The following is a 57,671-nucleotide window of genomic DNA, read 5'->3' on the forward strand; positions in this document are numbered from 1 at the left end:
AAATCAACTTCGTCGGCTCCGTGTCCGTGACGAGCGCAGGGACGACGTCCACTTCGGCTTCCTCGTCCTCGGCTGCTGCGTCATGCTCTTCCGAAGCCTCTATCCTCACATTTGATAGAGGCTCTAAGCCAGGCACCACGTCAGCGCCGACCAGCCCCGCATGCCCACGGGTCGACCAATCAACGAAGTGTCGCGTTGACCCACCCGACCTCGTGGAAACCCCTGAGCCCGCATTGGGTCGGGAAACGTGGGTGTCATTGACGCCAGGGCAAGCGCGCGACGCGAGGCCCGTGCCCGGTCGGCCATGTCAGACATTCGTCCCGTCAGCCCCGGCACAGAGTGAGGCGCCATTGTTGGCGGCCGCCCATTCGAGGGCAGGACGGATTGAGAGGGATTTGGTCGGCGATGACAACGGGCGCGGGAGGGGTGCGCGCATGGGGTTGGCAATCGTCTTGATGATGGTGGGCATGATGTCGGTCACTCCGGAAGGCCCAGAGGCACGTCGTCCCGGCACGACGGAGTGGAGGCTGAGTCAGACCGCCACGGGCGCCCAGTTGGAGGGATACGCCGGAGCGACCAGCGTGCAGCGGGGCGAGTCCATTGACATCCACGTCCGCACGGACGGCGCGCGCCCCGTGAGCTGGGAGCTCTTCCGCATGGGCTATTACGGGGGCACCGGCTCCCGGAAGATGGCGTCCGGCGGCCCCATCACCATCGGCCCCCAGCCCACGCCCGTGGCGGACCGGACGACGGGACTGGTCGAGTGCCGCTGGCCCACCAGCTTCACCGTCCCCACGCAGGCGAGCTGGCCCAGCGGCGTCTACCTGCTCAAGCTGCGGCGCGACGACGGGCCCCAGTCCTACGTCATCTTCGTCGTCCGCGCGGACGAGAGGAAGAACACGGGCATCCTGCAGATTCCGTTCACCACCTTCCAGGCCTACAACGCCTGGGGCGGCGAGAGCCTCTACAGCGACTCACTGGGGCTGTCGGGAGGCCACGCCAAGGTCGTCTCGTTCGACCGGCCCTATGTGGATGGCAATGGCGCGGGTGAGTACTTCTACGCCACGCACAACTTCGTGTTGTGGGCCGAGTCGAAAGGCTACGAGCTGTCCTACGTCACCAATGTCGACGTGGACAGGGACCCCTCCCTGTTGCTGGGGCAGCGGCTGTTCCTTTCGGTGGGGCATGACGAGTACTGGTCCCGCCCGGCCCGGACGGCGGTGGACGCGGCGCTCGCGTCAGGTGTGAACCTGGCGTTCCTCGGCAGTGACACGAGCTGCTGGCTCATCCGCCTGGAGTCCTCGACCGCGGGCGCGTCGCGGCGCAAGCAGGTTTGCTACAAGGACGAGGCCCGCGCGGAGGACCCGCTCGCGGGCACGCCGCTCGTCACCGTCCGCTGGCGCAACGCGCTGCTCGGTGAACCGGAGAACGGGCTCGTGGGGGTGATGTCCGACGCGTGGGGAATCATTCCCCAGCCCTACGTCGTGCGCACGCCCGGAGCCTGGCCCTTCGCGGGTACGGGGCTCGCGCAGGGTGACTCCATCCCCGCCGTCGTCGGCTACGAAATCGACCGCGCGTGGACGAACGGTGCTTCTCCCCCGGGCTTCATCCCGCTGGCGCAGTCCCCGGCCATCAGCAACAAGGGCGAGCCCAACTGGCACACCTCCGGCCTCTACACCGCACCCTCCGGCGCGTTCGTCTTCTCCAGTGGCGGCATCTCCTGGTCTCAAGGTTTGTCCCATCCCCACTTCGCCGACCTCCGCGTGCAGCGCATCACCGACAACGTGATGCGCAAGGCGGGCCTGGTGCCCACGCTCGACGGGGACACCTTCGGCGCGCAGAACCCCCGGCCCGTGGACCGCACGGGCCAGTCCGCCGGGGTCTCCACGTTCGCCGGGAGCGCGTTCCAGGAAGGCTTCGTGAATGGCCCGGCGTCACAGGCGCGCTTCCGCAGGCCCGTGGGTGTGGCCGTGGATGGAACGGGCACGGTGTTCGTGGCGGACACGGGCAACCACGCGGTGCGACGCATCGCCAATGACGAGGCTCGCACCGTCACCACCATCGCAGGCACGGGGACGTCGGGTGTGGGAGAGGGGCCGGGCGCGACGACGGCGCTGCGCTCGCCGGAGTCCATCGCCATCGCCCCGGATGGCACCCTCTACGTGGCGGACACGGGCAATCACCGCATCGTCCGAATCGCTCGGGATGGACGCTGGACGGTGAGCACCTTCGCGGGCTCGAAGGACGGACGACAGGGCAAGAGCGATGGCGTGGGCACCGCCGCGCGCTTCCAGACGCCTGGCAGCGTGACGTTCGCGGGCGCGGACCTGTACGTGACGGACACCTTCAACCATCGGCTCGCGCGCATCTCTCCGGAAGGGAAGGTCACCACGGTGATTGGCGCCCGGGGCTCGGGCAGCACCAACGGCCCCGCCGCGCAGGCCCGCTTCCATCGGCCGACGGCGGTGGCCTTCGGCGGGGGCGCGCTGTGGGTGGTGGACACGGGCAACCGGCTCATCCGGCGGGTGGCGATGGATGCCAGTTTCACCACCTCCACCGTGGCCGGAGCCGTCACAGGGGGCTTCGCGGATGGCGCGGGAGGCGCGGCGCTGTTCCTGCCCATGCTGGGCGCGGCGTATGTCGACGGGCGATTGCTGCTGACGGACACCGGCAACGAGCGCATCCGCGCGCTCGTCGGTGGACAGGTGCGCACCTATGCGGGGACGGGGGCGCATGGCGCGCGGGACGGCGCCGCCGAGCAGGCGACCTTCAGTCTGCCCACGGGCGTCGCGGGACTGCCGAACGGAGACGTGCTCGTCGTGGACCAGGGCGCGTCGACGATTCGCAAGCTGCTCGCGCCATCGAGCGGCGGAGGCCCGCGTCCGGTGCCACGCATCACCGGAGGTCCCTTCTCCGGTGCCTCCGCGCCGCTGGATGTGTTCCTCGATGCGACGACGAGCACGACGACGGACCCGGGGGGCTGGCTTCAGCGGTTCCGGTGGGACCTGGGCGATGGCACGACGTCCGACGCGGCCTACCTGGAGCACCGCTACACCCAGGTGGGCCGCTTCACCGTCACGCTCACCGCGACGGATGGCAGGGGCGTGAGTGCTTCCACCACCCAGGTCATTCGCGTGGGCGTGACCGGGGAGGGCACGCCCTGAGTCGTGGCGAAGACGTCAGGACTTCGCGAAGGCGAGCAGGTCCGAGTGGAACTGCTCCCGGTGCGTCACGGAGAGACCGTGCGGCGCGCCGGCGTAGACCTTCAGCGTGGAGTTCTTGATGAGCGTGGACGACAGGTGCGCCGACGCGCCGATGGGGACGATCTGGTCGTCGTCGCCATGGATGATGAGCGTGGGGACGTCGAACTTCTTGAGGTCCTCGGTGAGGTCCGTCTCGGAGAACGCCTTGATGCAGTCGTAGGCCGGCTTGAGGCCACACTGCATGCCCGCGAGCCAGAACGCGTCCCGCGCGCCCTGGGAGACCTTCGAGCCCGGGCGGTTGGCGCCGTAGAAGGGCGTGGTGAGGTCCTTGAAGAACTGCGAGCGGTCGGCGAGCACTCCGGCGCGGATGCCGTCGAAGGCCTCGATGGGCAGTCCGCCGGGGTTGGCGGCCGACTTCAGCATGAGCGGAGGCACCGCGCCCACGAGCACCGCCTTGGCCACGCGCTTCGTCCCATGCCGTCCGATGTAGCGGGCCACCTCGCCGCCTCCAGTGGAGAAGCCGACGAGGATGGCGTTCTTCACGTCCAGGGTGTCGAGCAGCGCCGCGAGGTCGTCGGCGTAGGTGTCCATGTCGTTGCCATCCCACGTCTGCGTGGAGCGGCCATGGCCACGGCGGTCATGCGCGATGCAGCGAAAGCCATTGGAGCCGAGGAAGTAGAGCTGCTCGTCCCAGCTGTCGGAGCTCAGCGGCCAGCCATGGCTGAAGACGATGGGCTGACCCTTGCCCCAGTCCTTGTAATAGATGCGCGCTCCGTCCTTCGTCGTGATGATGCTCATGGGCGTGACTCCGAGGGGATGACTGCGATGGAGTCACGCTAGCCGTCGACGCCAGGGCTCCCCACCCCCGGGCGGGGCGGAGCGCGGTCCCCCTGTCGGGGGATGGCGGCTTCACAGCGCGACAGTCGTCTCGAAGTCCCTGCGTCCGGTAAGCGTCCGGTGACGAACGCGGAGGCTGACTCGGTCCGACGTGGGCCGTGGGGCTGGCACTAGGGTCCTGACCTGTGGACCCAGGGCATGCAGGCAAGACACGGAGGAACACGGGGGGGCTCCAGAAGGTGGGGTCCTGGTTCCGTGCGGGCGCCTGGAAGAGCGCGGTGGCACGCGTCGTCTTCGTGGGCATGGCGTGGTGGGCCCTATGTGACGGAGACCCGAGCAGCTTCATCTTCGGCGTGCCCGTCGTCGCGACGGTGTCGGTGGTGAGCTTCCTGCTGAGTCCGCCCCGAAGCTACGGGTGGCGACTCACGGAGGTGGTGCGCTTCGCCGGCTACTTCCTCGCGGGCTCCGTCCACGGCGGCTTCGATGTGGCGCGCCGCGCGCTCGCGCCGAGCATGCCCATCTCTCCCGTGTTCGTCCGATATCGGATGAGCCTGCCCGGAGGCGCGCCCCAGATGGTGTTCAGAATCACCCTCAGCCTGATGCCGGGCACGTTGAACGCGGACGTCCTCGGGGACGAGCTGGTGGTGCATTCGCTCGTGGACCGGGGCGAGGGCATCCAGCACGAGTTGAAGAGCCTGGAGTGGCGCGTGTCGCGACTCTTCGGACTGGGGCTGCCTCCGCCGGAGCCCGCGCATGCATGAGCTGCGCACGGGCCTGGCCTTCTTCCTGCTCCTGAACATCCTCGCGGGGATGGTGCGAGTCATTCGCGGTCCCACCGTCACCGACCGCTTCATCGTGGCGCAGCTCTTCGGGACGACGGGCGTGGGCGTCCTCATCCTGCTCGCGGCGGATGCGGGCAGGGATGCCTTGCGTGACGTCGCCCTGGTCTTCGCCCTGCTGGCGCCCGTCACCGTCGTGGCCTTCGTACGCTTCGCGGTGGGGAGCGATGCAGCCCCTGGCTCGGACAAGGAGCCGAGGCCATGAGCCCCCTGGACTTCCTCTCCGCGGCGTTCCTCTTCGGCGGCGGCGCCTTCTGTCTGGCGGGCACGGTGGGCGTGCTGCGCTTCCCGGATGTGTATTGCCGGCTGCATGCGCTCACCAAGGTCGACAACCTGGGCCTGGGGCTGGTGGTGGTGGGGCTGGCGCTCCAGTCGGGCTCGTGGGCGACGGCGCTCAAGCTGCTCCTCGTCTGGTTCTTCGTCCTCATCTCCAGCGCCTTCACCTGCCAGCTCATCGCCCGCGCGGCGCTCCGTGGCAGGGGCGCGGCGCCCTGGGGAGGACGGCGGGAGCCATGATGGATGTGCTGCTCGATGGGGTCCTCGCGCTGTGCCTCCCCTTGCTGGCGTGGCTGGTGTTGCGGACCGAGTCGCTGTCCCAGGCGGTGGTGCTCTTCGTCGCGTTCGGACTGCTGTCCGCGTTGGGTTGGGCGAGGCTGGAGGCCCCGGACATCGCGCTGGTGGAGGCCGCGGTGGGCACGGGCCTCACCGGCGCGCTGCTGATGCACACGTTGAGCTGGACGGAGGAGACGCCGCCCGACATTCGCGCGCGGGGCCGGCGCAGGCCCTGGGCCCTGCTGGCGGTCGCCGCGTCCACGCTCATGCTCGGGTGGGCCGTGCTCGCGCTTCCCGCCGACAGCCCGGGGCTGGGGCCGCTGGTGGAGGCGCGGCGGGAGGAAAGCGGGGTGAAGCACCCCGTCACGGCGGTGCTGCTGAACTTCCGGGGCTACGACACGCTGCTGGAAATCGCGGTGTTGCTGGTGGCCGCGCTGGGGGCGCGGGCGGTGAATCCGCGCAGCGAGCGGCCCACCCCGGACGCTGGAGATGACCCGCTCACCGGAGAGTTGTTCCGGATGATGATACCGGCCCTGCTGCTGGTGGCGGGCTACCTGGTGTGGGTGGGGGACCATGGACCAGGAGGGGCGTTCCAGGCGGGCGCCATCCTCGCGGGAGGCGGCGTCGTGGCCCTCCTCACGATGCGGATGGGGCCGCCCCGGATGTCCTCCTGGCAGGTGAGGTGGGCGCTGCTCACCGGGCCCATGCTCTTCATCGGCGTGGCGGTGGCGCCGCTGTTCACCGGGAGGAGTCTGCTGGAACTCCCGAGGCTATACGCGGGCACGCTCATCTTCGTCGTGGAGCTGGCGCTGACGGTCACCATCGCCATGGTGCTGCTGATGTTCTTCCCAGGCACGCGTCCCCCCAGAGCGGGAGCGGAGGGCGAGCCATGAACCCGTGGGCCGTCTACGCGCTGTCGGGCGTGGCGATGTTCAGCGTGGGGCTGGTGGGGCTCTTCTCCCATCAGCACGTGGTGAAGCGCATCCTCGCCTCGAACATCGCGGGCTCCGGGGTGTTGATTGTCCTGGTCGCCCTGGCACGGCGCGCGCCGTCGGGCGTGCCGGACCCCGTGCCCCACGCGCTGGTGCTCACGGGCATCGTCGTGTCGGTGAGCTCGACGGCGCTGGGCGTGGCCCTGGCTCGACGCATGGCCCGGCTCCGCGCCCAGGAGGCACGGGCTTCCGAGCGACCGCCAGGCCCCGGCGGAGAAGGTCCATGATGGCGGACACGGCCTTGATGGCGTGGCCCGTCGCGCTTCCGCTGATGGGTGCGGTGCTGGCGCTGCTGGTGGGGCGCGCGGGGGTGCGCCTGGTCGCGGGCGTGGCCTCCGTGGCCACGCTCATCGCGTCATCGCTGGTGGCCTGGGAGGTCTCCACGCAGGGAGTGCTTCGCCAGCAATTGGGAGGGTGGGGCGCACCGCTGGGCATCGAGTGGCGCGCGGACGGGCTCGCCGCCCTGATGCTGCTGACCATCGCGGTGGTGGGGCCGCTCATCAGCGTCCACGCCTTGGACCACCTGGGGGACCGAGAGGACCGGGAGTTCCTCCCGCTGTGGCTGTTCATCTGGTGCGCGCTCAACGCGCTGGTGTTGTCGGCGGATGCCTTCAACCTCTACGTCACGCTGGAGCTGACGACGCTGGGCGCGGTGTCTCTCATCGTGGTGCGCAGGGATTTGCCAGGGCTCGACGCGGGCCTGCGCTACCTGCTCTTCGCGATGCCGGGCTCGCTTTGCTACCTGCTGGGCATCGCGCTCCTGTACGGCGCCTATGCGACGCTGGATGTGGGGATGCTCGCCCAGCGCGTGCAGGCGGGGCCGGTGACGTGGGTGGCCGCGGGGCTGGTGACGGTGGGGCTGTGTCTCAAGACGCCCCTGTTTCCGCTCCACGTCTGGTTGCCACCGACGTACACGGGCGCGCCCACGCCCGTCACCGCGCTCCTGTCGGCGCTCATCTCGAAGGGCTCCTTCTACGTCCTCTTGCGGCTGTGGCTGGAGGTCTTCGCGCCCGTCCTGGACGCGGAGGTGGGGCAGATGTTGGGCCTGCTCGGAGCGGTGGCGGTGCTGTGGGGCTCGGTCCTGGCGCTGAGCCAGACGCAGCTCAAGCGGGTGGTCTCCTATTCGAGCGTCGCGCAGATTGGCTACATGTTCCTCGTCTTCCCCATGGCGACCAGTGGGGCCCGCGCGGGGGTCATCTATCTGGTCGTCTCCCACGCGGCCGCCAAGGCGTCCATGTTCGTGGCGGTGGGCAACATCCATCAGGCGGTGGGCATCACCTCGATGGGGGGCGTCCAGGGCCTGGCCTACCGGATGCCCTTCACGTTCCTGGCGATGGCGTTGGGTGGCATCAGCCTGATTGGCATTCCGCCCAGTGGAGGGTTCATCGCGAAGTGGCTCCTGTTGAATGAGTCCATCGGCACACAGCAGTGGTGGTGGGCGCTGGTGCTGCTGGGAGGCAGTCTGCTGACGGCGGCGTATGTCTTTCGCATCCTCCGGGGCTCGTTCCTGCCGCTGCCTCCGGGGGTCACCGTGCGCTCCATTCCCCTGGGGAACGAGCTGGCGCCGCTCGCGCTCGCGCTCATCGCGCTGGTGCTGGGACTGGTGCCCTGGTTCCCGTTGGACCTGCTGGCCGTCGGTGCGTCGAGATGATGAACACCTGGCTGCCGCTGTCCGTGCTGCTCAGCTCGCTGTTGCCGGGGCTCATCATCTTCCTGCTCGCCGAAGAGCAGCGGCGCACGCGCACGGTGCTCAACCTGCTCGCGGCGGTGACCAAGCTGCTGCTCACCGCGGTCATGGCCTGGGGCGTGTTCCAGGGGCGCCAGTACGAGACGCGGCTGCCCTTCTTTCCCAAGGCGGACCTGGTGCTGAGGGCGGACTCCTTCAGCCTGCTCTTCATCACCCTGTCCGCGGTGCTCTGGTTCGTGACGACCATCTACGCGGTGGGTTACCTGGAGGGGACGGACCACCGCAGCCGGTTCTTCGGCTTCTTCTCGCTGTGTGTCGCGTCGACGATGGGCATCGCGCTCGCGGGCAACCTGCTCACCTTCTTCCTGTTCTACGAGATGCTCACGCTGTCGACGTACCCGCTGGTCATCCACCGGGGAACGCCCGAGGCGCTGCGCGCGGGCAACGTCTACCTGCGCTACACGCTGAGCGGGGCCACGCTGCTGCTGGCGGGCGTGGTGCTGCTCTACTCGCTCACGGGCTCGGTGGAGTTCACCGAGCGAGGCGCGCTGGGCGCCGTCGCGTCACATCGCACCGAGCTGGTGGTGGCCTTCGTGCTGCTGATAGCCGGGCTCGGGGTGAAGACGGCGCTGGTGCCGCTCCATGGTTGGCTGCCGGTGGCGATGGTGGCGCCCGCTCCGGTCAGCGCGCTGCTGCATGCCGTCGCGGTAGTGAAGGCGGGGGCCTTCGGCATCACCCGCATCATCTACGACGTGTATGGCGTCTACCTGGTGCATGACCTGGGGGTGATGCAGCCGCTGGCCATCGTCGCCGCCATCACCATCCTCTACGGCTCGGTGCGGGCGCTCCAGCAGGGGGACTTGAAGAAGCGGCTGGCCTACTCCACGGTGAGCCAGGTCGCGTACATCGTGCTGGGCATCTCCATCTTCGGGACGGCGTCCACCATTGGTGGGCTGGTGCACCTGGTGCATCAGGGGGTGATGAAAATCACCCTGTTCTTCTGCGCGGGGAACTTCGCCGAGGAGCTGCACGTGCACCGGGTGAGTGAGCTGCGCGGGGTAGGGCGGCGGATGCCGCTCACCACGGGGGCCTTCACCATCGCCGCGCTGGGGATGATTGGCATTCCCCCCGTCGCCGGGTTCATCTCGAAGTGGTACCTGGGCATCGGCGCGCTGGAGGCGCATCAGCCCTGGCTGGTGGTGGTGCTGCTGACGAGCAGCCTGCTCAACGCGGGCTACTTCCTACCCATCGTCTACTCCGCGTGGTTCCAGGCCCCGCGCGAGGAATGGAAGCCGAGCACCCGGGGGTGGGAGATTGGGTTGCTCCTGTTGCTGCCCACGGTGGCCACGGCGGTGTTGTCGCTCGCAGCGGGACTCTTCGCCGGAGCGGAGCTCAGCCCGCTGGGTTGGACGCGGCTCATCACCGAGCGGGAGTTCCGTCCGTGAGTGGCCATGACCTCGCCTCGCTCGCCGTCATCGCGGCCCTGTGCGTGCCGTTGGTGCTCACGGTGGCGGTGATGATTCCCGCGCTTCGGGGCGTCGGCATGGCGCTGGCGCCGTGGGCCGCGCTCCCGGCGCTCGGGCTGGGCCTGGGGACGGGGGTGTCCGTCCACTGGAAGCCGGTGCTGCTGGGGATGCGGCTGTATGCGCCGGACGAGGTGACGCGGACGTACCTGCTCTTCACCGGGATTCTGTGGCTCTTCTCCGGCCTCTTCGCGCGAGGGTATCTGCGCGAGGACTCGCACCGGGCCTCGTTCTGGGGCTTCTTCCTGGCGACGCTCGCGGGGAACGTGGGCGCGGTGCTCGCGCAGGACGTGGCGAGCTTCTATCTGTTCTTCGCGATGATGACGTTCTGCGCATACGGACTCGTCGTCCACGAGCGCACCGAGGCGGCGGCGCGGGCGGGCCGCGTCTACATCATCATGGCCCTGCTGGGAGAGGTGTTGCTGCTCGCGGCCTTCTTCCTCACGGTGGGCACGCGGATCAACCTGTCGCTCGCCGAGGTGCCGCGCGTGGTGGCGGAGTCGTCCTCCCGCGAAGTCATCTGCGTGCTGATTCTGGGCGGCTTTGGCGTCAAGGTGGGCGCCCTGCTGCTGCACATGTGGCTGCCCCTGGCCCATCCCGTCGCGCCCGCCCCGGGCAGCGCCGTGCTCAGCGGCACCATCATCAAGGTCGGCGTGCTGGGCTGGCTGCGCTTCCTGCCGCTGGGGCATGCGAGCCTCCCCACGCTGGGCACCGTGTGCGTGGCGGCGGGGCTGACGGCCGCGTTCTACGGTGTCGCGGTGGGCCTCACGCAGCGCGAGGCGAAGACGGTGCTGGCCTACTCCAGCATCAGCCAGATGGGCTTCCTCACGCTGGCGGTGGGGCTCGCGCTGGGGGCCCCGGAGGCGGCTCCCGTGCTCATCGGCGCGGTGCTCGTCTATGCGGTGCATCACTCCCTGGCGAAGGGGTTGTTGTTCCTGGGCACGGGCCTGCTGCCCGCGACGGGCCGCAAGGGCTGGAGGGGTGTGCTGGTGTTGGTGGGGCTGACCTGGTCCGCGCTGGAAATCGCGGGCGCGCCGCTGACGAGCGGGGCCCTGGCGAAGCTCGCGCTGAAGTCCGCGGAGGCCGCCGCGCACGCGTCGGAGGCCCTGCCGACGCTGCTCTCCCTGGCGGCCGTGGGCAGCACGCTCATCATGGCGCGCTTCCTGGAACGAACCGTCCCCAAGGCCCCCGAGCAGGGCTCACCCGGGGCGGGAGGGATGTTGCTCGCGTGGGTCCTGCTGCTCGTCGTCGACACGGCGCTGCTCCTCTGGCCACCCGTGGGGCGCAAGGAGCTGCCGCACCTGCTCGAGTCGAAGAGCCTCGTCTCGGCGGCGTGGCCCGTCGTCGCCGGCGTGCTGCTGACGGGGCTGGGTTGGCGCTCGCGTCGGTGGCGCTCCTGGCGCGTGCCGGAGATTCCGCCCGGCGACGTGCTCTGGCCGGTGGCGCGGGTGCTGCTTCCGGGCTGGCGGCGGCTGACGGCGGGCGCGGACCGCGAGCCGCCCGAGCAGGAACACGTCGGTGAAGGCCCGCCGAGCCGGTTCGCGCGGTTCCGGCGAGCCTCGCTCGACGACTTTGAGAACGCCGAGGAGGGCCTGAGTCAGCTGAGCCATGTGGGCCTCGCGCTGCTGCTGTTCCTGGGCGTGTTCCTGCTGCTGCTGGTCCGGTGAGACGACGCCAGGGATTGCTTCAACCCCTGGCGTCCCTCCTGCTCAGTCGGTGGTCGACCGGGCGGGGATGAGCGACCTCAGGCGCGCTCCACGCGCAGTCGCGCGGGCAGGCCGTTGAGGTTGACCTCTTCTTCCTGTCCCGTGAGGCCCTCGGGCCCCACGTTGATGGAGTCGGCCAGCGTCTCCCGGGCAATCAGCTCGCGGCCTTCTTCCGTGACGCGCTTCACCCGCGCGTCACCGTCCACCCAGAGGCGGATGCGGTCCGTGTAGCCCAGCTCCATGTCCTTGCGAGCGCCCTGCACGCGCGCCAGCAGCTCGCGCACGAGGCCCTCATCGACGAGCGCCTCCGTCAGCTCGGTGTGGAGCACCACCACGCCCGCGCCCGTGCCCGCGGCCGCGAAGCCGGGGTTGGCCTCCACCAGCGTCTCCAGGTCCTCGCCGGAGAACACCAGCGTCTCGCCCGCGAGCTGGATGGCCACCTGCCCCGTCTGGAGCAGCTCCCGGTGCAGCGCGCGGCCGTCTCCGGTGTCGAACGCCTTGCGCACCGGCGCCAGCTTGGCGCCGAGCCGTCCGCCCACCGCGCGCAGGTTGGGACGCACGCGGAAGCGCACCACGTCCGCGTCCGGGCTGCCCTGCTCCACGAAGCGCACCTCGTGGACGTTCAGCTCCTCGGCGAGCAGGTCCTTGTAGACGGCCAGCCGGTCCGTCATCTCCTTGCGCGCGAGGATGATGTCCGCGCGGGCCAGGGGCTGACGCACCTTGAGCTTGTTGTCCGTGCGGACCTTGAGCCCCGGGGACACCAGCTCGCGCAGGGCGGCCATGTCCACCGCCAGCTCGTCGTCGATGAGGCTGGCGTCGGCGCGAGGGAAGGAGGCCAGGTGCACGCTCTCCGGCTGCGTCTGGGGCCAGGCCTTGCGCACCAGGTTGCCCCACATCTCGTCGGAGAAGAACGGGACGAAGGGCGCGGCCAGGGCGGTGATGGTGGTGAGCGCTTCGTAGAGGGTGAAGTACGCGTCGCGCTTGTCCTGCTCGAAGCCCGGCTTCCAGAAGCGCTCGCGGCTGCGGCGCAGGTACCAGTTGGACAGCGCGTCCACCAGCGCCACCATGCGCTGGGCCGCGTCGTACACCTGATAGGTGTCCAGGCACTTCTCCACGTGGCGCAGCGCCAGCTGGACTTCCGACAGAATCCAGCGGTCCAGCATCGGCCGGGCCTTCACCTCGCGCCAGCCGTGGCTCTTGCGCACGGCCTCCCACGGAGCCTCTGTCGCGTCCGCGTTGCCTTGCGCCGGATTGAAGCCGTCGATGTTCGCGTAGATGGTGAAGAACGAGTAGACGTTGCGCAGCTTGACCTGGAAGTCCTTCTGCAACAGCCGCACGTTTGCCAGGGAGTGGCGCGTGTTGGACCAGGTGGGGCTCGCCGCATAGAAGAACCAGCGGAACGCATCCGCGCCGGGAGCCTTGGCGGCGGGGTCCTTCACCGTCACGCGCTCGGAAGGCGCCAGGCGAGGCACCTCCACCGGCATGACGCCCGCGCCCTTCGCGGACGGCGCCACGCCGAGCGCCTGCAGCTCCGAGGGCGCCAGCAGCACCACGCGGCGCTTGAGCTTCTTGTGTGCCTTCACCGTCGCGGAGATGGAGACGTCCGGCCTGTCCGGGCGGAACAGCTGCACCTTGGCGCCCTCCTGCAGGTCCAGGCCCTCCAGGTCCTCACGCGCGATGAGCGCCACGCCCGCCTCCGCCGGCGCGCCCGCCTCCGTGGCGGACAGCACCGCGAAGTCCATGCGCACTTCGTCGAGGATGATTTCGGGCGGCGTGTAGTTGCCCTTGGACTTGGACTCCTTGCGGCCCTCCTTGTCGGAGACGTGGCCCAGCACGATGCAGCTCTTGTACGGGTGCGGCCATTCGCGCTGGGGCGTCAAGCCCAGACGGGCCTGCGTCTCCTCGTCGAAGACGAGCGTGCTCACCATGAGCAGCGAGTAGAACCAGCCACGCGTCTGGTCGATGGCCTCGGAGATGAAGTCGGCGGGGAAGGCGCGGTTGAACAGCTCGTGCGAGCCGGGCGCGTGAGGGAAGCCCCACTGCGCGAAAGGCATGCAGCCGGAGTCGAACCACACGTCCACGACTTCGGGCACGCGATTGAAGCGGCCCGGGGAGCCCGGCTTCTCGTACGTGACCTTGTCGATCCACGGCTTGTGGACGATGAGGTGCTTCGCGTTGGCCTCGTGCGGCTTGCCGGCGAGGAACGCCGCGAGCTCCGCTTCGACGGCCGCCAGGTTGCTGCCGGGCTTGTCACGCAGGGCCTGGAGGGAAGGCACGGCCTCCACCTCGCCCGTCTCCGAGTGAATCCAGAGCGGCAGCGCGGTGCCCCAGTAGCGCTCGCGTGACAGGGCCCAGTCCACGTTGTTGGCCAGGAAGTCGCCGAAGCGGCCTTCCTTGATGTGTTCGGGCACCCAGTTGACGGCGCGGTTGTTCTCGATGGCGCGGTCCTTCACCGCGGTGGTGCGGATGTACCAGGCGGGGCGGGCGTACTGGATGAGCGGGTCGTCGTCCGCGCGCCAGCAGAAGGGGTACTCGTGCTTGTACTGCTCGGTGACGAGCAAGAGCCCGCGCTCCTTGAGGTTGCGCTGGATGTCCTTGTCCGCGTCCTTCACGAAGCGCCCGGCGACGAGCGGGACTTCCTCGGAGAAGGTGCCGTCCGGCTTGACGGCGCAGAACAGCTCCATCGCCTCCGGCTGGAGGAAGCGCGCGCGGTCCTTGCGGAACGCGTCGTAGTCGTCCTCGCCGAAGGCGGGGGCGATGTGGACGATGCCCGTGCCCGTGTTGAGCGTCACGAAGTCCGCGCCCAGCACGCGCCAGGCGCGGGTGTCGTCTCCGCCGTCGCGCAGCTTCAGGCGCGTGTCACCTTCGCTGGCGAAGTACGTGTCGAAGGGCGGCAGGTAGCGCTGGCCCACCAGCGCGCTGCCCGGCTGGGTGGCGAGGATGGGCAGGTCCTTCTTGAGCTTCTTGGCCAGCTCCTCGCGCAGCGCGGCGGCGATGATGAGCTTGCGGTCGCCGGCGTCCACGGTGACGTAGTCCACGCCCGGGTTGACGGCCGCGTACATGTTGGACGGCAGCGTCCACGGGGTGGTCGTCCACACGAGCAGCGAGGTGTCCGGTGCGTCGCGCAGGGGGAAGGTGACGTAGACGCTCGGGTCGTCCACCGTCTTGTAGCCCAGGCCCACCTCGGCGGAGCTGAGCGCGGTGCCGCCCTGGGGCCACCACCACACCACTTTGTGGCCCTGGTAGAGCAGGCCCTTCTTGTGCAGTTCGGCGAGCGCCCACCACACGCTCTCCACGAAGCCCCGGTGGTAGGTGACATAGGCCTGGTTCAGGTCCACCCAGAAGCCGATGCGCTCGGTGAGCCGCTCCCATTCGGAGGTGTAGCGAAAGACGGACTCGATGCAGCGCTCGGTGAAGGGCTCCACGCCGTAGCGCTCGATTTCCGCCTTGCCGTGGATGCGCAGCTCCTTCTCCACCTCCACTTCCACGGGCAGGCCGTGGGTGTCCCAGCCGGCCTTGCGGGGGACGTAGTGGCCGCGCATCGTCTGGTAGCGGGGGAACAGGTCCTTGATGACGCGGGTGAGGACGTGGCCGTTGTGGGGCAGGCCGTTGGCGGTGGGCGGGCCCTCGTAGAAGACGAAGCTCTTGGCGCCTTCGCGTGCCTCGAGCGAGCGCTCGAAGATGCGGCGGTCCTTCCAGAAGGCGAGGATGCGGCGCTCCTCGGCCGGGAAGTCCATCTCCGCGGGCACGGCGTCGAACAGGGGGGCGGGCGCTGTCTCAGGCATGGTGCCGTGCTTGATAGCACCGCGAGCCTGGGAGGGAAGGGGCCCCGAGGGGGGAGGGGCCTAGTCCCAGGGGAACATGGGCTCCAGGGTGCCCTTCGAGGTCCACTTCGCCGGAATCTTGGCTGTCAGGACGAGTCCCACCTCACGGCCGTGCCGGGTGCGTCCGGGCAGGCCGGGGCCGGCGGCGCCTGGCTCGGAGAGGGGGATGCCGAAGCGCACGCCCACCGAGCCGAAGACGAACGTCACGAAGGGCGCGATGTGCAGGCCGGTGGTGGGCAGGTGCTCGCGGGTGCCCGTCTCGTGCATCACCCCGAGCTCGACGCCACCGAAGACCAGGGTGCCCTGGATGCCCGCGCCGAGGCGGGCGTGGCCCTCCGTCATCCACTGGGCCTGGCCGAAGACGCCCAGGGCGGTGATGCCGTCCAGGACGTTGAAGGTGGTCTCCACGCCCAGGCCCAGCTTGGGCTTGCTCGAAAGCGGTGTCGCGCTGAGCAGCGGGCCAATGGTGAACCAGCGCTCGTTGTTGGGGAGGTAGGGATCGGCCCGCGCGGACAAGGGGGCCCCGAGCAACACCAGGACGAGAAGGGAGAGGCGCGTGGACATGGACTCGCGGGATTGCAACCGGTGTACCTCGCGCTCACCGCCTGCGGACCGTGGGAGGGAGGCGTGCAATGGATTGCACAGCGCGCAGCGGGTGGCGCGGGTGAGCAGCGGGTCGTGGTGCGTGCGGCCCTGGCCGCGGCTCAGGTGGCGGAGCGTGGGGCGCGGACCAGGAGGCGCCGCGCGGTGCGCAGCAGCAGGTCCTTGTAGCGTGGCTGTGCGTAGCCGCGCTCGAGGGTGAGGTGCTCCCAGTTCCGTACCGACAGCAGCGTCCAGAGCAGGTCGGTGGCCTCGCCCGGTGTGAAGTCGGGTGAGAGGGTGCCATCGGCGCGGAGCGCGGCGACGGCGGCGGCGCAGCCTTCGCGCATGTCCTCCATGCGCTTGCGCCACGCCGCGGCGGCCTCTTCGTCGGTGTCGCTCATGGCCATCAGCGCCTTGGCCACGCCGCGAATCTCCGGGATGTAGTCGGCCCAGGCTCCGACATAGGCGTCCAGGCGCTCGACGCCGCTTCGGGCGGTGCGGCTGGGGACAAGGCGCGCCCGCACGTCCTTGAGTTCGTCCAGATAGAGCGTGGTGGCGATCAGCAGGGCCGCCCGCGTGCCGAAATGCAGATAGACGGCCTGCCGGCTGAGCCCGGCCTTCCGAGCGATGTCACTCATCCGGACCGCCTGGCCCTGGCCGGTCTCCAACAGGTGCAGCGCGGCCGCGAGGATGCGGGTCCGCGTCTCGGGTGATTCACTTGACATGATGTAAAGTCGCGAATAATCACTGTCGAGTCAATTGACACGGTGTCAAGCGAGGACGGCGATGCGGAACAGAGTGACGAAGACGGTGCTCCTGGTCGCGGGCGTCAGTGGGAGTCTGATTGGCACGCCCCTGTTGTTCATCCCCAAGGTCTTCCATGGCTGGAGTGGCATCGACCTTGGCGGCCAGGTCAGCTTGCTGAGCGAGGTGCGTGCTCCGGGCGGGGCGTTGCTGGCCTGCGGACTGTTGATCATGGCCGGGGCCCTCTGGCCTCGAATGACCTTCACCTCGCTGGTGGTGTCGACGACGCTCTACTTGTCCTATGGCGTGTCGCGAGTCCTAAGCCTGGTGTTGGATGGCGCGCCCGCGCCCGAGCTGGTGGCGGCGATGGCCGCCGAGCTGTTGATTGGCACTCTTTGCGCGGCGCTGCTGCTGGGACGCGAGCGCGCGAACCCGCGCCCCCTGACGCCTCCGGAAGCGGTTCCGAGCGTCTAGGAAGGACAGGCGCCCTGGAGGGAGCCTGCCGTCGCGAATCGGATGCTCTTGGCGGGTGCAATGGTTTGCACCGCGCGCGCAGCGGGTCGTTGTCGCCCAAGGGGTGGGGTGGACTCCGTTGTCCGCCTTGAGTGCTACGCTTCATCGCCGTTGCCCCCGTGTACTTGTTTGTGTCCGGAGCCCGGGGCCTCTGCGGGGAGCGTGTCGGATGAGGCTGCCTTGCGCTGTCGTGTTGTTGCTCGTGTCGCTGCTGACGGGGTGTGCCACGACGCGTGGTGTGCGCTTGGAGACGGGGAGCGGCGAGGTCATCGCATTCACTCCACGCGCCGCTGACTCCGCGCCTGTCGCGTTGGACGAAGACGAGTTCATGCGGGCCATGGGTCTTGAGGGGCGAGGAGTTCGTCTTCCCGTGAAGGCCCAGGAGGCGGCGCGCCGCCTTTTCGAGATGGGTGCGCGAGGAGGTGAGTACCGATTCGATGCGCGCACCCGTCGCGTGACGCCGCTGGAGTCGGGTGCGCACCTGGAGGTGGAGGCCACCGAGACGGAGCGGGCCATGACGCGCGCCTATCTGGAGTGGTGCGAGCGGACAGGGAGGCGTGGCGACTGTCTCCAGGCGTTGGTGGATGGCACGCGGCTGGAAGGGGATGGCCGCTACGCGCTGGCCATGGCGCTCGCGCATGGGGCGGTGCTCGAAGAGATGTTGGAGGCGTTCCAGGACATGGCCGACCCGAGCGCGATGGTGGCGGCGGCGATGTGGACGGGGACGATGTACCTGATTCTCTGGACGGTGCCGGAGCCAGTGAGCAAGGGGCTGGCGGCGGTGATGACGGCGACGCTGATTGCCTACCTGGGCGTTGACACGTTCTGGAGCCTGACGACGGGCTTCGCGCGGTTGATGGAGGAGGCGGACCGGGCTCGGACGTTCGATGAGCTGCGGGTGGTTGGCGAGCGGTACGGCAAGGTGATGGGCCGGAATGCGGCGCGAGCCTTCGCGCTGCTCGCGACGGTGGCCATCGGGAACACAGCGGCGGGCTTCGCGGGGAAGGTGCCGATGCTGCCCGGCTCGGCGCAAGCGTCCGTGCAGGCTGCATCCCAGGCGGGAGTCGTCCTGTCGGCCGTGGGGGAAGTGCGGGCCGTGGCGGTGGTGGGCGAGGTCGTCACCCTGGCGGTTGCCGCCGACGCGGTGTCCGCGACGGCGCAGGGGCTGGGTGGAGCGGTCGTGGGCCCGGTGGATGGGAAGGGGCACGACCACCACATCGCCACGGACAAATGGTGGGAGGCGACCTACAACGACGGGCCATGGTCGCCCAAGTTTCAAGAAGTCTTCGACAAGGCCGGGATGTCGCTGAACGACCCCGCCAACATCGTGCGGGTCGCTGGCCACAAGGGCCCTCATCCCGAGGAATACCACCAACGGATTCTTGACCGGCTCCAGGGCGCGATGCGGGGGTGCGGAACGATGCTGCGATGCCGCGATGCCCTGACCGAGGAGCTCAAGAGGCTGGCACGGCAGATCGGCACACCAGGTACTCGCTTGAACGCGCTGGTGACTCGGCGAGAATGACGCAAGGTTCATCACGATGCTCAAGAGATACTTCCGGTTGACCGACGACGTTGCCGTGCCAGGGCGCTGGCATCTCCGGAGTCCCACCGATTCGAGCGGGCAGGAAGTGGACCCCTGGCGCTTCACGAATGGGACACCCATTCCCGCGCCGGGCCGTCTGCAACTCCCCGTGGCGCGCGCTGGGAAGGCGCTCGACTTCACCTTGACGGGCCTTGCCATCCCCGTGGTTCACATCCGGGTCGCTTCTGTCTTCCTGGAGCTGGCCCCATCGGCTGTCCAGGTCTTCCCGGTGGAGATAGAGGGGCAGCCCGACCAGTACTGCATCCTGGTCGCAACCCAGACGATACAGTGCATCGACGACAAGGCATCGCGGGAGGTGGAGCTCTGGCTCCCGGAAGATGGACGACCTGAGAAGACCGGGGAGTATCGCGACGTGGATGGGCTGCGAATCAACATCGCGAAAGTCGATGACGCCCATGTGTTTCGTACCTGGGGATGGACCGTTGCGCTCATCGTTTCCGACACCATCAAGGAGGCACTGGAGCGCGGCGGAGCCACCGGAGTGTCGTTCACGGAAGTTTAAGGGCGCCCCCCTCGGCTGGCAGCGGACAGGGTGCGGAACATCCCAGCGAGTGCTCCACTCCTCGCTCCGCGCGCGTTCGCGGAAGTGAGTGTCCTCGGGCTGTCTGCGTCACATCGCCAGAGTCGAACCTCTCTCCGGTGCCATGACAGACCATGCACCCGAGGCGAAGGCGACGGAAGGCGTCAGCCCTCCAGTTCCTGGCTTCTTGCAGCGCAAGCTCCACGACTTCGAGAAGCGGATTCAGCGCTGGGAGTCACCGCGACACATCCTCGACGGTCTGTCCCCCGGGCCAGGAGCCATCCTGCTCAACGGCAATGACTATCTCTCCCTCTCGAAACACCCCCGGCTCGCCCAGGCGGCGATGGAGGCCGTGTCCCGGGAAGGGCTGGGCGCGATGATGTCGGGTGTGTTCCAGCGTGGGGAGCACCCTCGGCACACCTTGGAGCAGCGGCTCGCCGCGTTGCTTCGCGCGGAGTCAGGCATCCTGTGCCAGTCCGGTTACTGTGCGAATGTGGGCCTGCTGGAGTGTCTGGCGGACGAGCAGGTGCCTGTCTACATCGACCGGATGGCGCACGTGTCTCTCTGGAGAGGAATCCGGAGCGCTGGCGCCACCGCCGTGCCCTTTCGTCACAACGACGTCGATGACCTGCGACGGCGCATCACGCGCTTGGGCCCCGGTGTCATCGCGGTGGACTCGGTCTACAGCACGAACGGTTCCGTCTGCCCGCTCGCGGACGTGGCGGAGCTCGCCTCACGGCACGGCTGCGTGTTGCTGGTGGATGAATCCCACTCCTTGGGCACGCACGGGCCCCGTGGCGCGGGGATGGTGGTGGGGCAGGGGCTGCTGGAGCACGTCCACTTCCGGACCGCGAGCCTGTCAAAGGCCTTCGTCGGACGTGCTGGCTTCGTCGCCTGCATGCGCGGCTTCGAGCGCTACTTCGAGATGACCTCGGGCCCCGCCGTCTTCAGCTCCGCCGTACTGCCACACGACATCGCGGCGTTGCTGGCGGCGCTGGACCTCATCCGCGACGCGGACGCACGTCGTCAGCGGCTGCACCTGAATGCCGCGTCCCTGCGCGCGCGTCTGGAAGAACTGGGCTACGACCTGGACGGTGGCTCGTCACAGATTCTCGCCCTGCAATCCGGTCTGGAGGCTCGAACACTGCGCCTCAAGGACGCGCTGGAAGCGCGGGGCATCTTCGGCTCGGTGTTCTGCGACCCGGCCACGCCCGTGAAGCACTCGCTCGTGCGCCTCTCCGTTCACAGCGAGCTGAGCCAGGACGACCTCGACCACGTCGTCGACGCGTGCCGGGAAATCCGGGACGAAGTGGGCCTGTCGAGCTGGGCCTCCACCCGGCGCCACGCGGACGTCTCGTCAGCGGCGCTCCCAGCGTAGTCAGGGAATGGGTCGGTCCAGGACGGCCTGGTCAAACCACACGTCATCCACCGCGCCATCGGTCAGGAATCGCCACCCAGGTGGAAGGGCGAGATAGGGCAACACGAGGGGACACCACTCCTCCAGGTGCTCGACGTGCAGCGCCTGGAAGTAGTCCACGTCGGTGCTGAGCTCACCCTCTCCCGCCCAGAAGAACCAGCCGACACCGCCCGGCTGGGTGCTGTACCGCACGCCGTATATCGGCATGGCCCCGGACCGCAGGTTTCGTGCGATGGCCACTCGCGTGCCGGCTGGGATGGGCGAGAACTCAGCCCCTGCTCGATGACAGATGCTCTGCTGTGCTTCGTTCAGCGTCATGGGCGGACGGCGTCGTGAACCTGCGTGATACCCGCACTCATAGGTTCCGACGCGTCGCCGCGCAAGCAAGGGAGCAGGGGACGAACGACGCTCAGAACGCCTCGCCGATGTTCAGATAGAAGCTCGGCTCCGAGCCATAGGCCACATCGAGCCGGATGTTCACCGGGACATCCGAGAGCGGAGCGAAGCGCAATCCCACGCCGCCCGCGGGCTTGATGTCTCCCGTGTCCAGGTCCTTCAGGCTCCGCGCCACTGTCGCCGCCGAAGCGAAGGCCACGCCTCCCAGTCGCCAGAACAGGGGCGCCCGGTACTCCACCTGCGCTCCCAGGTGCTGGCGCTCGCGGAACCGTCCCTCCAGATAACCCCGGCTCAGCTCCATGCCGCCCAGCCTCCCCGTGTCATAGAAGGGCGGCTCGCCACCTCTCAGCTCCACCAGTCCCTGGAACGCGAGCACGTGCCGCTGTCCCCACGGCAGTGACACGTAGCGCCGGGCATCCAGGCGCAAGAGTCCGAACGTGTAATCAGAACCCCACGCCCCACTCGCCCGGCGCAGGTTCAGCCGTCCCAGGAAGCCCGTGGTGGGATTCAGCGTGTTGTCCCGCGAGTCATACAGCGCCGTGAGTCCCAGCTGGAGCGTGTCTCCGCCCTCGGCGCCCGTCATGTTCCGGACCGCGCCGTCCTCGGCCCGCTTCGTGATTCGCACGTGCTGCGCGCGCAGCGTGGGCCCGACGTACAGCCGGGGCGCGATTCGCCACTTCGGACTCAGCTCCAGCTCGAAGAAGACGGGCGTGAAGTCCTCCTCGTCGGCGACTCGTGTGTTCGCCCCCATGCCGTAGAACCGGTCCGGAAAGCGCGCGGCGCTGAGCGTCGCCGTCAGGTTGAGCCGGTCCTCCAGGAAGTACACATCCGGTTGGAGCAGCACGGTGAACTGTCCCCGCACGCTCGCCGCCGCGGCCAGGAGTACCTGGGACTCCCTGCGGCCACTGCCCTCCGGAGGTTGGTACACGAGCGAGCCCGCGCCCCCGAGCAGGAAGCTCGTCTCCGGTTGATACGCGGGCAGGACGAAGGGGACGACGCTGAACTTCCCGCGCCCATCCAGGGGCGCCTGGGGCGGAGTCTCCGGTACGACCTCGGGCGTGGAGGCGAGCAGGACGCCGAGCACTGTCACGAGTGAGAACGGTGTCATGGGACGCTCACACGTTCTCGTCGAGCCAGTCGAACATCCGCTCTTCCGCGATTGCGGTGGAGGCCGCCTGACAGTGCAGGGGCGCGGCGTCGGCCTGGGTGAAGTTCATCAGGTGCTTGGGTCCGCGAAGCGCGTCGTACAGCTTGCGCGACTGCCCCGGCGACACGTCCTCCGCCTCGCCCTCCATGATGAGCACCGGGCAGCGGATGCGCTCGACGATGGCCTCGTTGGTGAACTCCTCCAGCTTGCGGAACAGCTCCGATGGAGTCTTCGCCCCATGCTTCCAGAAGACGTCCTTCAACCAGTAGCTCGCCGTGGGCCAGCGTGAAGCGAGCCCGAGAATCGCCTCGTCGAACGCCTCCGGGTGCGACTTCAATAACGCCAGCGACCCGGGCAGGAAGCGATTGAAGTGCGCGGCATGCGACTCCCACCAGCTCAGCACTCCGGGGTTCGCGATACACAGGGCCAGCCGAGGCTCGAACGCCGCCGCCCGGGGCGCCAGCGCTCCACCAAACGACAAACCCATCAGGAGGATGCGGCGCGGGTCCACGCCGCTGATGCGCTCGGCCGCGTCCACCACGGGGCTCACCGCCTTCTCCCAGTCCGGCCGGAAGCTCAGGCCCTTCTCGCGCAGCGCGCGCCCTTGCCCCGGCCCATGGAACATCAGCACATGGTAGCCCCGCTTTCGCGCCCCCTCCCAGACCCACTTCGTCTCCTCCGGCCACGCATGCAGGCCCTGGTGCAGCAGCAGAACAGGCGCGCTGGGCTTCGCGTGAGGCGAGCGGACGAAGTACGCCGGAAGGCTCGTGCCCTCGTAGGGAATCTCGAGCGGCTGGATGTCGAAGTCGAGCAACGCGTTGGACTTCTCGAACGTGGCCGCCGAGGTCCGCGTGACTTCGAGCAGCCTCGGGTCCGCCGTGTCCGTGTAGTGCATCGTCGCCGCGCGGTAGTAGTTCGCCGCCCGCGCATACGCCTGTCCCGCGCTCAGCCGGTGACCCTTGGACTCCGCGGTGGTGGCGAGCCCATGCACCCGCGTCGCCGTCTGGAGCCACGCCTCGAACCAACTGCGCTCGTCCCCGGGCCGCATCCGCTTGGCCGTCTCCATCACATCCGACACGTCCGCCTGTCCGTGCGTCGCATGCCCCAGGAACCAGAGCAGCTGATTGTCCATCAGCCCGTCCCCCGACAAGCGCAGGTCGTACCAGGCGTCGCTCCGGGGATTCAGGCCGACGACGTCCGTGGACTCGGGCTCCATCAGCCGGCGAGAGCCCGTGGTGACGGCGGCCCCGCCCACGAACAACCCCGTCCCCACCAGCACGCCTCGTCGGGAGAGTCCGCCTGCGCTACTGTCGCGTCCTGGGTTGTTCATGGGATTCAATCTCCGGAATTAATCAGTTGATTGAATCGATAGATTGAATCGGGCTCCGGCGTCAAGCGCGGGGCTCAATGTCCCGTTGTTTCAAGGGTTTGGCGCACATGGGAACCAAGGAGCAGGACGCCCGGGAGCGCATCCTCCGGGCGACCATCGTCTGCCTGGAGCGGGACGGTCTGGACGCCACGGGCATCCGGGAAATCGCGCGTGAGGCGCAGGTGAACAGCGCGGCCATCAGCTACTACTTCCGCAGCAAGGAGAAGCTGATTGCCCAGGCGCTGGAGGCGACGCTGGAGCAGGCCTTCGGCCACGTGCTGGTGGACTTCGACCGGCTGCGCGCCGAGGGGCTGGCAATCCGCGAGGCCTTCGAGACGCTGTTGGAGGACGTCATCGGCAACGTGGGGCGCTACCCGCGAATCGCCCACGCGCACCTCCACGACGCGCTCGTGCATCAGCGCTACGACGGCGCGGCCATCCGGGAGCTCAACGCGTTCCTGGAGGCGCTGTCGGGCAAGCTCGCGCCGGACACCTCTCACCTGACGGAGGAGCGGCGCCGGCTGGCGCTCACGCAAATCTGGTCCTCGGTGTCGCTGATGTCGATGATGCCGCGCGTGTTCGACCAGCTCATCCTCCTGGACTTCCGCACGCTGGAGACGCGGCGCGCGTGGGTGAAACAGTCCTCACGTCTGCTCTTCCCGGCCTGAGCGGAGCGCGTCAAACGCGGCGCGGAGCGTCAACTCCAGTGCAATGGATGATTTCGCGCCCACCTAGATACGTCAGACTGGAAGTCCTGGTGACTGTTCAGCCGTGGGCTGTCTAGCTCCGCGTGGCAATTGATGTTCTGGCTGGTCCGACACTTCTCGAAAGTAGCGATTTCCTCGTCACAACGCACGGGCTCGACTGAGCGGGTGCTCCCAGGGGGGAGTGTCTGTCATTCGTGACTCGCGGGAGGACCGCATGCGTCTCGTGTCGAAGTGGCTAGCCTGTCTCGTGCTGTGTAGCAGCGCGTTGGCGTGGGCACTCCAGCCCGCACAACCCAGCTCATTGGCGAGCCAGGCGTTTTTCAAGCCGGAGCTCTACCTGCCGATCTCCAACATCTCCCTGGAGGACGCCCGCTCGAAGTTGAAGGGCGCGGGGCCGGGCGTCTGGGAGGACTTCTTCGCGCGCAACGGGCGGGACTTCCACGTGTACCTGGACCCGCTGACGGGCTCGCCCACCGCCATCCAGGGCGCCATTCCGCTCATCCCCGGCAAGGGCGTGGGCAACACGGTGAGCCTGTCCACGCTCCAGCAGCAGCTCGGCCGCTCCACGGGGGAGGTGGATGCCGCCGTCGTCGCGGACATCCTCTTCAAGTTCCTCAACGACAACCAGGCCGCGCTGGGCGTGGACCTGTTGCAGTTGGACGAGCCGAAAGTCACGCGAGTCACCGACGTGCTCTGGCACGTGCGGGTGCCGCAGCAGGTGGATGGCATCCCCGTGCGTCACGGCCAGCTGGTGGCCACCATCAACCACGGCAACCTCGTCCTGTTGGGCACCGAGGCGTGGAGCAACGTCACCGCGTCCACGAGGCCCACGCTGAGCCCCGAGCAGGCGCTGACGGCGGGCGGTGAGCGCTTCGGCCTCCTGGAGACGCCGGGCACGCTGTGGCAGGCGCCCACGCTGGAGATGGCCCCGCTGGCTCGCGCGGACGCGGGCTTTGGCGAGGGCTACCGCCACCAGCTGGTCTGGACGTATGGCTTCCAGAACCCCGGGGAGACGGAGCGCTGGAAGGTGACGGTGGACGCACACTCCGGCGAGGTGCTCGCCCTGGAGGATGACAACCACTACCTGGATGCCACCATCAAGGGCGGCATCTACCCGCTGAGCAACACGGAAATCTGCCCGTCCAACACGACGTGCGGGACGATGCAGGTCGACTCGCCCATGCCCTGGGCGAACACGGGCCTGGCCGCGCCCAACAACTTCACCGACAGCGCCGGCGTCCTCAACTACAGCTCCGGCAGCGTCACCACGACGCTGGCCGGCAAATACGTGCGCGTCAGCGACACCTGCGGCTCGCCGAGCACCACCTCGGCCACCGGCAACATCCAGCTGGGTGGCACCAACGGCCAGCATGACTGCGCCACGGGCGGCGGCGGCGCGGGCAACACGCCGGCTTCGCGCTCGGCCTTCTACGAGCTGAACCGCATCGCGGAGCTGGGGCGCGGCTGGCTGCCGGGCAACACGTGGCTGCAGGGGCAGCTCACCGCGAACGTCAACATCAACAGCACGTGCAACGCCTTCTGGAACGGCTCCACCGTCAACTTCTACCGCAGCGGCGGAGGCTGCCGGAACACGGGTGAAATCGCCGCCGTGTTCGACCACGAGTGGGGCCACGGCATGGACGACTTCGACTCTGGCGGCGCGCTCTCCAACTCCAGCGAGGCGTACGCGGACATCGCGTCCATCTACCGGTTGCAGGCCTCGTGCGTGGGCTACGGTTTCTTCGCGACGACGGACCTGGGCTGCGGCAAGACGCCGGACGGCACGGGCTACAACCAGAACGAGGCGCAGGCGGGCGGGACGTGGTGCAACGCGCGCTGCTCGGGCGTGCGCGACGCGGACTATCTGGCGCACGTCAACCAGACGCCGGCCACGCCGCAGAACTTCGTGTGCTCGCGCTGCTCCTCTGGCACGGGCCCCTGCGGTCGGCAGGTGCACTGCGCCGCGGCGCCGGTGCGTCAGGCCGCGTGGGACCTGGTCGCTCGCGACCTGCAGGCCGCGCCGTTCAACTACGACTCCAACACCGCCTTCATCATCGGCAACAAGATTTTCTACCAGGGCAGCGGCAACGTGGGCTCGTGGCACGCCTGCAACTGCACGGCGGGCACGTCCGACGGCTGCGGCGCGAGCCATGGCTACATGCAGTGGCTGGCGGCGGATGACGACAACGGCAACCTGAACGACGGCACGCCGCACATGACGGCCATCCACGCGGCCTTCAACCGTCACGGCATCGCCTGCTCCACGCCCGCCCCCACCAACGGCGGCTGCGCGACGGGCCCGAAGACGGCGCCCACCGCGACGGCGAGCCCCAGCGACGGCCAGGTGGCGCTGAGCTGGAACTCGGTGCCCAGCGCGAGCGAGTACTGGGTGATGAAGACGGACGGCTACGCCGGCTGTGACTTCGGCAAGGTGCGCGTCGCCACCGTCTCCGGCACCACGTACACGGATGCCGAGGTCGCCAACGGGCGGCAGTACTGCTACTCCGTCGTCCCCGCCAGCTCCACCGCCTGCTACGGCCCCGCCGCCGCGTGTGTCTGCGCGACGGCCGGAGGCCCCTGCACGCCGCCGGGCACCGCCACGCTCTCCACGCCGGCGGATGGCGCGGCGAACGTCGCGCTGGCCCCCGTGCTCGACTGGGCGGACGTGTCGGGCGCCACCACGTACGAGGTGCAGGTGGCCACGGACGCTGGGTTCGGCACCGTGGTGCGCTCCGCCACCGCGCTCACCAGCAGCACGTGGACGGTGACCCCCGCGCTGACGGCCAACACGCAGTACTTCTGGCGCGTTCGCGCGGTGAGCGGCTGCGGCACCAGCGCTTACAGCACGGCCTTCCGCTTCACCACCGCGGACACCACGTGTCAGCCGGCGGCGGCGCCCTCGCTGTCGACCCCGGCCAACGGGGCGGCCAACGTCGCGCTGGCCCCGGCGCTCGACTGGAGCGATGTCACGGGCGCCACCGCGTACGAGGTGCAGGTGGCGTCTGACGCCGGCTTCTCCAACGTGGTGCGTTCCGCCACGGCGCTCACCAGCAGCACCTGGAGCGTCACGCCCGCGCTCACCGCCAACACGCAGTACTTCTGGCGGGCCCGCGCGGTGGATGCCTGCGGCGCTGGCAACTACAGCACCGGCTTCAGCTTCACCACCCAGGCGGGTGGTGGCACCTGCACGTCTCCGGCGTTGGCCACGTATGACGCCTCGCTCGGCACGCCCGCATGCGGGACGGGCTGCGGGTGTGACACCGGCACGCTCGTCAACAGCCGGGGCAGCCAGTTCCTGGCGGCCGAGCCCAACACGCCCAACACGCTCGACGGTTGCCCGGACGGCCCCTTCGGCTTCTACCACTTCGACGAGAGCATCGACCGCGTCGTGCTCAAGAGCGTGGACGGTGGACCCATCACCCCGGGCAAGCAGGTCAAGGTGGACGTGACGGTGTGGTGCTACGACGCCACGGACCGGCTGAACCTCTACACCGCCCCCGTGTCGGGCTTCCCCCTGTGGACGCAGCTCGTCGCCGGCCTGACGTGCACGGGCAGCGGCGCGCGGACGTTCAGCCACACCTTCACGGTGGGCAGCACCGTGGGCCAGCACGCCCTCCGGGCGCAATTCGTGGAGGCCTCCAGCCCGGCGTCGAGCTGCACCTTCGGCCTCTACGACGACAATGACGACGTCGTCTTCGGCGTGGCGGCGGCCGTCGCCTCCGGCCCGACCAGCCCCAAGGCCACCCAGGGACGCACGCGCGCCACGCGCTAATCCCTCCCGTCCAAGGCCGCCAGCCCTGACGCCCCGCGCGCCAGGGCTGGCGGTGTTGTCATTCCCCACCCAGCCCTCCAGGGTCATGCCCTCCAGGGCGAGAGTTCCACCGTCCTTCGTCGCGCCACGGCCAGGTGCGTCACGTCAGGCTTTGGACTGTATGGCTACAGCAGCTGTGTTCAATTGAAGGCAAGGCGGTATGCGGGGGTGTCTGCTTCGTTCCAGGGTCCAGCTAGAATTTCACTTTGCAGGCAATTCAAGCCCTGCTGACCAGGAGCGCGCATGCAACAGCTTCCAGCCCCGGCGTTCATCTTCAATCTCAGCACTGGATATTTCGCCCCACGGTGTCTGCATCTCGTCGCGCAGCTGGGAGTCGCGGATGTTCTGGGCAATACACCGATGACCAGCGAGGAGCTGGCGCGGGCGACGGGGGCGCACGCCGACTCGCTCCACCGGATGATGCGGCTGTTGGCGGCGCACGGGGTGTTCGAGCGGCGCGGGGGCGGCTGGGTCCACACCGAGTACTCCGAGCACCTGAAGGCCAGTCACTCCCACTCGCTGAAGTCCCTGGTGCTGATGTTCGGAGACGACATCAACTGGCGCTCGGCCGGAGCGTTGGGCGTGTCCTCGCGGACGGGTCAGACGGCCTGCGAGACCGTGACGCCGGGCGGGCTCTGGCCCTACCTGCGGGCCCACCCGGAGGACGCCCGTGTCTTCGACGCGGCGATGACGGGCAAGTCGCACATGGCCATCGCGGCGGTGCTCCAGGCGATGGAGTTCCACCGATACGAGCACATCGCGGACATCGCCGGCGGCCGGGGCCACATCCTGGCGGCGGTGCTCGACGCCACGCCTCGCTCCCAGGGCACGCTGTTCGACCTGCCGGACGTGGTGCAGAACTCCCAGCCGCACCCCCGCATGAAGACGCAGGCGGGAGACTTCTTCGTGGGGCCGCTGCCCCGCGCCGACGCCTACATCCTGAGCAACATCATCCACGATTGGGCGGACCCGCAGGCCATCTCCATCCTCCGCCAGATTCGCCAGGTGGCGCCGCCCCACGCGGAGGTGCTGGTGATGGAGATGATGTTGCCCGAGGGCCCGGAGCTGCACCCGGCCATGGTGATGGACCTGGTCATGCTGTCGCTGGCCGGAGGGCGCGAGCGCACGCAGGTTCAATACGATGCCCTGTTCGCCGAGGGGGGCTTCAAGCTGGACCGCATCATCCCCACCCACAGCCCCTACTCCATCCTGGTGGGCAAGGTGGCCTGAACCTAAACCCGCTATTTCGTTGAAGGTGTCACCGGGTGACAAGAGTCGGACGGGAGGTCCGCGTGCGGGGTGCGCGGACCACTTGTGAAATCGGGCTAGGCTTGGCGGCTTCTTCCCCTCGGGAGCCGCACCATGATTCGGAGCCTCTGCGTCCTGTGTTTGATGGCCTGCCTCACCTCGGCGTGCTCGGGCGACTCACCCGGGGATGAGGGGCCCGACCTCCAGGCAGACGCGGGCCCGACGGATGGTGGCTCCACGCAGGGGGATGGTGGCGTCGCCGGCGCGTGCGAGCCCTTTGGGCGCTTCGGTGCGCCCGGCACCACGCTCACGCTGCCAGGGCCTTCCGCGAATGGTGAGCTGTACATCCCGGATGTGCAGGCCCGCTTCCCGTCCACGAACTGGAGCACGCTGGACAGGCTCTACATCCCCGCGGGGAACTACACGCTCATCAACCTGGGCAACCTGCCCCACCGTCAGGCGAGCCGCCCGCTGGTCATCACCAACACGGGGGGCCAGGTGGTCATCCGCCCCAATCCGGGGTCCTCGCAGGGCTACATCTGGGCCATGAGTGGCGGCTCGAACTGGGTGCTCACCGGCCGCTATGACGCGGACTCGGGCACGGGCCACGCGGACTTTCCGGGGCACCGCTGTGGCGCATATGCGACGTCGCGGGAGCGCTACGGCATCCTCAGCGACGACATCTTCCTGGGCGACGGCCACATGGGGCTGGGCATCGGCGGGGCGCACAGCTTCGAGCTGGAGTATCTGGAAATCACCCGCGCGGGCTTCGCGGGCCTGCGCATCCTCCGCGAGAAGAACAGCGACGGCACGGTGTCGCCGCTCAACGACATCAAACTGCACGACCTCTACATCCATGACACCGCCAGCGAGGCCATCTACTTCGGCTCCACGCAGGGCGCGCCCACGCCGCTGGGCTCCAACCTGAAGGTCTACAACAACCGGCTGGTGCGCACCGGGACGGAGTCCCTCCAGATTCAGAACCTGGGCGACGGCACGGAGGTCCACCACAACGTGTTCGCCTACGGCGCCATCGACTGGCGCGCGGCCTTCGCGAACTACCAGGACAACAACTCCCAGGCCCAGGTGCGCGGCGGCACCATCCGCTTCCACCACAACGTCTTCGTGGGCGGCGCCGGCGCGCTGCTCAACTTCTTCGCGCAGCCGGAGACTGGAGACGTGCCGCTCAACGTCGAGTTCACCGACAACTACTTCGCGGACACGCTATCGCTGGGCATCTGGTTCGGCGGCACGGTCGGCGCGGGGGCCAGGTTCAACTGGGAGCGCAATGCCTTCCGGGGACTCAACTTCGGCTACCAGGGCGTCTACCCGACCGCCACGGACCCGGGCGTCGTGCTCAGCAAGGCGGGGACGATTACCGCCCCCATCACCCTGAAGGAGAACCGCTGGGAGGGCAGCCGCCGGTTCATCTCCGGCCTGACGGGTGGCAGCGGGACGGTGGGCTCGGTGACGGCCACCGGCAACGTGAATGGGGCCGTCACCGCGCTGACGTTCGTCGACACGGGCCTTCCGGCTGGCACCACGACGCGCCAGTTGGAGCGCTGGACGGACAAGGCCACCCTGGCGCCCGGCTCACCCGAGATGACGTACGCGGCGGGCGCGCTGGTGATGCATGACGGGCAGCTGTACCGGGCGCGTGTCCAGAACACCAACAAGCCCCCTCCGGCCAACTCCGCGCAGTGGGAGCACCTGCCCGTGCCCGTGGATGACCTGCGCACCGCGCCCGGCACCGAGTGGGCCCAGCGTGGCGTGGGCCTCCTGGACGTCGCGCCGTAGGGTGAAACGAACCATCCGGGCGGAATCAGATACCTCCGCTCGGATGGTTGCCGTGGAAGTTTTCAGCAATGGCTGACATGTGCTGTTGAGACTTCTGTTTTTCTCAGCGTGTCTCTCCCATCTTTTCCCATTTCCTGAGATAGCAGGGTTCGATAGCGAGGCGGCCTCGCCGAGCTGCTCTTCGGGAGATTGGAATGACATTGAAGGTCTTCAGTCAGGGTGTTTCACGGTGGGTTGTATCAGTCTCATTGCTGGCGTTGGGGGCCTGCGGGCCGCTGGAGTCCGAGTCCGCGCCGAGCAGCTCGGAGGAGGCTCCGGCGTCGGTGGGGGCCGCGCGGCAGGGGGTGTCCTCGGTGAGCCACCGGGCGAGCACGACGGCCTGGGGCAAGACTGTCACCTCGCTGACGCTCACCAAGCCGGCGGGAACCGTCGCGGGTGACGTGCTGCTGGTGCGCCTCAGCAACCGCAACAACGTGGCGGCGGTGGCGACGGCGCCCGCGGGCTGGACATTCCTTCGCTCGGACCAGAGCGCGTCGCAGATAAAGGCGTGGGTCTTCTACAAGGTCGCCGGGGCTTCGGAGCCGGCGAGCTACGCGTTCACCTTCGACGCCGCCTACTACGTCGCCGGCAGCATCTCCGCGTTCTCCGGCGCGAACCCCACCAACCCCATCGACGCGCAGAGCGGCCAGAAGAACGGCAACCTGGCGACCATGGACAGCCCGGCCATCACCACGACCTCGGCGAACGGGCTGGCGGTGTGGTTCGGCTCGCAGCTGTGGGCGGGCGCCACGTGCCCCGTTGACCCGCTGACGCCTCCCACGGGGTTCACCGAGGCCTTCGAGGCGTGCCTGCAGTCCTCGGACCGGGGCATCCTCTTCGACATGGCGTGGAAGGAGCTGGGGGCGGCGGGCGTGCAGCCCGCGTTCAACGGCGTGTCGACGCTGCCCAACACCAACATCGCGCAGGTCGTCGCGCTCCGGGCCGCGGACGCGCCCACGTGCACCGTGGGTGACACCTTCGCCACGACGTGGACGCTGATGGGCAACGTGTCCGCGCCGCTCATCGTCGAGCCGTCGGGCCTGGCCGCCAGCCGCGTCACCCCGGGCGCCATCTACGTCCACAACGAGGACGTCAACGACATCGTCGCCATCAGCACCACCACCGCGGCCACGCTGGGCTCCTTCAAGGTGGCGGGCGTGACGCCGCAGGACTGGGAAGACGTGGCCACCGGGCCGTGCCCCACGGGCTTCTGCATCTACATGGGAGACATTGGCCGCTCGAGCGCGAGCCTGCCCATCCCTCCGAACACGTTCTACGTCTACCGCATCCCCGAGCCGAACATCGGCGCGGGCCAGACGAGCGGGGATTTGACGGCGCAGCAGTTCCCCTTCGTGTACCCGGATGGCGGCAAGGACGCCGAGGCCATCATGGTCCACCCCGTCACCGCGGACATCTACATCATCACCAAGTCCGGCTCGGGGTTGAGCAAGGTGTACAAGATGCCCAATCCGTTGCCGGCGCCGGGCGTGCAGTCCACGCTCATCTTCGTGTCCAACCTCCAGCTGCCCGTGGTTCCGGACCAGCCGAACTGGTCCTACACCACGTCCGCGGCCATCCACCCGTGCTCCAACCGCTTCATCCTGCGCACGTACAAGACCGTGTATGAGTTCCGCGCGGCGCCGGGAGCGGCCTTCGAGACGGCCTTCGCGGCGGCGCCCGTCACCCTCACGGACACCGTGGAAGGGCAGGGCGAGGCCATCGAGTACGACCCGAGCGGCGCGAGCTATTACACGATGAGCGAGAGCCCCTCGCCCTTCAAGCTCAAGCGCGTCCTGCGTCAGTAGCGGGTTGAACCCAGGTGTCCCCGGAGCGTGCTTCGTCCGGGGACACTCGGGGCGGCAGTCGACGAGGTCAGGGGGCCTTGCGCACCTGGCTCACGAGCCAGTTCTGCGCGTCGGAGCGGCTCCAGAAGATGTCCCAGCCACTGTGTCCACCCGTCGGATTCACGGTGACCTGGAACTCTCCCGTGTAGCCCGGGCAGGCGCGGACGCGCGGCTGGACGCCATCCCAGGGGTTGGTCCAGTTCCACGCGCCGAACGTTCCGTCGTCCTCGTTGCCCGCGGCCCAGATGGGGAAGGCCTCCATCAAGCAGATGGGTGACGTGAACGGCGGGAAGTACGCCTGAGGCATGGCGCCGGCATACGTGCTCCGGTACGTGGCAATCTGGTCATTCACGCCCGCGGCGCCGGACGACAGGCCCGTCATCGTCACGCGCTCCGGGTCGGCGCCGTAGAGGGTGATGGCCTCCAGCACCAGTGCGTGGACGCCGGGGGCGTGCCACCAGGTGTCGATGGCCTCTTTGATCTTCGGTCCGTTGGGCGCGACGACGATGCCTGGGAAGGTGTCGACCAACGCCTTGCCTGGGATGAGCTGTCGGATGAAGCCCTCCGGGTTGCTCCCCACCTGCGTGTGGTTCTCGTCCAACGTGGTGCCGCCCCGGCCGTGCAGGGAGAGCACGAGCGGGTACTTCTTGCCGGGCACGGTGCCGTAGTCCTTGGGCAGGAAGACGGCCGAGTCGTAGCTGTTGCCCCGAGACCAGACGTGGAGCTTGCCCGCGCGAGGGTCCGCGGAGGGTGTCGCCGGCTGCACCGTGACGCTCACCGTGTCCGAGCCCGTGGCCCCGCCGTTGTCCGTGGCGGTGAGCCTGAACACATAGACGCCTTGCGAGAGGCCACTGGCGCTCGGGGACTGCGCGGTGGGTGATGACAGCGTGGCCGTCGTCGGGCCGGAGACCTGCGTCCAGGCGTAACCGGTGACGGTTCCGTCCGAGTCGCTGGCCGAGCCCTGGAGCTGCGCGGTGCTGACGGGCAGGGTGATGGAGACGTCATTGCCCGCGAAGGCGGACGGAGGCTGGTTGCCCTGCAGGGCTCCGAAGACAAGGAACTCGCGCACGCGGCAGTAGTTGTCGTCCGCTCCCAGCTTGCACTGCACTCGCAGATAACGCGCGTCCAGGGGCTGGGTGAAGGTGAAGGTCCGGCCCGGCAGGGTGTTGCCGGTGATGGAGCCTCCTGGCACCAACTGGTAGTCGGCGGTGTTGCTCGCCCGGTAGAGGATGTCGAAGTCCACCATCCGGCCAAACGTGTCGTCCTTGCCGAAGTAGAGGGTGAGGCTGTCCACGCGGTGCCGCGCCTGGAGGTCCACCTCCAACCACTCCGGATTCGAGGGCAGCGGATTGACGCCCGAGCACCAGCGGTCATCCGGGCTGTTGAAGACGCCGTTGAACGCCTTGGCGTGCCCGAAGGTGTCGGGATAACCGATGGGATGTACGGACGACGCGGAGGCCGGCTTGCCGAGCGCCACGTTGGTGGACTGCGCGAGGGCGGCGGGGGACAGGGGAAGCAAGAGGACACACAGCGCTGTGGCGAGACTCCGGGGGTGCCAGGGCATGCGGACGCCTTTCGGGGGTGGGGGAACAGATGTGATGCGAGGGCAGAAGCAGGCGTGATGCCGGAAGGCACCTCCACCCGCTTCCGCCCCGTCGTGAAGCTCAGGGCGTCTGGCGCACCTGGCTCACGAGCCAGTTCTGCGCGTCGGAGCGGCTCCAGAATTCATCCCAGCCGCTGTGCGTGGTTCCCGGCATCACGGTGACCTGGAATTCGCCGGTGTAGCCGGGGCACTGCCGGACCTGGGTCAGCAGGCCGTCGGTGGGGTTGGTCCACTTCCAGGCGTTGAACGTCCCATCGCCCACGTTGCCCGCCGCCCAGAGGGGGAAGTCCTCGAGGATGCAGACCGGGTTGGCCAGGGGCGTGGTGTAGGCCACCGGCATGCCGCCGGCGTAGGTGCTCCGGTACGAGAGCATCTGCTCATTCACACCCCCGCCGCCGAAGGAGAGGCCCGTCATCGTCACGCGGTCCGGGTCGATGTTGTAGAGACTGATGGCCTGCAGCACCAGGGTGTGGGTGCGGGCCGAGTCCCACCAGGTGTCATGGGCCCCCCCGATGTTGGGCCCATTGGGCGCGATGACGACGGCGGGGTAGGTGTTGACGACGGGCTTGCCGGGGATGAGCTGCCGGATGAATCCCTCCGGGTTGCCGAGCACCTGGGTGTGGTTCGCGGTGAGAGTGGTGCCGCCCCGGCCGTGCAGCGAGAGGACCAGGGGATACTTCTTCGCTGGAAGCGCGCCGTACTCGATGGGGAGGAAGACGGCGGTGTCGTAGATGCCGCCGCGAGACCAGACGTGAAGCTTGCCCGCGCGCGGGTCCACCGGCGCGGTGCTCGGATGCACCGTGACGCTCACGGTGTCGGATGAGGTGGAGCCGCCGTTGTCGGTGGCGGTGAAGCGGAAGATGTACGTCCCGCTCGTCAGCCCGCTGGCGCTCACAGTCGACGTCGTTGCTCCCGTCAGCGTGGCCGGCGTGGGGCCGAAGACCTGCTGCCAGAGGTAACTGGCGATGGTGCCATCGCCATCAGTGGCCGTTCCCGGGAGTTGCACCGTGCTGACTGGCAGGACGACGGCCGTGTCGTGGCCCGCGAAGGCGGTGGGCGGCTGGTTGGCGAGGCGGACACCCAGCACCTCCAGTTCCCGCACCCGGCACAGGCCGTCGCCTGATGCGCGCTTGCACAGGAGGCGCACGTAGCGCGTCTCCACGGGTTGGGCGAGTTGGAACGTCCAGGTGGGCAGCGTGTTGTTGGTGACGGAGGCGCCGGCAATGGGCTGGAAGCTGTCCGTGGCGGCGAACCGATGCTGGACGTCGAAGTCGAGCATCTGCAGTCCCACCGTGGTGTCTCGGCCGGAGTGCAGCCTGAGCCCGTCGATGCGATGCACCGCCTGGAGGTCCACCTCCAGCCACTCCGGGGTCGACGCCGCGGGCGGCGTGGCGGAGGCCCACCGGTCCTCGGTGTTGAGGATGCCGTTGAACGCCTTGGCATGCCCATACAGCAAGGGGGCTCCATTGGCATGCACCGAGGACGCCGAAGAGGCCTTTCCTTGCGCGACATTCGCCGACTGCGCCCATGCGGGCAGGGCGAGCAGGGACAGGACCGCGGCGAGGAGACGTCGGGGTTTCCAGGTCATGGGAGGCCTTTCGGGAAAGGACTCACATGATTGGGTTGGTTGAACGCGGTGTTAAGGGGAATCTCCAATGCCTTGTTTTTGCAAGAGATTGATGTGCCACTTTGTTGCAAATGTACCCACGGGGCATAAGCCTGGAGCTCAGGCGTTGAAGCCGCCGTCCACGTCGAGGGTAGCGCCGGTGACGAAAGAGGCCTGCGGGCTGGCGAGGAATGCGACGGCGGCGGCGATCTCCTCGGGCTGGCCGTAGCGTCCGAGCGCGGTGCCGGCGCGCTGCACCGGGGCGCTGGCGCCGGTGGCGGGATTCATGTCGGTGTCGATGGGGCCGGGCTGGATGAGATTGACGGTGATGCCTCGGGGGCCCAGGTCGCGAGCCCAGCCTCGGGTGTACGCGGCGATGGCGGCCTTGGTGGCGGCGTAGTCTCCGAGCCCCGCGAAGGGCGTGTGGCTGGCGATGCCGGAGCCGATGGAGATGATGCGCCCGCCTTCGCGCAGCAGGGGCACGGCGGAGCGGACGGCGGCGACGACCCCGTGGACGTTGACGGAGAACTGGTGCTCGAGCGCCTCGAGGTCGCTGGCGGGGTCTCCGACGACGGCGGTGTGGAAGATGCCCGCGTTGTTGACGAGCACGTCGAGGCGGCCGAAGCGCCGCGCGACCTCGTTGACCAGGGCCTCCACCTGCTGGGGTGAGGCCTGGTCGGCCTTCAACGCTGCGGCGCGGACTCCCCGTGTCTTCAGCTCCTCGACGAGCGCCTGGGCCTTTGTCTCGGAGGAGGCGTAGCTGATGGCGACGTCCGCGCCTTCATCCGCCAGGGCCCGGGCGATGGCCGCGCCCAGGCCGCGCGAGCCACCGGTGATGAGGGCCACCCTGCCTTCGAGGTTCTTGCGTGTCTTCGTCATGGCGTGTCTCCGGTGTGGGGTTTCGATGAGGCAAGGGTAGGGGCCTCGCCTCGCGGGAGAAACGCCGGGCCTGGGACAGGACTGTTTCCATTCGAGTAATAATCGCCGGAGCCCGGGACTTCCCTTCGGGCCGCTTCGAGGACGACTCCATGGATCAGCTCACCGCGATGCGGGTATTCGCCCGCGTGGTCGAGGCCGGCACCTTCACCCGGGCCGCGGACACGCTGAAGATGCCCAAGCCCTCGGTGACGAAGCTGGTCCAGGGGTTGGAGGAGCACCTTCAAGTCAAGCTGCTCCAGCGCACCACCCGCCGCGTGACGGTGACGCCCGAGGGCGCGGCGTACTACGAGCGCACGGCGAGGCTCCTGGCGGACCTGGAGGACATCGAAGCGGATGTGTCGAACGCTCGGACGCGTCCTCGGGGACGGTTGCGGGTGGACGCGGGGTCCTCGGTGTCCAACTTCCTGCTCATCCCCGCGCTGCCGGCGTTCCGGGCGAAGTACCCGGACATCCAGTTGGAGCTGGGGGTGAGTGACCGCTCGGTGGACCTGGTGGGTGACGGCGTGGACTGCGTGATTCGCGGAGGTGTGCTGCCGGACCAGTCGCTGGTGGCGCGGCGCATCGGAGAGTTGGAGTTCCTGTCGTGCGCTACTCCCGAGTACCTGAAGCGCAAGGGCAAGCCCGTGCATCCCTCGGACCTCCAGGAGGGCCATGACATCGTGAGCTACTTCTCCACGAGGACGGGACGGCTCGTGCCGTTGTCCTTCATCCCACGGGAAGGAGAGCGCATCGATGTGATGGGGCGCTCCAGCGTGGCCGTCAACGAGAGCACCGCGCACTTGTCGGCGGTACTGGCGGGGCTGGGCGTGACGCAGCTTCCCGCCTTCGTGGCCCGGCCTCATCTGGACAGCGGGGCGCTGGTTCAAATCCTGGATGAGTGGCAGGGGCCGCCGTTCCCTCTCTTCATCGTCTATCCGCAGAACCGGCACGTGAGCGCCAAGCTCCGTGCGTTCGTGGACTGGGCGGTGGAGCTGTTCGCGCCGTTCAGGCCTCGGCGTGAGGTCACGGAGCTCGCGGCCCGGCGGTAAAGAAGGACCGGTGCGGCGCCCTTTATCGACGGGAGGCAGAGCGCTTCGTCGAGGCGTAGGGCGCTCTGGGCTGTCGCTATCAGCTCAAGGCGATTCCTGGAGGGCGTCGTGCTGGACCTCAGGCGTCATCGCCGGGCTGGACGTCAGGCGTCAGCGCCTGGCTGGCGTCGTCCGCGTTGAGGACTTCTTCGCCGCTGGCTTCCGCGTTGAGGACTTCTTCGCCGCTGGCTTTCGCGCGGAAGGCTTCTTCGCCGCGCTCTTCTTCGCCACCGTCTTCCTCGTGGAGGTCTTCTTCGCCGCGCTCTTCGTCACCGCCGTCTTCCGCGTGGAGGTCTTCTTCGCGGAGGCGGAATTCGCCGCGACCTTCGTCGTGGTCGCCGAGGCTTCGCCGGTCAGGGCCTTCGTCCATCGCTGGATGTAGTCAGCGCGAGTCGTCGCGTCGGGGAGTCCTTCCGCATGCAGGGCGACGGTGTGGCCGCGCGCCGCCGGGAGGACACGGAGTTGCGCGGTCCGCGGTCGTGGCCAGTCGATGCGATTCAGTCGGATGCGGAGCAGGGTTGGAGGCCTCGCCCGAATCACGACGACGTCCGTCCCGTCCTTGAGGGTGGTCAGGTCTCCCTCCTTGAACGTGGCCCGTGCGGGTGAGAGCCATCGCCCCAGGCCTTTCGCCTCCGCCCAGTTCCGCCACGCCTCTTCGGCCGTCATGTCGAAGGTGTGTCGGGCTCCGGCCCCATACGTCCCATCCGCTGCAAGTCCGGTCGGCATTTGCTTCCTCCTTGGGTGCTGACCATGGAGAGGGCAGCGCGTCCAGGCAACCACGAACTGGCGACACGTCTCCGCACAGCCCGCGTCCGCCATGGTGTAGACAATCTCCGTGAGCTCCCCTCCGTCCCTCGCCACGCTGCTTCAGGATGAGACCCGTCGCTACGTGCGGAGCTATCGCTCGGCTTCGCTGTGCGCGGGCCTGACCTCACGCGGCGAGCACCACGTCCAGGCCTTCCGAGGGAAGGGCACCCCGCCTCCCGACAACGCCTTGTTCTCCCTGGGCGGACTCACCCAGGTCTTCACCGGCGCCCTGCTGGGCCTCCTGATGGAGCAGGGCAAGGCACGACTCGACATGCCGCTCTCCGAGGTGATTCCCCGCTCGCTCCTCCCCGATGCGGACGCGGGCCGAATCACCCTGGAGCAGCTCGCCACGCACACCTCTGGCATGCCCCACCTGCCGCCCAATCTCGATGCGGCACCTCGCAATCCCGAAGACCCGTTCGGCCACTATTCCGCGAACCTCTTCGGTGACTTCCTCCGGACCTACCACCCCCAACTTCCCCCTCCGCGCCCCGTCTCCGAGTCCCTGCTCGGCATGGGCGTCCTGGGCCACGCGCTCTCCCGACGCGCGGGACTCAACTACGGGCACGCGCTGCGCGACCTGCTCTTCACTCCCCTGAAGCTCAGCGACACCTCGGCACGGGTGACGGACGAACTGGCGCCTCGCCTGCTCCCCGGCCACACCGCGCGCGGCCGGCCCGTGCCCGCCTGGACCTTCCCAGCACTGCCGGGTGCGGGTGCGCTCCACTCCACCGTGCCGGACCTGCTGCGCTTCCTCGACGCGAGCCTCGGCCGCGCCGACGAGTCCCTCTCACGCCCCCTGAAGATGTCTCTGCTTCCGCGCACCGAAGGCGGCGCCGTGCGCATGGGGCTCGGCTGGTCCATCTCCCAGCTTCGTGGCCACACCGTGGCGTGGTGCTCGTCGGTGATGGGCGGGTATGTCGGCTTCATCGGCCTGGCGCCCTCCGTGGACGCGGGCGTCGTCCTGCTCTCGAACCACGGCTGGTCCCTGCTCGCCGCGCTTCGAGGTCGCGTCCCCCTGGAGGCCCCTGGCTTCGCGCTCCTCTCCCGACTCCTCGCGGAGACGACAACTTAGCATTTCAAGAAAATCGGCTTTATGGGCTTGAGCAGATAAAACACGAACGGGCACGCTGGAGCGCATGACACCTGCTCCCGTGCTTCGGACTGGCCGCTGTTCTGATTCGCGCCCCCTGGCTGTGCTCGTCCTGGTGGCGGCGCTCGCCGCGTGTGGACCCGAAGCGCCTCGCGATGAAGCCGAGCCGCTGGAGCGAAGAGAGGACGCACTGCCCGCGGGCGGTTGGCGGACGCTGATGGCGAGCGGCGGCGCGCCCATCCGGAACATCACCCGCCGCTCGGATGGACTGCTGATTGGCGGCGCGAGCGCGGGGACGCGCGTCGACGTCTGGACGAGCGGCAACGGTGGTGCGAGCTGGTCGCTCCACGGCTCCGTCGCGAACAACCCCGCGGTGCAGTTCGGCGACGTGACGATGCGAGCCATTCCAGGGACACGCACCATCTTCTGTGCGTTCCGCGAGTACGCCGGCGGCCAGTACCGCATCACCATCACCCGGAGCGACAACGACGGAGACCACTGGGTCTACGACAGCACCGTCATCGGCCCCGTCACCCGCTTCGTCGGAGCGCCCTTCCTCTTCCAGCGCGCGAATGGAGACCTGCAAGTCTATTACGACTCCGAGCCGCTCGCCGCGCAGCGCGGCTATCCGGGCCACCAGTGGATTGCCATGCAGGGACGCGCGGGAATCTCGGGGCCGTGGACCGCGTATGGCGTCGTCGCCGTGGCGTGGGACAAGCGCGCTGGAGCGCTGAACCGCGAGGGCATGCCCACCGTCGTCCAGCTCGGAGGAGACCGGTTGATGGTCGTCGTGGAGGGCGTGGAGGCCTTCGCCACCGGCGGCGCGCGCGCCAATGTCATCAACGCCGTGCAGTCCTGGGACGGCGGCAGGACATGGGACGAGTCCCTGCGGCGCACCGTCTATCGCTCCCGTGTCGACCCGGGCTCCGGGCGTCGCTACAACGCCTACGTCCCGTATGCCATCCGCGTGGGCAATGGCCCCGTCGGCGTCGCCTTCTGCACAGACGAGGACAAGGTGGGAGCGCCCGACCTGTCGAGCGCCCCCGTGGACCAGCGCAACTGCCACGTCGGCTACGTCAGCACCACGGTCAACTTCGAGACGTGGTCGGCCCCGAGCCCCGTGTGGACCGCGACGTCCCGCAACTACACGCCGGGTCTCTACGAGCGCGCTCCCAACGACGTCATCGCGGTGATTGACGCGCTCGGCGGAAACCGCGTGCTCCAGCCGTAGTCACGAGGCCCGAGGCCAGCCCTTTCTCATGGAAGAGAGGGCTGGACACACCAGCAGCCCCTGGACGAAAAGGTTGCGGCACGGTTTCAAGCGCCGTGGCAGCCTACGTCCTCGAATCCCATGGTTGAGTACGATCCGCATCGTTGGTGGAGTTACTTCCACTATCTCAAGGGCTCGATGGTCCGCGAAATCGTGGCCCGAGTCATGGTCTGCGTCCTGTGGGCGCTGGGCGTCACCATCTTCCATTCCCATGTCCGCTCGGTGGCGATTCCCCCCACGGTCCACACGCTGGCGGGAATCTCCCTGAGCCTCCTGCTCGTCTTCCGCACGAACTCCTCCTATGACCGCTTCTGGGAGGGGCGGAAGCTGTGGGGTGGCATCGTCAACGAGACGCGCAACCTGGCGCGCGCCGCGGGCGTCTTCCTCCAGTCCGAGCCCGCCCTCTACGCCGCGCTGCTGCGGTGGACGGCCGCCTTCCCCTTCGCGTCCGCGTCGTTCCTGCGCACCAAGGCGGAGCTGGGGCCCCTGGCCCAGGAGCTGCCTCCGGACGAGGTGGCGGAGGTGATGCGCGCGCAGCACGTGCCGTTCGCGGTGGCGCGGAAGATGAGCGCGCTGCTCGACGCCGGCCGGCGCAAGGGCCTCTATTCCGAGTACGTGCAGATGCAACTGGACCAGGACGTCCACCTGCTCGTCGACTACATCGGCGGCTGTGAGCGCATCCGCAAGACGCCCATCCCCTTCGCGTATGTGATGCACCTGCGCCGGGCGCTGCTCGTCTTCTGCTACACGCTGCCCTTCGCGCTGGTGGAGTCCTTCGGTGGGCTGACCGTGCTCGCCACGTTCGTCGTCGCGTACATCTTCTTCGGCATCGAGGAGATCGGCGTCGAAATCGAAGACCCCTTCGGCCACGACGACAACGACCTGCCGCTGGACTCCATCTGCAACACCATCCACGCCAACCTGAACGCGCTCATGCCCGTCGAGCCGCCAGCGCGTCAGGCCCCCCCGGCCGCCTGAGCCGGGGGTTTCAGCGACCCGACACGGAGGACGCGGGAGGCTCGTTGTAGACGCACAGCCACAGCCCGTCCTCCGGCGTGCAGTGCGCGCCCGGAATCTTCTGGAGCCAGCGCACCCTCACGGGGATGACCAGGTAGACCGTCTCGGGGTCCAGCTTGCCCGCGGCGATTTCGGCGTCCATGCCCAGGCAGTACGTCTGCGCCTTGGCGTCGTCGATGCGCGCGACATAGCCGCTGTTGAAGGTGAGGCCCAGCCGGTACGCGCGGTAGGCCCAGCGGTGGAAGTCCATGGGGCCCGCGCGGCAGCCCCGGCCGGAGCCGTCGTGCATCTGCGGCGGATATAGCGCCAGGTGCTTGCGGCCCTTCGCCGCCTCGGTGAGCGCGGGGGACGGGAGCGTGTTCCAACGGCCTCCTCCTTGGGCCCTGCGCCCTTCGCCCAGGTTGAGGTCCAGGCCCTGGATGAGCAGCAGCAGCCCCGCCAGCGTGGGAGCGAGCGACGGGCGCACCAGCCGAGGCAGCGCGAGCGCTGCCCCCACGAGCAGCAGGTAGTGCAGCGGCCAGATGAAGCGCCCCGAGGAGCGGAACGCCTCCACCCACTTGAGCACGGGGCGATAGAGCGCGGACACGTCGGCCACCTGCACGCCCTGGAAGGTGATGCGCCACGAGAGGGCGAAGAAGGCCAGTCCCAGGGCGACGACGGTGAGGGGCACCCAGCGCCGCCACAGCGACAGGATGCGCCGGGGCTCGCGGGCCATGAGCCCGAGCACGATGACGAGCGCGACGAGGCCCCCCATGCCCAGGTAGCCGAAGCCCTCGTTCTGGGTTCCGTTCCTGGGCAGCGGGGGCAGGAAGCGGGACCAGCGAATCTCGCCGTGGCCGATGCTGTTGAACAGCGTGGTCAGGTCCGAGGAGTAGTCACCGAACTCCGTGGCGCTCACGGGGATGCCGGTGCCCAGGTAGCCGAAGGCGAAGAAGAGGCCCAGCACGGACGCGAAGCAGGCCACCGCCGCGAGCGCGGGCCAGGTGAAGGGAAGCTTCCGCTCCAGCGCCGTGCGCGCGCACAGCGACAGCGCGAGCGGCAACGTCATGGCGGCGATGACGGGGTGGACACCCGCGGCGAAGACACAGAGCGACAGGCCCATCCCCAGCGCCTGCTTCGCGTCACGCGCGTCGCGCTGGGGAATCAGGTGGAGCCCCACCAGCAGCACCAGCAGCCAGTGCGCGCACAGGGCCTCGTGCGCGAAGGTCATCCGCGAGAGCAGCACGGGCGACAGCACCAGAAGTCCACCCACGCTCCACTGGTGCTGCGTGGAGGCGCCCATGCGCCGCGCCACCCACGCCGCGGACGCGCCTTGCAGCATGAGGCACAGGCACATCCACGGGCCGATGTACTGGAAGTCCGTGGGCAGCGCGAAGGAGAAGGGCCGCAGCAGCAAGCCCACCCAGGGAATCGAGTCGGTGTACCCGAGCGAGGTCCCCAGCGGATGGAGGTAGTTGGGCGTGGCTCCCAGCGGCAGGCCGAGCGGCGTCTGGCGGAAGAAGAGCCACCCCAACAGGTGCTGACTGAAGTCGTCCCGGATGAGCCAGCCGAGTCGCCAGGGTGCGAGCGCGCCCGGCCCGAAGGTCGCCAGGAACGTGAGCAGCCCGACGAGCGCCGCTCCCAGCGGGCCCGCCTGGGCCTTGCCCCACCGGGTGAGGGCGTCCCACGCGTGATGCAGGCGCTCCCACGGGGGGAGCGGCGCCGACGGTGTCTCGGGTGGGGCGGGAAGGGGGGCGCTTGGGTCCGACATTCGTCGGTGCTTGAGCACGGGACTTCCCGCGCCGTCAAGGCGCCGCGAGGGCTCGGAGGGAGGGCGTGCGGCGCGAGCGCCTCCTGGACCGACGCCTCGCGCGGCTCAGAGTCCCGCGAGCCGCGCCAGCACGCGGGTGGTGTCCTTCTCCAGGAAGTCGACCAGCTCCGGCGCGCGCGAGTGCCGGATGAGGGGCGCGTTCTGTCCCGCCCACAGCGACAGGAGGTCTTCGCGCCCCTGACGGGCCGCCGCCTGCCGCAGCGGCTGGGTGAACCAGTTCTGCACCGGGTAGGGCGGGACGTCGTGTTCGTGAGGCGTCATCTCCCGCAGGAAGCGGTTCTTGATGCCGCGCGCATAGCGTCCGGAGAAGACGCGCGTCAGCACCGTGGCGCGCGCGGACTCCTGGCGCAGCGCCTTGCGATAGACGTCACTGGCGTTGGACTCCTCGCATGCGAGGAAGGCGGTGCCCACCTGGACGCCCTCGGCTCCCAGCGCCAGGGCCGTGGCCACCGACCTGCCGTCGGCGATGCCACCCGAGGCGATGACGGGCGTGCGCACCCGGTCCACCAGCTGAGGCACCAGCGCCGTCGTCGCGGGGGACTCGTCCGCGGGCCTGAGGAACGAGGCCCGGTGTCCACCCGCCTCGCTGCCCGACGCGACGATGAGGTCCACCCCCGCGCGCTCCAGCGCGAGCCCCTCGTCCACGTTCGTCGCCGTCCCCACCGTGAGGATTCCGGAGGCCCGGCACGCCTCCAGGATGCGCGCCGACGGGATGCCGAAGATGAAGCTGAACACCGGCGGCTTGAGCGCGAGCACCGCGTCAATCTGCGCGTCGTAGTCCTGGGAGAAGGCGCTGGGGTAAGTGGGCGCGGGCAGGCCCAGCTCGTCGTACCAGGGCTTCAGCCGGGCGACGTTCGCCTGGAACTCCTCCGGCGTGGGGCGCAGCTCCCGCTCCCCTTCCAGCGGGACCCACAGGTTGATGGCGAACGGCCGCGAGGTGAGCCCCCGCAGCTCCCGGACGGTGTCCTCGATGTGCGACGCGCTCAGGTGGTGCGCGCCGAACGAGCCCAGCCCTCCCGCCTCGGACACCGCCGCCGCCAGCCGCGTCGACGACATGCCTCCGCCAAACGGCCCCTGGATGAGGGGGAGCCGGGTTCCAAGCATCCGTGCCACTCGTGTCTCGGTCCACATGGGAAGGCCCTCGCGCCGTCGTGTGCGCCGCTGTCCTAGCGACGAGGGGCCTGCCCCGCGACCCGATGTCCGGACAGGCGGGCGCTTGGGGCTTTTCCGGATAACCGAGAGGAGAAGCCGCGCTTGTGGCGAGGGCGCCTGCCACGGGGCAACGAGCGCTTGCCCCGGCGGGGGGCGGGTGCAACCCTGCCGCGCCGCTCGATTCTCCAAAGGAACTTGATGATGCAAGCACCGGGACCGACGCTTGAAACCGCGCGCCTCATCCTGCGCCCGACGGCGCGGGAGGACTTCGAGGGCTTCGTGGCCCTGATGGCCGACCCCGACTCCTCGCGCCACATCGGTGGCCTCCAGCCCCGCTCCGTCGTCTGGCGGGCCATGAGCTCCATGGCGGGGAGCTGGGCGCTCCAGGGCTTTGGCATGTTCTCCGTGCTGGAGCGCTCCACGGGCAGGTGGGTGGGCCGGGTGGGCCCCTGGCAGCCGGAAGGGTGGCCGGGCACGGAGGTCGGCTGGGCCCTGCTGCGGGAGACCTGGGGCAGGGGCTACGCCACCGAGGCAGCCTCGGCCGCCATGGACTGGGCCTTCGACCACCTGGGCTGGACGGACATCATCCACTCCATCGCCCCGGACAACACCGGCTCCCAGCAGGTGGCCCGCCGCCTGGGCTCGAGCCTGCGCGGCCCCGGCAAGCTCCCCGCCCCCATGGAGAGCTCCCTCGTGGAACTCTGGGGCCAGGGCCGGGACGCGTGGCGGGCCCGCCGCGCTTCGTCCAATGGCTGACCCAGGGTGGGATTCCGGGGCAAGGAAGGGGCCCTGGTGTTATGTCCGCCGGTGGGCTAGTCCTCGCCCCTGGGACGTGTCTTCCCGCTTGCTCCCTTTCTCACGGGGCAAGGGGGCGATTAGATTCGAAGTGTCGCACGGAGAGGCCGCACCGTGCGCGAGTGTCAGAGGGGCGGGCCGCCCGCCGTACGCATCGACCCACCCCATGCCGTAACTCAGTGACCTGCCCACCCTTGGGGCAGCAGGTCCTTCCACCCTTTCGCAGGAGCGTCACATTCTTCGTGATCAAAGAGGCAGCCGCGGCGGGAGCCGCGACCAGAGAACCAATCGCCGCATCCGCGCCCGTGAAGTCCGGGTGGTCGGCTCCGATGGCTCACAGCTCGGAGTCATGCCGCTCGAGGCCGCGCTCGACAAGGCCCGCTCGGAAGGGCTCGACCTGGTCGAGGTCAGTCCGATGGCTCAGCCGCCAGTCTGCAAGATCATGGACTACGGCAAGTTCAAGTACGAGGAGAAGAAGAAGGCCGCGGAAGCCAAGCGCGCCCAGCTCATCGTCCACCTCAAGGAAGTGAAGCTCCGTCCCAAGACGGAGGACCACGACTACGAGTTCAAGGTCCGCAACACCCGCGGCTTCATCGAAGATGGCAACAAGGCGAAGGTGGTCATCCAGTTCCGCGGGCGTGAAATCACGCACAAGGAGCAGGGCACCGCCATCCTCGACGACGTGGCGAAGGACCTGAAGGACGTCGCGGTGGTGGAGCAGGCCCCGCGCATGGAAGGGCGCTTGATGTTCATGATTCTCGCGCCCACGCCGAAGATCGCCCAGCGTGCCCGTGAGCAGGCCCGCGCCGCGGCCGGCCCCAAGCGGCCGTCGACCCCCTCCCCGGCCTCTTCTGAGAAGCCCGCGGCGACCGCCACGGGCACCACGCCCGAAGAGAGCGCCAGCCCCGCGGCGCCTCCCCCGTCGGACACGACGGGCCCGACGGCCTGAGACCCACACCCCCCGCACGCGGTGGACAACCTCCACCGCGTGGGGGGCCTCTCAGGGCCGCGTCCCTTTCAGCCTCCCTGGAATGAGGTGATGGGGAGCGATGACGTCAGCGGCCCTCGCGCGAGGCCGCTGGCTGGCGAGCTGGCGAGGGCCTGCTCCCGTGAGCGTAGCTTCGCTGACGGTTGAGTCGCCTCGGCTGATCTCCCCGCGCCGGGCCGGTGTACGCTGATAGGTTGGAAGCACCTGGAAATCGAACCAGCCCATGCAGCAAAAGCTCGCCGCCGACATGTCGACGACCGCCGTCCATACGAAGGGCAAGTCCGCGCAGGCCCCGCGGAGTGTGCCGGCCTTGACGGTCGTGTCGCATCCCCATCCCCAGCGCATCGGTGAGCGGCTGTTGCTGGAGGTGCTCGCCAGCGTGGGCCGGACGGCGGCGCTGTCGCGCAACGCGCCGGACTTCTCCCGTCCGGGAGGCCTGCTGGCGCTGCCCCTGGGAGACCCCTTCCTCAGCCGGACGCCGGTGCTGTTCGAGCCGGGCTCCCATGGCGGCCTGCGCCTGTTGGTGCCGGAGGATGGCACCCAGGTCTGCGTGGCCGGGGAGTCCGTCGCCGGAGGCCGGGAGTTCACCCACGAGGAGCTGGTCGCCGGCGTGCCGCTGGTGCTGGCCGAGCGCGTGGTGCTGCTGCTGCACCTGGCCTCCTCGGGTGGGGACGTGGTCTCCCACAAGGACCTGGGGCTGGTGGGGCAGGGCGAGGGCATCCGGCAGCTTCGCGAGGACATCCTGCGGGTGGCGGACCTCCAGGTGCCGGTGCTCATCCGGGGTGAGACGGGCACGGGCAAGGAGCTGGTGGCGCGCGCCATCCACGAGCACGGCCCGCGTCGCTCGGGGCCCTTCGTCAGCGTCAACCTGGGCGCGCTCTCCAAGGAGCTGGTGGCCGCGGAGCTGTTCGGCGCGCAGCGCGGCGCGTACACGGGCGCCAGTAGAGATCGCGAGGGCTTCTTCCGCGCCGCGCACGGCGGCACCCTGTTCCTGGATGAGGTGGGGGAAGCGCCCGCCGAGGTGCAGGCGGCGCTCTTGCGCGTGCTGGAGACGGGCGAGGTGTATCCGGTGGGCGGCCACACGCCGGTGCCCGTGGACGTGCGGCTCGTCGCCGCCACGGACTCGAATCTCGAGGCGCGCATCGAGGAGCGCCTGTTCAAGGCGCCGCTCCTGCACCGGTTGGCGGGCTTCGAGCTGCGGGTGCCCCCGCTGCGCGAGCGGCGCGAGGACATTGGCCTGTTGTTCCTCCACTTCGCGCGCCAGGAGCTGGAGACGACGGGCGAGACGTGGCGGCTGGCATCCACCGACCCGCGCGCGCAGCCCTGGCTGCCCGCGGCCGTCGCCGTCCGGCTGGTGCGCTACGCGTGGCCCGGCAACGTCCGGCAGCTGCGCAACATCACCCGGCAGCTCATCATCGGCAGCCGGGGCCTGCCGGGCCTGCGCGTGGACTCGCGGCTGGAGCAGACGCTGGATGCGGAGTCGCTGCCCGTGCCGGGCAAGGTGCTGACCGCGCCCACCTCGGGCCAGCCCGACGCCGCCGACGCGAAGTCCTCCCGGCGCAAGCCGTCCGAGGTCGGGGAGGACGAACTGCTGGAAGCCCTGCGCGCGTGCTCCTGGGACTTGAAGGCCACCGCGGATTTCCTCGGCATTCCGCGCCCCTCCGTCTACGTCCTCATCGACAAGAGCTCGCTCATCCGCACCGCCCGGGACTTGAGCCCGGAGGAAATCACCCGCTGCTTCCAGGAGTGCGAGGGGGATTTGGACAAGATGGTGCAGCGGCTGGAGGTCTCCCGCCGCGCCCTGCAGCGCCGCGTGCGCGAGCTGGGCCTGTCGGACGCGTGAGTGGACGCGTCAGCCTCCGGGCATGACACGTCGTTGACGCGTCCATCGCTCCCCGGCACCGCGTGCCCGGAGGGTGCTTCCGAGTGAGCCGCATGTCGGCGCGCGCTGGTACGGTGCCTGCAATCTGTTGCCACAGACAGTCAGTCCAACCCCCAGAAGGAGCCACGGCCCATGGCCGATATCGTCATCAGGATTCAGTCCTCAGGACCCACCCCGGAAGAGCCCCGCGTCCGTCACGGTGACTCGGTGACGTTCACCCTGGATGGAGTCGTTTCCGCCGAGGTGAAGTTCCCCGACGGGACGTGCCTTTCGAATCCCGGCCCGTTCTTCCTGAACAACAGCACCCTGGCTTCTTCCAACAGCACGAACAGCGTGACGCTGACGTGCGCGCCGGACAAGTACCCGTTCCAGGTGATTCTGCCCGACGCGAAGCACGGCCCGGGCAACAACTACGAGACGAAGAAGGGCGGCCTGGACGTGACGACCGACCCGCCGGAAGACTTCAAGAAGAAGTAGTCGCCGCGCCTCAGGGCGGGGGAGGGCGGGCCGACAGCTCCGAGTCGGAGGTGGGCCTGCCCTTCCAGCCCGGCGCGAGGTGGGGGTTTCGCGAGAGCGCCACCTCCGCGTCCTCTCGGGCCTGCACGCGCCACGCCTGCTGTTGCTCGGTGGGCGCGTTGTCGGCCAGCGCGAGCCGCAGTCCCGCGCGCAACAGCAGGGCCTTCGCCCACGCCGGCCGCGCCGCGACGATGTGCGCGACGTGCTCCAACCCCCGCGTCAGCATGGGGGTCGCGTCTTCTCCCTGCGACTGCTTCCAGCGCCCCCACGCGAGCTGCAGCTCCCCGGCCGCCAGCACGTACTCGTGCCGCCTGGGCGCCAGCTCCACCGCGTGAGCGAGCGCCTCCGCGGCCTGCTGGAAGTCCTCGTCCTTCGCGGTGCCTCGCCGGGCCTTGTCGCGGGCGCGCACGTCCAGCACGCCGCCCTGGTAGCGCCACGCATAGGCCAGCTTCGGGTTGAGCTCGCGGGCGCGGGCGAGCGCCTCCTCCGCCTGGGCCAGGTCCGGGCCCACGTCGCGCCCTCGCGCCAGCGCGTGGGTGGCCCACAGCACATGCACCCGCGCCAGGTTGGTCCACAGGTCCGCGTCGCCCGGGAGCAGCTCCAGCGCGCGGCGGTAGTCCTCCTTCGCCGCCTTGAGGCTGGGGCCGGGGTCGTCCCCGCGCGCGACGAGGAAGCCCGCGCGCACCGCCTCCACCTCGCCCAGGTTGTTGTAGGCGAAGGCCTGCTGCGGGGCCACGGCGCGCGCCTGCTCGAAGGCCTTGCGCGCCTCGGTCAGCAGCGCCCCCACGTCCTTTCCGTCCTCCCAGCGCTGCTCGGCCTGCGCGAGGAGCGCGGCGCCCAGGCCGTTGTGGAGCTGCGGCAGCTTGGGGTTGATGTCCCGGCCCTGCCGGTAGAGCGCCAGCGCCCGCTCCAGGTCCGGCTCCGGGTCCTGCCCGTGCTCCTGTCGCCAGCGCGCCAGCTGCTCGGAGACGTCCGCGCCCTGGAAGCAGGCCATGACGTTGCGCGGGTTGAGCGTGAGCGCGCGCTCGATGGCCTCCATCGCCCGCGTCAAATCTCCCGAGGCGTCCGGGGCGCTGGGGATGGCCGCCCGCGCGCGATAGGAATTGCCGAGGTTGATCCACGCGTCCGCCTGGTTCTCCCTCACGCGGATGGCGGCGAGGTACGCGTCGATGGCCTTGCCCTGGTGGACGAGCGAATCCTCCCCGTGCTCGCTCTCGTAGTCGGCCCACACCTGGTGCGTCAGGCCCAGGTTGGCGTGGAAGGCATAGTCGCGCTCCTCGGGGCCCAGCCGCTCCAGGGCGTCGATGGAGAGGCCGAGCTGCTCGCGCGGGTCCTGCGACAGCCGCTGGCGGTGGCGGGCCCACAGCCGGTGGATGATGGCCAGCTCCAGCGTGACGCGGTCGCTCGGGGGCGCAAGCTTCAGCGCGGCCTGGGCCGCGTCGATGGCCTTGCCGAACAGCATCTCCACGTCGTCGGTGTTCTGGTTGGAATGCTGCTCGCCCAGGCGGCGGTACAGCCGCGAGCGCACGATGAGCGAGCGGTGGTGGTCCGGCGCGGCCGTGAGCGCGTAGTCCAGCGACTCCAGGCCCCGCTGGTAGGGCGGCAGCACGTTGCCCGCGCCGTACAGCTCCATCACGAGCGCGGCCAGCTCCAGTCGCCCCAGGGCGTAGTGGCCGTCGGGCTGGCTCTCCGCCGTGGCGATGGCCGCCGCGTACGCGCGCCGTCCGGCCTCCAGGTCCGCCTGCGAGCCCACGCCGTCCCCCTGGTGCCAGCGCCCCATGGCGCGCGCCAGATACACGTCTCCGCGCAGCAGCGGCGCCTCGTAGAACCAGGGCTGGGTGTGGCTCATCGCCTCCAGGTGCGCCAGCGCCTCCTCGTGGCGCCCCTCGTGGAAGGCGAACAGGGCCTTCACGTACAGCGGCGGCGCCGGGACGTCCGGCCCCTCGGCCTGACGCAGGTACGCCAGCGCCGGGTCCCGATAGCGCTGCTCCAGCTCGCGGCGTCGCAGCTCGCGTTGCTCGGGACTGCGCCGCTCGACGTCCAGCAGCAGCTTCTCGCGGTACTGGTCTCCCAGCACCAGCGCCAGGGCCCAGGCCGCGCGAGGCTCGCGGTAGCCATGCTCCCACGCGGACTCGAGCTTCCGGCGCGCGCCCTCCACGTCGCCCAGCGCCAACAGCGCGCGGCCCAGCGCGTAGTGTCCGGGGCCCACCGCGTGCTCACCCGCCTCCCGCACCTCGGCCTCCAGCGCGTCCATGCTGGCGCGCAGGGCGGTGCGGTCCTCGCGCGTATCGTGCAGGCGCGAGAGGAACGAATAGCGCGCGGCGGCCTCGATGCGCTCCACGCGCTCGGTGAAGCTGCGTGTGAGCCGCTCGCGCTCGGCCACCTCGCTGCGCGCCAGCACCGCCTGCCCCAGCGCCAGCGCCACCACGGTCAGCGCCGCCAGGCCCGCGCTCAGCGCCACGCGGTGCTTGCGCGCCTTTCTGCGCAGCCGGTAGCCCAGGCCGCGCCGCGCCTGCACCGGCTCTCCGCCAAGGAAGCGCTCCAGGTCATCCGCCAGCGCTCGCGCCGAGTCGTAGCGGGCCGAGCGGTCCTTCTCCAGGCACTTGAGGACGATGGCCTCCAAATCCTGGGGGATGTCCCGGTCCACCGCGCGCGGTGGCCGGGGCTCCTCCGTCTGGAGCCGGGTGATGATGTCGTGCTCGCGGGTGCCCTGGAAGGGCGTCTGTCCGGTGAGCAACAGGTACAGCGTGGCGCCCAGGCCGTAGACGTCCACGCGCCGGTCCAACCGCGCCGTGTCGCCCTTGGCCTGCTCGGGGGCCATGTAGTGCGGCGTGCCCATCACCACGCCGTGCAGTCCGCCCTCCTCGCGCCAGTCCCGCGCCAGTCCGAAGTCCATGACGAAGGGCGCGAAGTCGCCGTCCTCCGTGCGCTCCACCAGGATGTTGCCGGGTTTGATGTCCCGGTGGACCAGTCCCGCGCGGTGCGCGGCGTGCACACCCTCCGCGGCCTGCCGCAGCACCAGCACCTTCTGCTCTGGCGTCAGCGTCGGCGCCAACTGGCCCAGGGACTGGCCGGCCACGTAGCGCATGGCGATGTAGCCGCGCCCCTGCACCTCGCCGACCTCGTACACCTCGCACACGCGCTCGTGACGCACGCGGGCCTGGGCGCGGGCCTCGGAGAGGAAGCGGCGCGCCAGCTCCGGGTCTCCGCCCTTCACGAACTTGAGCGCGACGTTGCGGCGCAGCAGCGGGTCATACGCCAGGAACACCTGCCCCATGCCGCCCTGCCCCAGGAAGCGCACGGGCTGGTAGCGGTCCCAGTCCGGCACGGGGAAGGACGGCTCCGCGTGTGAGTCGGTGGACGCGGGGGCGGCCGGCGGGGGCACCATGGGCGTGTCCGGGTCCAGCGTGGCGGCCTCTTGCGGGCTCTGCCCACCGGAGCCTCCCAGCTCTCGGGAGACCTCCTCGCGCAGCTCGGCCAGCGTGTGCTCGCCCAGGCGCCCCTGCTCCCTCAGCAGCTCCAGGGGACTGCGCCCCAGGCCGAGCGCCTCCTCGCGCAGGGCGGCCGCCTCCTCGGCGGAGACGAGCCCTTCGTCCAGCGCGAGGAGCAGCTCCTCCTCGAACGTCTCCTGCTTCTTCCCCGCGATGTCCACGGCCCCCAGCATACGGGGTTGCGCGGTTTTACGGGGAGATCCGCCGGGAGGTCCACGAGTCCCCGGGGTCGGGGACTGGGGGAAGGGATGTGGACCCCCCGGCAGAAAACCGTCGCTACCGGCGCTGCTTGCGGCGCAGGCGCAGTCCCAGCAGCGCCAGCAGGGGCAGCCAGGACGTCGCCGGGGCCGCGCTGCAGCCGCCGCCCGCGAAGGCGCGCGTATTCACCACCGTCCACCGGTACTCGGCGGGGGAGGCATCCACGTTGCCGGCTTCGTCGGTGGCGCGCACCCGCAGGGTGTGGTCACCGTCGTTGACGTCGTAGGTCTCCTGGCAGGCGATGAAGGGGCCGCCGTCCAGGCTGCACTCGTACGTCACGCTGCCCTCGTTGGAGGCGTACGCGAACGGAGCCTCCGGGTCTCCGGTGCGAGCCGGAGGACCGCGGCCGAACGACGTGTCCGGCGCCTGCGTGTCGATGCGGAAGGTGTCGACATTGGAGGGCGCGCTCGTGAGGCCTGTCGAGTCCGTGGCGTTGGCGACGACAGCGTGTGTGCCGTCCGCCAGCGGCGTGGCGGGCGTGCAGCTCCAGGCCCCCGTGGCGCTCGTAGTCGCCGTGCACAGCACGGTGTCTCCCTCGCGCACCGTCACCGTGGAGCCCGGCGTGGAGGTGCCGGAGATGGCCGGGGTGGACGTGTCCAGCACCGAGCCGTTCGCGGGGCCGGTGATGACGGGCGCGGCCGGCGGCGTGGTGTCCACGGTGAAGGTCACCGGGGCCGAGGGCGCGCTGGGGTTGCCCGCATCCTCGGTGGCGACGGCGGTGATGGTGTGCGGACCGTCGGTCAGCGGCGTGGTGGGCGTGCAGCTCCAGTTACCGGCGGCGTCGGCGGTCGCGGTGCAGAGCACCGTGCCACCCTCGCTCACCGTCACCGTGGTGCCCGGCTCGGACGTGCCGCTCAGGGGCGGCGTCGAGTCAGTCGTGGTGGAGCCATTCACGGGGCCGGTGATGACGGGCGCGGCGGGCGGCCCGCTGTTGATGATGATGTCCACCGGCGGAGCCGTCTCCGTGGCGCCCACCTCGGTGGAGGTGAGGACCACCGAGTGCGGACCCTCGGGGATGTTGCCCAAATCACACGTCCAGTGGCCGTTGTTGTCGACGACGGCGGTGCACGCCGGGGTGGGGCTGCCGTCGACGTAGACGTTGATGGTGGAGCCCGGCGAGCCGGTGCCACCGATGACGGGGTTCGACACGCCGCCCGGCGTCGGGTCCGTCAGCACGGGGATGAGCTGGCAGATGGACAGCGAGTCCACGCGGTAGGCCACCGCGGTCTCCGAGTTGTTGTTCAAGGCGCAGTCGGTGTCGACGAGCGCCAGGCGCACGTCACCCGAGGCCGCGTCGAAGTCGCGGCGCAGCGGGAAGCCCAGCTCCATCGCGGCGTCACGGGTGGTGGACGGGGGGCCCCCCGCCGGGACGAAGCCGAGCGAGAAGCGCTGCTCGCCCGTGCCCGACGTGTGGTTGAAACCGAAGATGCCCGGGTACCAGTTGGTGCCACCGGAGTAGCTCACCGCTCCGGAGACGTAGCCGACGCGGTAGCGGCCCGGCACGGTGAGCGGTGCCTGGATGGCGCCCGCGGCCAGCTCCGGTTCGTCGATGCTGGACACCTGGGTGCACTGGCTGCTGCCCTGCCGGGTGAAGAACACCCGCACCTCGGTGTTCTTGCAGCCGTGGGCCGCCTCGATGGTGCAGGTGGCCGAGCAGCCGTCGGTGGCCGCCGTGTTGCCGTCGTCACAGGCCTCCGAGCCGGCCTTGATGCCGTCGCCGCACGTCACGGCGCAGACGGAGGGGTTGCCGGTGCAACCGTGGCCCGCCTCGATGGCGCAGGTGGCCGAGCAACCGTCGTTGTTGGCGGTGTTGCCGTCGTCGCACAGCTCCCCGTTGTCGAGCATCGCGTTGCCGCACACGTTGGCGGTGACGCAGACGTCCGTGTGGGGATTGCAGGTGCCGCTCTCGCAGACGCCAGAGGCGGCGCAGGGCTGGCCGTTCTCCCACAGGCAGCGCGGCGAGCAGGTGTCACCGCTGTTCAGGTTGCCGTCGTCACACACCTCGGAGCCGGCCACGACGCCGTCGCCGCAGGTGGTGGCGCAGCTGGAGGGCAAGCCGCTGCAGTTGTAGCCCGGCTCCTGGGCGCAGATGCCGGAGCAGCCGTCGCCGCTCAGCTTGTTGCCGTCGTCGCACGTCTCGCCCGAGTTGATGGTGCCATTGCCGCAGGTGTTGAAGCAGGCGTTGCCGGGGGGCGGGCAGCTGTAGCCGGAATCCACGGCGCACGCGGTGCAGCCGTCGCCGTCCGTCATGTTGCCGTCGTCACACGCCTCGCTGCCGGCGGTGATGCCGTCGCCGCAGAGCGTGACGCAGTCGGAGGGCGTGTTGGAGCAGGAGTAGCCTGGCTCCACGCCGCAGCCCTGCGAGCAGCCATCACCGGCGGTGGTGTTGTTGTCGTCGCACGTCTCGTTGGCGTCCACCGTGCCGTTGCCGCACGTCGGGGCACACACCGAAGGCCCGTTGGAGGGCCTGCTGCACGAGTAGCCCGACTCCACGCGGCACTCGGTGGCGCAGCCGTCGCCCGGGTTCAGGTTTCCGTCGTCGCACTGCTCACCCGGATTCACCGTGCCGTTGCCACACGTCTTCGCGCAGGGCTGGCCCACGGTCGGACAGGAGTAGCCCAGCTCCAGGGTGCAGGCGTTGGAGCAGCCGTCACCCAGGTTCGTGTTGCCGTCGTCGCACAGCTCGCCGGAGTCCAGTCGCGAGTTGCCGCACAGCGGAGCGCAGCTGGACGGCTGGCCCACGCACTCGTAGCCGCTCTCGATGCGGCAGGAGTTGGAGCAGCCGTCGCCGGACAGGCCATTGCCGTCATCGCACAGCTCGCCCGGGTTGATGGTGCCATTGCCGCAGGTGGCGACACACGCCTGTCCCGGAGTGGGGCATGCGTGGCCGGCTTCGATGCGGCAGGACGCGTTGCAGCCGTCGCCGACGGTGGTGTTGCCGTCGTCGCACTGCTCGCCCGAATTGAGCAGGCCGTTGCCACACGTCGCCGCGCAGGAGCTGGGCGAGCCGGCGCAGCCGTAGCCAGGCTCGATGCCGCAGCTGGCGCTGCAGCCGTCGTTGTTGACGGTGTTGGCGTCGTCGCACTCCTCACGCAGGGACACCGCGCCGTCGCCGCAGCGGTCGTCGTAGGCGTCCACGAAGAGGTAGCGGAACGCGTTGGGCGTCGACTGCGCGTTCTCGTTGCACAGCTCGATGCGGTTGAGGCCGATGCGCCAGGCCGCCGTCGTGCCGAACTCCCGGATGATGTTCTTCTGCCAGGAGTTGCCCGCGGGCTCGCTCACGGTGGTGGGCGTGAAGGGCGAGCCGTTGACGGCCGCGCTGTCGAACTCGTTGTCGTTGAACGTGGCCAGCCGCATGCGGAACTGGGCGATGTTCGTCGTCGAGGGGATGATGAAGTCCTGGTAGACGCACACGGGCGCGCCCAGGGGGGCCGCCATGAAGCGGGCCGTGGTGATTTCCTGCGGCCAGTCCTGGGCGTTGCGCACGCCCGTGGCGGCACCCGTCGTGCCACCCCGGTAGAACCAGTGCGGGTCCGCGCCGGACTCCAGGCGGCGGTTGTTCTGGTCCACGCCGGTGTTGAAGAAGGCGAGGCCCGCCCTCACACAACGGCTGGGTGTTCCCGCGCAGGCGAAGCCGGGCTCCACTTCGCACATGCGGCTGCAGCCGTCGCCCTCGGTGCGATTGCCGTCGTCGCAGATCTCCTGGTCGAAGTTGGGCCACTGGCGGTTGTTGAAGACGCCGTTGCCGCACAGCGACAGGTCGCACGTGGCGGTGCAGCCGTTGGCGCCAGCGGCGGTGTCGCCGTCGTCGCAGGCCTCGCCCGGGTTGACGACGGTGTTGCCGCACAGGCTCGCCAGCGAGCAGGCGCGTCCGGGGACATGACAGAGATAGCCGGCCTCGACGGTGCCGGTGGCGGAACAGCCGTCACCGCTCATTGTGTTGCCGTCGTCACACTCCTCGCCGGGCTGGATGCGTCCGTCGCCGACGACCTCGGCGGCCTGGCTGACCAGGACGGACTCCTCGACGGGAGGGGGTGGGGTGTTCTGCTCGCAGCCGGTGAGGGCGGTGAAGAGCGCGAGCGCGAGCGCGGTGGAGAGCCCCGAGCGCGAGGACTTCACGGGCTCGGAACAAAGGGGGTCAGGGACACGTGTGTTCATGGAATGTCTGCCTCACTTCTCGATGGTGTCGGTGGGAGCGCCCTGCTTCGTCTCGACGCCCTCGGCGTCACCGACGATGCGGAACTCCACGCGGCGGTTCTTGGCGCGGCCGGGCTTGGTGGTGTTCTCGGCGATGGGCTTCGCGGGGCCGAAGCCCTGCGACTCCAGCCGCTCGCGGCTGAGGCCCTTGCCCACCAGATACTTCACCACCGCCTCGGCGCGGCGCTGGGACAGGTCCAGGTTGTAGTCGGCCTTGCCCGTGTTGTCGGTGTGGCCCTCGACGCGCAGCTTCTCGATTTCAGGGTGCGACGAGAGG

42 protein-coding genes (1 of these 42 running past the window's edge) are annotated in these 57,671 nt (G+C 69.3%); 26 read left to right on the forward strand and 16 right to left on the reverse strand.

Annotation, left to right across the window (positions count from 1 at the left end; translation table 11 throughout):
- Positions 1–434 precede the first annotated feature (434 nt).
- On the forward strand, positions 435–3,164 hold the full coding sequence (locus HUA76_RS40945) for a N,N-dimethylformamidase beta subunit family domain-containing protein (protein WP_174463968.1): 2,730 nt from the start codon (positions 435–437) through the stop codon (positions 3,162–3,164).
- 15 nt (positions 3,165–3,179) lie between these two features.
- On the opposite strand, the gene HUA76_RS40950 is transcribed toward HUA76_RS40945, so the two are convergent.
- Positions 3,180–4,001 carry an alpha/beta fold hydrolase gene (locus tag HUA76_RS40950; protein ID WP_174463969.1) on the reverse strand — a complete coding sequence of 274 codons (822 nt, stop codon included), beginning with the start codon at positions 3,999–4,001 and terminating at the stop codon, positions 3,180–3,182.
- 317 nt (positions 4,002–4,318) lie between these two features.
- On the opposite strand from HUA76_RS40950, the gene HUA76_RS40955 reads away from it, so the two are divergent.
- From HUA76_RS40955 to HUA76_RS40990, 8 genes are read left to right on the forward strand one after another with little or no spacing between them, the layout of a single operon-like run.
- Complete coding sequence (locus tag HUA76_RS40955) at positions 4,319–4,801, forward strand: Na+/H+ antiporter subunit E (protein ID WP_174457771.1); 483 nt, start codon at positions 4,319–4,321, stop codon at positions 4,799–4,801.
- Entirely contained in the window at positions 4,794–5,084 is a 291-nt protein-coding gene (locus HUA76_RS40960; RefSeq protein WP_141642529.1) for a monovalent cation/H+ antiporter complex subunit F, read from the forward strand. Before HUA76_RS40955 ends, HUA76_RS40960 begins: the two co-directional genes overlap by 8 nt.
- Positions 5,081–5,395 (forward strand): monovalent cation/H(+) antiporter subunit G, encoded by a 315-nt coding sequence (gene mnhG / locus HUA76_RS40965; RefSeq protein ID WP_141642528.1) that lies wholly within the window; start codon positions 5,081–5,083, stop codon positions 5,393–5,395. The genes HUA76_RS40960 and mnhG overlap by 4 nt, the downstream gene beginning before the upstream one ends.
- Positions 5,392–6,324, forward strand: a complete 933-nt coding sequence (gene mbhE / locus HUA76_RS40970) for a hydrogen gas-evolving membrane-bound hydrogenase subunit E (protein WP_174457770.1) — start codon at positions 5,392–5,394, stop codon at positions 6,322–6,324. Before mnhG ends, mbhE begins: the two co-directional genes overlap by 4 nt.
- Entirely contained in the window at positions 6,321–6,650 is a 330-nt protein-coding gene (locus HUA76_RS40975) for an NADH-quinone oxidoreductase subunit K (RefSeq protein WP_174457769.1), read from the forward strand. Before mbhE ends, HUA76_RS40975 begins: the two co-directional genes overlap by 4 nt.
- Positions 6,647–8,074, forward strand: coding sequence for a complex I subunit 5 family protein (locus tag HUA76_RS40980; RefSeq protein WP_174463970.1), 1,428 nt, complete (start codon positions 6,647–6,649; stop codon positions 8,072–8,074). The genes HUA76_RS40975 and HUA76_RS40980 overlap by 4 nt, the downstream gene beginning before the upstream one ends.
- The gene (locus HUA76_RS40985) at positions 8,071–9,555 is read left to right on the forward strand and encodes a monovalent cation/H+ antiporter subunit D family protein (protein ID WP_217440875.1); all 1,485 of its coding nucleotides are present in this window, start codon (positions 8,071–8,073) and stop codon (positions 9,553–9,555) included. The genes HUA76_RS40980 and HUA76_RS40985 overlap by 4 nt, the downstream gene beginning before the upstream one ends.
- Complete coding sequence (locus HUA76_RS40990) at positions 9,552–11,300, forward strand: complex I subunit 5 family protein (protein WP_174463971.1); 1,749 nt, start codon at positions 9,552–9,554, stop codon at positions 11,298–11,300. Before HUA76_RS40985 ends, HUA76_RS40990 begins: the two co-directional genes overlap by 4 nt.
- A 77-nt stretch (positions 11,301–11,377) precedes the next feature.
- Here the strand turns inward: HUA76_RS40990 and ileS are convergent, their stop codons facing one another.
- From ileS to HUA76_RS41005, 3 genes are all read right to left on the reverse strand, one after another.
- Positions 11,378–15,124: an isoleucine--tRNA ligase gene (ileS, locus tag HUA76_RS40995; RefSeq protein ID WP_174463972.1), complete on the reverse strand. Its 3,747-nt coding sequence runs from the start codon at positions 15,122–15,124 to the stop codon at positions 11,378–11,380.
- Positions 15,125–15,184: 60 nt separating this feature from the next.
- A complete protein-coding gene (locus HUA76_RS41000) occupies positions 15,185–15,727 on the reverse strand; it encodes a hypothetical protein (RefSeq protein WP_174463973.1) in 543 nt (180 codons plus the stop codon).
- Positions 15,728–15,867: 140 nt separating this feature from the next.
- A complete protein-coding gene (locus HUA76_RS41005; RefSeq protein ID WP_141642521.1) occupies positions 15,868–16,470 on the reverse strand; it encodes a TetR/AcrR family transcriptional regulator in 603 nt (200 codons plus the stop codon).
- 61 nt (positions 16,471–16,531) lie between these two features.
- Between HUA76_RS41005 and HUA76_RS41010 the strand changes: the two genes are divergently transcribed.
- From HUA76_RS41010 to cqsA, 4 genes are all read left to right on the forward strand, one after another.
- Positions 16,532–16,963, forward strand: a complete 432-nt coding sequence (locus tag HUA76_RS41010) for a DUF4345 domain-containing protein (RefSeq protein ID WP_174463974.1) — start codon at positions 16,532–16,534, stop codon at positions 16,961–16,963.
- A gap of 208 nt (positions 16,964–17,171) precedes the next feature.
- Positions 17,172–18,527, forward strand: coding sequence for an AHH domain-containing protein (locus tag HUA76_RS41015; RefSeq protein WP_174463975.1), 1,356 nt, complete (start codon positions 17,172–17,174; stop codon positions 18,525–18,527).
- Positions 18,528–18,543: 16 nt separating this feature from the next.
- The gene (locus tag HUA76_RS41020) at positions 18,544–19,110 is read left to right on the forward strand and encodes an imm11 family protein (RefSeq protein WP_174457762.1); all 567 of its coding nucleotides are present in this window, start codon (positions 18,544–18,546) and stop codon (positions 19,108–19,110) included.
- Positions 19,111–19,252: 142 nt separating this feature from the next.
- Entirely contained in the window at positions 19,253–20,506 is a 1,254-nt protein-coding gene (gene cqsA, locus HUA76_RS41025) for an alpha-hydroxyketone-type quorum-sensing autoinducer synthase (protein ID WP_174463976.1), read from the forward strand.
- Here the strand turns inward: cqsA and HUA76_RS41030 are convergent, their stop codons facing one another.
- The 3 genes from HUA76_RS41030 to HUA76_RS41040 all read right to left on the reverse strand — a co-directional run bounded on the left by HUA76_RS41030 (position 20,507) and on the right by HUA76_RS41040 (position 23,418).
- Positions 20,507–20,863, reverse strand: coding sequence for a hypothetical protein (locus tag HUA76_RS41030; protein ID WP_174463977.1), 357 nt, complete (start codon positions 20,861–20,863; stop codon positions 20,507–20,509).
- Positions 20,864–20,954: 91 nt separating this feature from the next.
- The gene (locus tag HUA76_RS41035) at positions 20,955–22,049 is read right to left on the reverse strand and encodes a BamA/TamA family outer membrane protein (protein ID WP_174463978.1); all 1,095 of its coding nucleotides are present in this window, start codon (positions 22,047–22,049) and stop codon (positions 20,955–20,957) included.
- A gap of 7 nt (positions 22,050–22,056) precedes the next feature.
- Positions 22,057–23,418: a S9 family peptidase gene (locus HUA76_RS41040; protein ID WP_174463979.1), complete on the reverse strand. Its 1,362-nt coding sequence runs from the start codon at positions 23,416–23,418 to the stop codon at positions 22,057–22,059.
- A 107-nt stretch (positions 23,419–23,525) separates the two neighbouring features.
- On the opposite strand from HUA76_RS41040, the gene HUA76_RS41045 reads away from it, so the two are divergent.
- The 5 genes from HUA76_RS41045 to HUA76_RS41065 all read left to right on the forward strand — a co-directional run bounded on the left by HUA76_RS41045 (position 23,526) and on the right by HUA76_RS41065 (position 32,864).
- Positions 23,526–24,125 (forward strand): TetR/AcrR family transcriptional regulator, encoded by a 600-nt coding sequence (locus HUA76_RS41045; RefSeq protein WP_174463980.1) that lies wholly within the window; start codon positions 23,526–23,528, stop codon positions 24,123–24,125.
- Positions 24,126–24,378: 253 nt separating this feature from the next.
- Positions 24,379–27,936 (forward strand): PepSY domain-containing protein, encoded by a 3,558-nt coding sequence (locus HUA76_RS41050; protein ID WP_174463981.1) that lies wholly within the window; start codon positions 24,379–24,381, stop codon positions 27,934–27,936.
- 282 nt (positions 27,937–28,218) lie between these two features.
- Positions 28,219–29,205: a methyltransferase gene (locus HUA76_RS41055; RefSeq protein ID WP_174463982.1), complete on the forward strand. Its 987-nt coding sequence runs from the start codon at positions 28,219–28,221 to the stop codon at positions 29,203–29,205.
- A gap of 132 nt (positions 29,206–29,337) precedes the next feature.
- On the forward strand, positions 29,338–31,020 hold the full coding sequence (locus tag HUA76_RS41060) for a carbohydrate-binding protein (RefSeq protein ID WP_174463983.1): 1,683 nt from the start codon (positions 29,338–29,340) through the stop codon (positions 31,018–31,020).
- A 194-nt stretch (positions 31,021–31,214) separates the two neighbouring features.
- On the forward strand, positions 31,215–32,864 hold the full coding sequence (locus tag HUA76_RS41065; protein WP_254614816.1) for a cell wall anchor protein: 1,650 nt from the start codon (positions 31,215–31,217) through the stop codon (positions 32,862–32,864).
- A 67-nt stretch (positions 32,865–32,931) separates the two neighbouring features.
- Here HUA76_RS41065 and HUA76_RS41070 read toward each other — a convergent pair whose 3' ends face one another.
- The 3 genes from HUA76_RS41070 to HUA76_RS41080 all read right to left on the reverse strand — a co-directional run bounded on the left by HUA76_RS41070 (position 32,932) and on the right by HUA76_RS41080 (position 36,991).
- Positions 32,932–34,422 (reverse strand): discoidin domain-containing protein, encoded by a 1,491-nt coding sequence (locus HUA76_RS41070; RefSeq protein ID WP_254614817.1) that lies wholly within the window; start codon positions 34,420–34,422, stop codon positions 32,932–32,934.
- A gap of 145 nt (positions 34,423–34,567) precedes the next feature.
- Complete coding sequence (locus HUA76_RS41075; protein WP_174463985.1) at positions 34,568–36,094, reverse strand: discoidin domain-containing protein; 1,527 nt, start codon at positions 36,092–36,094, stop codon at positions 34,568–34,570.
- A gap of 138 nt (positions 36,095–36,232) precedes the next feature.
- On the reverse strand, positions 36,233–36,991 hold the full coding sequence (locus tag HUA76_RS41080) for an SDR family NAD(P)-dependent oxidoreductase (protein ID WP_141642507.1): 759 nt from the start codon (positions 36,989–36,991) through the stop codon (positions 36,233–36,235).
- A 149-nt stretch (positions 36,992–37,140) separates the two neighbouring features.
- Here HUA76_RS41080 and HUA76_RS41085 point away from each other — a divergent pair, with 149 nt between their 5' ends.
- Entirely contained in the window at positions 37,141–38,079 is a 939-nt protein-coding gene (locus HUA76_RS41085; RefSeq protein ID WP_174457752.1) for a LysR family transcriptional regulator, read from the forward strand.
- Between the two features lie 118 nt (positions 38,080–38,197).
- On the opposite strand, the gene HUA76_RS41090 is transcribed toward HUA76_RS41085, so the two are convergent.
- On the reverse strand, positions 38,198–38,488 hold the full coding sequence (locus HUA76_RS41090; protein ID WP_174457751.1) for a hypothetical protein: 291 nt from the start codon (positions 38,486–38,488) through the stop codon (positions 38,198–38,200).
- A gap of 465 nt (positions 38,489–38,953) precedes the next feature.
- Here HUA76_RS41090 and HUA76_RS41095 point away from each other — a divergent pair, with 465 nt between their 5' ends.
- The 3 genes from HUA76_RS41095 (at position 38,954) to HUA76_RS41105 (ending at position 42,266) form a co-directional block, all read left to right on the forward strand.
- Positions 38,954–40,000 carry a serine hydrolase domain-containing protein gene (locus HUA76_RS41095; protein WP_174463986.1) on the forward strand — a complete coding sequence of 349 codons (1,047 nt, stop codon included), beginning with the start codon at positions 38,954–38,956 and terminating at the stop codon, positions 39,998–40,000.
- A 79-nt stretch (positions 40,001–40,079) separates the two neighbouring features.
- Positions 40,080–41,249 carry a phage capsid protein gene (locus tag HUA76_RS41100; RefSeq protein WP_371823596.1) on the forward strand — a complete coding sequence of 390 codons (1,170 nt, stop codon included), beginning with the start codon at positions 40,080–40,082 and terminating at the stop codon, positions 41,247–41,249.
- A gap of 120 nt (positions 41,250–41,369) precedes the next feature.
- Positions 41,370–42,266 carry a bestrophin family protein gene (locus HUA76_RS41105; protein ID WP_174463987.1) on the forward strand — a complete coding sequence of 299 codons (897 nt, stop codon included), beginning with the start codon at positions 41,370–41,372 and terminating at the stop codon, positions 42,264–42,266.
- Between the two features lie 10 nt (positions 42,267–42,276).
- Here the strand turns inward: HUA76_RS41105 and HUA76_RS41110 are convergent, their stop codons facing one another.
- Positions 42,277–44,055 (reverse strand): DUF6311 domain-containing protein, encoded by a 1,779-nt coding sequence (locus HUA76_RS41110; RefSeq protein WP_174463988.1) that lies wholly within the window; start codon positions 44,053–44,055, stop codon positions 42,277–42,279.
- A gap of 105 nt (positions 44,056–44,160) precedes the next feature.
- Positions 44,161–45,219, reverse strand: a complete 1,059-nt coding sequence (locus HUA76_RS41115; protein WP_254614818.1) for a nitronate monooxygenase family protein — start codon at positions 45,217–45,219, stop codon at positions 44,161–44,163.
- A gap of 249 nt (positions 45,220–45,468) precedes the next feature.
- Here HUA76_RS41115 and HUA76_RS41120 point away from each other — a divergent pair, with 249 nt between their 5' ends.
- The 4 genes from HUA76_RS41120 to HUA76_RS41135 all read left to right on the forward strand — a co-directional run bounded on the left by HUA76_RS41120 (position 45,469) and on the right by HUA76_RS41135 (position 49,409).
- The gene (locus tag HUA76_RS41120; protein WP_174457847.1) at positions 45,469–46,023 is read left to right on the forward strand and encodes a GNAT family N-acetyltransferase; all 555 of its coding nucleotides are present in this window, start codon (positions 45,469–45,471) and stop codon (positions 46,021–46,023) included.
- 334 nt (positions 46,024–46,357) lie between these two features.
- Positions 46,358–47,011 carry a translation initiation factor IF-3 gene (infC, locus tag HUA76_RS41125; protein ID WP_371745711.1) on the forward strand — a complete coding sequence of 218 codons (654 nt, stop codon included), beginning with the start codon at positions 46,358–46,360 and terminating at the stop codon, positions 47,009–47,011.
- 262 nt (positions 47,012–47,273) lie between these two features.
- Positions 47,274–48,893, forward strand: a complete 1,620-nt coding sequence (locus HUA76_RS41130; protein ID WP_141644315.1) for a sigma 54-interacting transcriptional regulator — start codon at positions 47,274–47,276, stop codon at positions 48,891–48,893.
- Between the two features lie 171 nt (positions 48,894–49,064).
- Positions 49,065–49,409, forward strand: coding sequence for a hypothetical protein (locus HUA76_RS41135; protein WP_141644316.1), 345 nt, complete (start codon positions 49,065–49,067; stop codon positions 49,407–49,409).
- A 10-nt stretch (positions 49,410–49,419) separates the two neighbouring features.
- Here the strand turns inward: HUA76_RS41135 and HUA76_RS41140 are convergent, their stop codons facing one another.
- From HUA76_RS41140 to HUA76_RS41150, 3 genes are all read right to left on the reverse strand, one after another.
- A complete protein-coding gene (locus tag HUA76_RS41140) occupies positions 49,420–53,112 on the reverse strand; it encodes a serine/threonine-protein kinase (protein ID WP_174463990.1) in 3,693 nt (1,230 codons plus the stop codon).
- A 103-nt stretch (positions 53,113–53,215) separates the two neighbouring features.
- Positions 53,216–57,316 (reverse strand): DUF4215 domain-containing protein, encoded by a 4,101-nt coding sequence (locus tag HUA76_RS41145; protein ID WP_371823597.1) that lies wholly within the window; start codon positions 57,314–57,316, stop codon positions 53,216–53,218.
- A 51-nt stretch (positions 57,317–57,367) separates the two neighbouring features.
- Positions 57,368–57,671, reverse strand: the 3' portion of a protein-coding gene (locus HUA76_RS41150) for an OmpA family protein (protein ID WP_217440878.1). Its footprint extends 1,541 nt past the window's final position; 304 of the gene's 1,845 nt are visible here — the last part of the coding sequence; its start codon lies beyond the right edge, outside the window; its stop codon occupies positions 57,368–57,370.

Origin of the sequence: Myxococcus sp. CA056 (assembly GCF_013336715.1) — a bacterium.
GTDB lineage: Bacteria > Myxococcota > Myxococcia > Myxococcales > Myxococcaceae > Myxococcus > Myxococcus llanfairpwllgwyngyllgogerychwyrndrobwllllantysiliogogogochensis.

Coding starts and splice junctions, on each gene's coding strand:
- HUA76_RS41035 (WP_174463978.1), bottom strand. CDS start 22,049: ATGACACCGTTCTCACTCGTGACAGTGCTCGGCGTCCTGCTCGCCTCC.
- HUA76_RS41010 (WP_174463974.1), top strand. CDS start 16,532: ATGCGGAACAGAGTGACGAAGACGGTGCTCCTGGTCGCGGGCGTCAGT.
- HUA76_RS41075 (WP_174463985.1), bottom strand. CDS start 36,094: ATGACCTGGAAACCCCGACGTCTCCTCGCCGCGGTCCTGTCCCTGCTC.
- HUA76_RS41020 (WP_174457762.1), top strand. CDS start 18,544: ATGCTCAAGAGATACTTCCGGTTGACCGACGACGTTGCCGTGCCAGGG.
- HUA76_RS41050 (WP_174463981.1), top strand. CDS start 24,379: ATGCGTCTCGTGTCGAAGTGGCTAGCCTGTCTCGTGCTGTGTAGCAGC.
- mbhE (WP_174457770.1), top strand. CDS start 5,392: ATGATGGATGTGCTGCTCGATGGGGTCCTCGCGCTGTGCCTCCCCTTG.
- HUA76_RS41135 (WP_141644316.1), top strand. CDS start 49,065: ATGGCCGATATCGTCATCAGGATTCAGTCCTCAGGACCCACCCCGGAA.
- HUA76_RS41110 (WP_174463988.1), bottom strand. CDS start 44,055: ATGTCGGACCCAAGCGCCCCCCTTCCCGCCCCACCCGAGACACCGTCG.
- cqsA (WP_174463976.1), top strand. CDS start 19,253: ATGACAGACCATGCACCCGAGGCGAAGGCGACGGAAGGCGTCAGCCCT.
- HUA76_RS41015 (WP_174463975.1), top strand. CDS start 17,172: ATGAGGCTGCCTTGCGCTGTCGTGTTGTTGCTCGTGTCGCTGCTGACG.
- HUA76_RS41040 (WP_174463979.1), bottom strand. CDS start 23,418: ATGAACAACCCAGGACGCGACAGTAGCGCAGGCGGACTCTCCCGACGA.
- HUA76_RS41065 (WP_254614816.1), top strand. CDS start 31,215: ATGACATTGAAGGTCTTCAGTCAGGGTGTTTCACGGTGGGTTGTATCA.
- HUA76_RS41090 (WP_174457751.1), bottom strand. CDS start 38,488: ATGGACGAAGGCCCTGACCGGCGAAGCCTCGGCGACCACGACGAAGGT.
- HUA76_RS40950 (WP_174463969.1), bottom strand. CDS start 4,001: ATGAGCATCATCACGACGAAGGACGGAGCGCGCATCTATTACAAGGAC.
- mnhG (WP_141642528.1), top strand. CDS start 5,081: ATGAGCCCCCTGGACTTCCTCTCCGCGGCGTTCCTCTTCGGCGGCGGC.
- HUA76_RS41055 (WP_174463982.1), top strand. CDS start 28,219: ATGCAACAGCTTCCAGCCCCGGCGTTCATCTTCAATCTCAGCACTGGA.
- HUA76_RS41130 (WP_141644315.1), top strand. CDS start 47,274: ATGCAGCAAAAGCTCGCCGCCGACATGTCGACGACCGCCGTCCATACG.
- HUA76_RS40945 (WP_174463968.1), top strand. CDS start 435: ATGGGGTTGGCAATCGTCTTGATGATGGTGGGCATGATGTCGGTCACT.
- HUA76_RS40960 (WP_141642529.1), top strand. CDS start 4,794: ATGCATGAGCTGCGCACGGGCCTGGCCTTCTTCCTGCTCCTGAACATC.
- HUA76_RS41115 (WP_254614818.1), bottom strand. CDS start 45,219: ATGCTTGGAACCCGGCTCCCCCTCATCCAGGGGCCGTTTGGCGGAGGC.
- HUA76_RS41120 (WP_174457847.1), top strand. CDS start 45,469: ATGCAAGCACCGGGACCGACGCTTGAAACCGCGCGCCTCATCCTGCGC.
- HUA76_RS41000 (WP_174463973.1), bottom strand. CDS start 15,727: ATGTCCACGCGCCTCTCCCTTCTCGTCCTGGTGTTGCTCGGGGCCCCC.
- HUA76_RS41030 (WP_174463977.1), bottom strand. CDS start 20,863: ATGACGCTGAACGAAGCACAGCAGAGCATCTGTCATCGAGCAGGGGCT.
- HUA76_RS40985 (WP_217440875.1), top strand. CDS start 8,071: ATGATGAACACCTGGCTGCCGCTGTCCGTGCTGCTCAGCTCGCTGTTG.
- HUA76_RS41085 (WP_174457752.1), top strand. CDS start 37,141: ATGGATCAGCTCACCGCGATGCGGGTATTCGCCCGCGTGGTCGAGGCC.
- HUA76_RS41045 (WP_174463980.1), top strand. CDS start 23,526: ATGGGAACCAAGGAGCAGGACGCCCGGGAGCGCATCCTCCGGGCGACC.
- HUA76_RS40975 (WP_174457769.1), top strand. CDS start 6,321: ATGAACCCGTGGGCCGTCTACGCGCTGTCGGGCGTGGCGATGTTCAGC.
- HUA76_RS41140 (WP_174463990.1), bottom strand. CDS start 53,112: ATGCTGGGGGCCGTGGACATCGCGGGGAAGAAGCAGGAGACGTTCGAG.
- HUA76_RS41060 (WP_174463983.1), top strand. CDS start 29,338: ATGATTCGGAGCCTCTGCGTCCTGTGTTTGATGGCCTGCCTCACCTCG.
- HUA76_RS41005 (WP_141642521.1), bottom strand. CDS start 16,470: ATGTCAAGTGAATCACCCGAGACGCGGACCCGCATCCTCGCGGCCGCG.
- HUA76_RS40980 (WP_174463970.1), top strand. CDS start 6,647: ATGATGGCGGACACGGCCTTGATGGCGTGGCCCGTCGCGCTTCCGCTG.
- ileS (WP_174463972.1), bottom strand. CDS start 15,124: ATGCCTGAGACAGCGCCCGCCCCCCTGTTCGACGCCGTGCCCGCGGAG.
- HUA76_RS41105 (WP_174463987.1), top strand. CDS start 41,370: ATGGTTGAGTACGATCCGCATCGTTGGTGGAGTTACTTCCACTATCTC.
- HUA76_RS41080 (WP_141642507.1), bottom strand. CDS start 36,991: ATGACGAAGACACGCAAGAACCTCGAAGGCAGGGTGGCCCTCATCACC.